Here is a 57,671-nt window from a genome sequence, read left to right on the forward strand (position 1 = left end):
ATAAGTACGTACTAAGAGAAACAACAAAAATGTTTAAAGACTTATAAAGCCCATTTGAGAGTATATTCGAAGAAAGCAGATACATCTGATAACACCGTTTTCCCGCTACGGGGCATACGCCCCTTGGTCTGCAAGAGGAATTTCAAGGAAGTTGACTCAGCAGACAACCCTGCACTGCCTAACCGCGTCGCGGCCGCCCTTCGGGCTTAAGGCAGTGAGGGTTCGGGAACACACAAACGTTATAGGAAATCAGCGCAATTCAAAACACTTTTAAAAGCGAGGTAAACATGATAAGGGGTTTATTATTAGCAATGATGTTGTTGGTTACTGCTTGTAGTAACAATACGAATACAGATCCAAAACTAACAAGTAACGAGGAACAATTAATAGCTGAGTTGGGCTTTGACGAAGATGTTTTTAAAATTCTAAAACTAGAAACAAACAATGAGATTAATCAACTCACAGGTTACGATGTGAATTACAAACCTTATAAGGTAGAAGGTGTTGTATCATCTACTGAACAAGGAAAAGAAACATTAAAAATATTAAGAGAGAAACTAAAAGGAAAAGATTACATTGCATTTCTGGAATCATCGCAAAGTATAGGTATTATCAAGGGTAGAGATCAAACCAAAATTATTAAGATCATGGGGACAGAAGGACCAAATTATGATTTGTTAAATGAAGATATAATTAAGTTCTTTAAAGAGTGGGAGAAGAAATATAACTTTAATATTCTATACGCTGACGATAGTGCGGTGCATATTGAACTGAATAAGTTACCAAATGATTTTGTTATGTTCGCAAATGAAATTTACAACTTTTGTCCGGATACCGTTGATTCGGGTAGTGGAAGTATTGAAGGACTGATTGCAGAAATAAAAATGACAAATGGAGTAGTCTTTTGGTGGGACTAATCAGGGAAGGCGCTGACATCCTATAACAAAGCATTCACGCTGCGGGCCATACGGCCCTTGGTCTGCGAAGGATTTTCAAGGAAGTTGACTCAGCAGACAATCCTGCGAGGCTAAGTCTCCGATCCGGCGCGACGCGACGCGCCTTAAGCCTCTCGGGTTCGTGAATGCGGAAACGTTAGATGAAATTACCGAAAAAACAGAAAGGAATATAAACATGGGAAACGCAATATCACTACCTAAAGAATTAGAACATTTAGTTGACTCCTTACATATGTCAAATGGATTAACATCAATATTTATTGAGGTTTTAGCTATTAATGGATCATTATTAGCTAAAACAAATAGAGAAAAAGAACTAATTATCTGGTTGGCGCAACGTGATCAAGCAATAGTAGGAGCAGGTAACGTGGGTTTTGACATAGATGAAATGCCCTGGACAATTGATTACTTTGAAAGTGAAAAAGGATTTATCTTACGAGCTATTTCGAATGCAATGGATGGTTTAGGATGGGAAAGATTAAGTTATGAACCGCGTAAAGATTGGGTTATTGGATGCTTAGAAAAATTTCGGCAAATGATAAGTGCTTTTGATAAAGAATATGTAAAATCAAATAATTATTTAGTATGGACTGAAATTGAAGTAGATGATGATTATCCAACGATCCCAGTAGGATATTCCAAATGTGAGACACATGGAATTTACTTGTCATGCCATAGGTGTATTCTTTGCAATAATATAATTTAAATAAAACAATGTTAGTAATTCAAAGAGGTCGGTAACATCATCTAACATTGCATTCAACGCTGCGGGCCAGGAGAGGCATTTCGTGGAAGTAAATTCACCGGACACATTCAACCGGCTAAGTGGCGGAGCCACCCGGACCTTCGGTCCTTAAAGCCGCTTGAAAGTCGTGAATATAACAACGTTAGGTGAAATTACTGAAAATACAGGAGATAACATGAAGAAGATTTGGACTGATTTCAATGGCCCCACTCCTAATAGACTAAGAATCTCTAATCTTGACATGGAGTATTTCAAGCTTTCAGATGGAGAATTAATTAGTGAAGTAATTACGGTCTCTAAAGAAATTGAAGAAGCAAGAGAAGATGGATTTAAGAACGGAAAGCTATTCGGAACATGGACTGAGAGGGATAATTTAATAAGAAGAATGAGAGCTTTAAAAATGGACCCCAAAAAAATAGAAGAGATAACAGGAATACCTAGAGCCGAAATCATAAGAAGATATTAGACTTTTTGGTCATTCGATGAGGTCAGAACCCTACGGATTCGTGAATACGGGAACGTTATAAGAAATCGGGGGAAACATAATCTAAGTTCGCTATTAATAACCAAGGATCATAAAGGGAGAGGTGAGAAGATATTAAATTACTTTTTATCTGTAGCCGTAATAAATGGCGTAGCTTAACTGCTGAGAAGATTTTTGATGGATTCAATGGCTATGAAATAAGATCGGCAGGAACGGAAGAAGGAGCAAGAATTAAAGTTACTGAAGGACACATTGGATGGTCGGACATTATTTTTGTAATGGAGAAGAAGCATACGAGAAGGCTTAGAGATAAATTTCCAATGAGTCTAAAGAATAAACGATTAATCTGTCTTGATATCCCAGATGATTATCAATTTATGGACGAAGAATTAATAGAAATATTGAAATCAAGAGTATCAGAACATATTGAATTGCCAGAATAATTAAGTTCGAATGAATAGAGTTAGTAATCAAGAAGCCCCCGACATCTTATAACATCGTATCTACTCTGCGGGCCATTCGGCCCTTGATCTGCGGAAGAAAATTCGGGGAAGTGGATTCAGCAGACAACCCTGTGAGGCTAAGTGGCTACGCCACCCGGCAGCAAGCTGCCTTAAGCCTCTCGGGTTCGCAGATACACCAACGTTAGACGACATCAGAAGAAATGGAATGAAAACCATGAAAACAGAAGAAAAATTTCTTGACATAACTTATTTAAGTCAAGGGAATAAAGTACAGAGGGAATCGCATCGTACTCTTACAAATCTTAATATATTTAGTATCTTGAAAGATTATGATCCTATATTAGTAGGGACTATTCCCATTGATGTCGATATACAAGGTAGTGACCTAGACATAATCTGTGAGGTGTATGATTTTAATAAATTTGAAGAGGTATTATCGAATTACTTTAGGGGGTTCGATAATTTTCATTATGCTTATAAAATAATAAACCATACTCCTAGAGGTGTGTGTAGCTTTACATATAACCGATCAATCTTAGAAATTTTTGGTCAACCAATTCCAAGCTCTAAACAAAATGGATATAGACACATGATAATTGAATATCGAATCTTAAATCTATTGGGAAGAAATGGACATGAATTGATAAGGAATCTTAAAAAAGCTGGTTATAAAACCGAACCGGCCTTTGGTGAATTATTAAATCTAAATGGAGACCCTTATGAAAGATTGTTAACGATGCATGACTGGAATGATGAAACATTAAAGGAATATTTGTGGGTGAATTCAATTGACGTCGTCTAACACCGTATTCACGCTGCGGCCCCTGACGGGTCCTTGGTCTGCAGAGGCATTTCGGTGAAGCGGAATCAGCAGACAACCCTGCACTGGCTAAGTCCGTCGGACCCGGGGCTGGCGCCCCTTAAGCTAGTGAGGGTTCGTGAATACAAGAACGTTATCCGAAACACCTGAAACACGTATAGAAATGAATTAATAAGTTTACTCGGCGAGTTTAGAATCTGGCCCTCAGTGCTCTTAGGTCCTATAAAGATCGAAGAGCTGAAAAGTTCGAGGAGCTATAAAGATCGAGGAACTATAAAAATCGAAGAGCTATAAAGACTGAATTGTAAGTATCTCAAGATGTCAGGTGCATCGGATAACACAGTATTCACGCTGCGGGCCTAACGGCCCTTGGGTCTGCAGAGGCTTTTCGAGGAAGTGAAATCAGCAGACAACCCTGCACTGGCTAAGTCCGTCGGACCCGGGGCTAACGCCCCTTAAGCCAGTGAGGGTTCGTGAAATTAACAACGTTATCGGAAATAACCTTAAGGGAGAATAAAAGATGAAAGTCAATTCATTTGAATTGATGTCTTGGATATCAGGCAAAACATCTGCAGGTCTGAGTGCTATTCAAAGCCAAAAGCTATTTCTAAATGGAGTTTTATTTTCATCTAATATTCCAAGTGTTTATACTATCGGCAATCTAATTCAGATTGAGATTTGTTCCGAATGTTTTGAGCCGGAATGTAGTAGTAGTGGATATGTTCAAGTATTTGGTGAGGATGAATTAATAATCTGGAAAGAACCATTAAATGAAATATCCGATATTAGAGAAGACCCGGTTAATGAATTAATTCATGGCACAGTATTTTGGGAGAAAGAATTATTTTATTCTTTTATGAATGAAGTCATGAATAATAACTCCGTTCATATTGAGAGATTATCAATAAAACAAGCAATTGACTTATGGAGACTAAACGCATTATCTTCAATATCATTTCCTAGATATTATGATTTTGATCGATTAGAAGAAGATATTATGGGATTCTATTCATCTGAATTAAGCTCGGAAGAGACTAAGCATCTTTATTTTAAATCAAAGAACAATCTTCTAAAACTAATAAGCAATATTAATTCAATTAGGATTGTTACAATTGATGAGAATGCAATTAAGTTAATAGCAATGATTGAAACTGATCCATATAAAGAATGGAATTGCTTGTATATCAATGATGATAAGATCATTTATCCTATCGGAGATAATTATGGGTTTTATATAAATGAGATATTAATACGTTGACTCGAGGAAGAAGTTACTTCCAATAACATAATATTCGCGCTGCGGGCCATTAGGCCCTTGATCTGCCAGGGGTGATTTCGAGGAAGCTGATTCAAGCAAATACATCCATTCCCCTAAGATAAGAGCTATCTAAGGGGGATCGACGTCGTGAATACAACAACTTTATCTGAAACCAATGTAATAAGAAAAAGGAGCGATCTATCCAATGTTTTATTTACAATGGTATGAAAACTTAACTGAAGAAAAGAAAACGCAAGCTGATTTAATCATTGCCAAAGTAATGCAATTTGATAAATATGATAACGGATTAGCGATTGCGTATTCTGAAATTGAAAGAAACTCGCCAGCTATGGCAGAGTATAGATTTGTTCATTCATTGAGAAAGACATTGGATGATTTTGATAAAGATCCTAGTATTTTTGTGACCGGACTTGAAAAGAACGGTTATCCAATCATTAAGGACATTATCAAAAAAATAAATCAAGCAGGAGTTTCTCCACAAGAGCTAAGTACGCTGCTTAAAGTCTTTAATTATGAAGGTATCATGGATACATTTTATAGATTTGAACATACCTACATGGATGATTTAGATGACAATGAATTTTCGTCATTTGTAATTTCGGAAGTTGGTACTGACGGTGAATTGACAGGTAGAATAGTCGATGTATATGGATGGCTATCTTTTCTAAACCCAAGTAACAAGTGATATTGTAAGGCATTTCGAAGAAGACATTGACTTCAGATAACAATGTGTTCACGCATCGGGGGACAAGCCCACTCGGTCCCGGAAGCTAAGTCGGGGAAGCGATTGCTGGGACACATCCGCACCGACTAACTGCGCAAACGCAGCCGCCCTAACGGGCTTAAGTCGGTGGGACGTCGTGAACACAAGAACGTTAGCTGAAAGAACCGAAGAATAATAACATTCAATTGGAAGATACAATAAGCTTAATTGACATTTGTGAAGTAATTCAGGGATGTTGTATAAATACCCCAAGGGCAATTCAGAATTAGGAAATTATAACATTGATATGTGAGGTGCAATAATTATGAAACAGTTCCCAACACACATTGTTGCAGTATTTGGTATTGCAGAAAATGAAAAAGAAGAAATTTTACTTTTAAAACATCGAGGCCGTAATATTTGGATGTTTCCAGGAGGACAAGTTGAAGTTGGTGAAAACCTAATAGATGCTTTAATACGTGAAACAAAAGAAGAAAGCGGTATGGAAATCGATGTGGTCAAATTATTTAGTGTTTCATCTAACACCTGTTCATATCAAGGATATAATGGATATGACATTGTACCAACTAAGGTTGTTATGGGATTTATTTGTAGATATATTGGTGGTGAGTTTTGTGATTCGGATGAAACTACAGAATCACTTTGGGTATCAAAAGATAAAGTTTTAGATTTAATTGTAGTTCCTGATTTTATAGACAAGTTTAAAGGTTATTTAGATTTTACGGGTGGTATTGAGTATTTAGAATACATAACAAAACCAGAATATAATTTAAAACTTAAATGCCTAATATAATTGACTATAAGGAACTTAGACTAAATAGAGTTTTGTGAGTAGCTCAAAGAAGTCGGTTCCATCAGCTACGCCCATTAAGTCAGTGAGGGTTCGTGAATACAAGAACGTTAGCTGAAATCTTCATGAAAATTACTTTAAACAAACTTTATATTGAAGGTGAATTCATTGAAGCGAATAGCAATAGATATGGACGAGGTAATTGCAGATTTTCATGCAAAGCACTTACACTTGTTTAATACCAACTATTATGAATCTTTAACCATTGAAGACTTGAAAGGTTCGAGACTTTGGAAGATACGTCCTGAATTCTCAAAGGAGATACTAGATTTTGTGGATGATCCAAGTTTTTTTCGTGATCTGAAAGTAATGGAAGGAAGTCAGGAAGTAATTAGAGAACTGAGTAAGTACTACGAGATATTTATCACAACAGCTGCAATGGAACATCCATCGTCATTCCAAGCAAAGTTTGAATGGTTAAATGAATATTTCTCTTTTATCCCACAAATGAATTATGTTTTTTGTGGTAATAAAAGCATAATTAAAGCTGATTATCTTATAGATGATAGTTCACGACACTTCCAAGGATTTCAAGGACAAGGAATACTATTTTCTGCTCCCCACAATATTTATGAATCAGGTTTTATTCGAGTTAATAATTGGTATGAAGTTAATGACTATTTTTTTAATAATAATAGACAAACAAAATAATATAAATAAAGAGATTTTGGAAGTACACTCGAAGAGGATACAGACATCAGCTAACACAGTATTCAAGCGGCAGGCCTTAGGGCCCTTGGTCTGCAGATGCATTTCGAGGATATGAAATCAGCAGACAACCCTGCACTGGCTAAGTCCGTCGGACCCAAGGCTGGCGCCCCTTAAGCCAGCGAGGGTTCGTGAATGCAAGAACGTTATACGAAAACTTGGCTACTGCTATTCAGAGAGAGGGTTGGTCGCATGGTTCAATCAATGCTTCTTGAAATAGATACAACAACTTTTGAGGACGATATTGAATACAAAATCTCACAATGTGTTCGTACAAACAATAACATCTCGATAATAATTGATATTGTATACACATTTGAATTTGAAGTAATTCAATCTTGGGAGATCACTTGCATTGAAGTAGAAGATCATGAAATTAAATTAAGTAGCAATCATAGAATGCTTTTCACTGATGATCATTCGGAAGTTATTTCAATAAACATAATCAGAATATGAATATTATGAATTGTAATAGCATTAAAACCTCAAAGATTCCTTGTAATAATATGAAACAATGGAATGATGGAAAGTTCGAGATTGTCGACAATATAAAGGCATTAATCTTTGATGAATCGTACTTAATCGCAAAAAACTTTATTGCAAGAGACTACAATGACTTATTTAGTATTTCAGGAAGGCCAAGTCTTCGTATACAGTTCACAATAATATTAAAAGAGAGAAGGCAGATAACTATGAAATTTACTGGATTGTGTTTAATCACAGAAGATGTAATTAGTCTAATGGAATTTTATAAGAATATTTTACAAGTTGAGGGTGTAGGAGATGAAATCGCAGCACGTTTACGTGTCAAGGGAGATTATCATATTGATATTTGTTCGAAGCAAGGAATGGAGAATTTGGCGCCTGGAAGTACAAGTGGAATCGGTCATGGTGGATGTACTATTGAAATAGAAGTTAATAATGTTGATGAAGAATATGAACGATTAAAGAAGCTTAATGTTAAATTCATTAAATTACCAGAGACTTACCCTTGGGGAAGAAGATCGTTATGGATTCAAGATATGGATGGAAATATAGTAAACATATATACAAACGTAAGTTCAGACATGATTAAATGATTTGAGTGTTTCTCAGAGATGTCCGGGGCATCGCATTTCCCACTGCGGCCCCTAACGGGGCCTTGGTCGTCAGAGGCATATCGAAGAAGTGGATTCAGGCGACACACCCGCACCACCTAACCGCAGTCGCGGCCAGTCGGGAACCGGATTCGCCTATGGTTCTGTGCTTCTTTAAGGTGGTGGGGCGTCGGAATGCACGAACGTTATGTGAAATACATAAAGAGCGAGAAAGTGCTTAAATAATGAGAAATCTACTGAGGGGGACATTAATATGATCCATCCCGATTTATATGAATTTGAATATCTATTTGAATGTGATGCTACCGGAATAGAGCAAGGAATCCCTTGGGTATATTGCGGTGCGACATTTGATCTATCAAGATTAAATCGCAGTATCACCTTCTCAATAGAAATTGGTGGAAGATGTAGCACTTTAGAATTGTTTGCAGATCAGAATAGAATTATTACTCTTAAACTTGAAAACATTAAAGAGATTCAAATAATTAAAAACAATATCTCCGAAGGATTAAAGCTTGAGTTTGATGATGATAACTATGTATTGCCATTATTAATCAATACAAAGCCTGAAATTTATGTAGATTGGGGAACATCTTTAGAGCTTCAAAGGTAATCTAGAATTTTAGAAGAAGCCAATGTACTTCACATAACACCATGTTCACGCTTCGGGCCATTCGGCCCTCGGTCCGGTAGGAGTTAGATATGAATTCGGAGAGGAATAGTCAGTAGTGAGGAAGCATATTCAACCGGACACATCCGCACCGACTAAGCGCATCGCGCCCGGCGACTTCGTCGCCTTAAGTCGGTGGGACGTCGTGAACACATGAACGTTAGGCGAAATTGCCTAAATGAATATAATAATATCTCTACAATCAAGTCTAAGGAGATAAAAATGACGAACAAAAGAAGGGTAATAGAAGTTGTTTCATATAACGTTGAATGGAAAACAGAATTTGAAAAAATTAAGCAAATGATATTTAGTTATATCGGAGATTTAATTTTAACTATTGAACATGTTGGAAGCACATCTGTGGTAGGTTTATCAGCCAAACCGATTATTGATGTTGATGTAGTAATTGAGAGATATGATGTTTTGCCGAGTATTATTAAACGATTAGCACAAGAAGGATATCAATATGAGGGGGATTTAGGAACAGAAGGGCGAGAAGCATTTAGAAGGAATCATAACGATGGATGCATGAAGTATCATCTTTATGTATGTCCTAAAGACGGAAAGGGATTTGTAGAACATATTGCATTTCGAGATTATTTACGAGCAAATGAAACCGCTCGTAAAGACTATGAATTATTGAAAATTAAACTTGCTGAAACTTACCGATATGATATAGATAATTACAGCCTTAAGAAGACTGAATTTATAAGTGATATATTAAACAAAACCATATATAAAGCAAGGGAAATATAAGTAATGTAATTATTAGGGTGAGATTTCGAGGAAGCGATCTCAGGTAGACAACTCCTGCGAGGCTAAGTCTTCGACCCAGTCGCTAACGCTCCTTTAAGCCTCTCGGGTTCGTGAATAGAAGAACGTTATACGCAATTTCTTGCAATGCATCTAAACATAATAATAAAGGATGTAATTATAATGGAAATATTATTCGTTGAGAATATATCAGAATCATATTTATTAGATTTACTCGAATTATATAAACAAGAAGATTGGACAAGAAATAGAAAACCGGAAGATATTAAAGTAATGATACATAACTGCAAGACCATTGGACTGATTGATAAGGAAGTGAATAAATTAATTGGATTTTCAAGAGTAATTACAGATTTTGTCTATAGAGCGACGATTTTCGATGTAATTATTTCAAATGATTATCAGGGCAAAGGACTTGGAAGATTATTAATTGAAAGCATAGTAAATCACCCACAAATTAAAGAAATTGAAAGAATTGAATTATATTGTTCGGATGACAAGGTAGAATTCTATAACAAATGGTCTTTTAATAAAGTAACTGGAGTGACTAATTTCATGAGAAGAATCAATAAACCTATGTGAAGTATTTCAAGAGATCAATGAGGCATTTCAGTAGCAAGGAAGTAGTATCAACCGGACACATCCGCACTGGCTAACTGCGCAAACGCAGCCGAGCCTTCGGCTCTTAAGCCAGTGGGACGTCGTGAATACGAGAACGTTATATGCAATCAGGCTAAAGATGAAAGATTTTCGGAAACCCATTTCAAAGGAGAATCTTATGATAGAAATACTAGAAGAACCAATTGGGAATACGTACAAGCAGTAAAAGTAGTGAAACACTGATTGAAGAATTAAAACCATATATAAAAGAGATCAAAAAACAGGATGAATGGCCGGGTACACGATTATTTGGGCATTTCGCAGATGTATATTATTTTGATTGTCAGCAAGAATTAAAGGAGTTACTAATAAGTAAAGCAGATCGATTATATCAATGGATGCAACCCGAATTATTAGAAGATTTATGCTTTTTCAAAAGTAAAGAAGAATGGTTAATAACAATAGCGCATGAAAACCTAGGAGTTATTAAGACAACAGATCGAAATGAAATATTATGGATCAGAGAAATTGAAGGAATCATGATTTATTAATAATGCAAGGCAAGAAGAAGTGAGAATAGTATTTCAAAGAAGAGCCTGACAGCATATAACATTACATTCCTACGTCGTCGCTACCGCTCCTTGGTCGCCAAGAGGAATTTCTGAGAAGTTAATTCAGGCGACACATCCAACCGGCTAAGTCTGCGACCCGGCACTGCGTACCTTAAGGTGGTGGGACGTCGTGAACACGACAACGTTATATGAAACCAGGGCGATAAAAAAAATCGACAATGTCAAGGAGGGAAGTAAATGAATGATGAGAAGGCTGCCAACTTCATTTGGAAGCATGGAAGATTGCTAGAGAGAAGAATATTTCAATATGTTTTCCAAGGGGGATCAGAAGAAAGCATTTTGATTGCCCTGAAGTCATATCAGAATGATGATGGTGGTTTCGGAAACGCAATTGAACCTGATTTACGATCGCCTGAGAGTCAACCACTCTATGTAGAGTTTGCACTTCGATTATTATATGATTGCAACATAAAGAGTGAAGAAATAGCCCTAAACGTTTGCGATTATATCTCAAAAAATGCTGACCTAGAGAGTGGAATTCCAACTATCTTTCCTTCATCATCCAAATATCCGAGAGCCGAACATTGGAATGCTCCAAATTCAATCAACCCATCATTCAGCAGGCTTACTGGACTTGTCGGACTTTTGAAATGGCAGGGTATTAAGAATTCTTGGTTAGACAATGCAGTAGAAGTATGTCTAGAGAATATTTCTTCGAAGAGTTATGAAGATGCACACACAATTTTAACCGCATTTTGCCTCTTAGAAAGTTTACCCCAATCGGAATTTATCAGAAAATTATTTCGGAAATTATCTATTGAACTATTTGCAGCAAAATTCTTTCGCTTGCATGCTGATTCTCTGGGCTATGGACTTTCTCCGCTTGAATTTTCACCATCACCAACTTCTTATTGTAGGTCAATATTTTCAAAAGAAATAATAGATCAACATTTAAGAGTTTTAGAATTCCAACAAAACGATGATGGCGGATGGCAAATCGGATGGGAGCCGCCGGGAGAAACGGCTAAATATGAATGGCGAGCATATTTGACTTTGAAGAGTTTAATGATTTTAAATTCATACAAGAGTACATAACATTTGGTGGTCTCGGAGAAGGCGTTAGCATCATATAACAACGTATGAGCTTCACTTCGAAGTTGAATTTTAAAAAAAAGGAGATCAATAAATTGATTATAATGAGAGCAGAGGAAACAGATGTTGAAGATATTTTACAATTACAATGTGAAGCCTTTATGGTTGAAGCAACACTATACAATGATAATAATATTCAACCATTAAGACAGACAATTGATGAACTGAAATTAGATCTTTGCAAACAAACAGTACTAAAAGGAATCGTAGAGGGTATTATTGCTGGTTCTGTTCGAGCGTATGTTTCTGGTGATACTTGTTATATTGGAAGATTAGTTGTCCACCCTCACTTTCAAAATAGAGGAATTGGAACAAGATTACTAAATGAAGTAGAACAGATATTTATTGGATGTATGAGATACGAGTTATTTACAGGGCATAAGAGCGAGAAGAATCTTTATTTGTACAATAAGAACGGATACAAGATTTTTAAGTCTCAAGTAATTAATGAGAATTTAACAATGATGTACCTTGAGAAGACAAGTAATGATATGTAGGCAAATTCAAAGAAGAGGCTCCTTCAGATAACACTGCATTCACGCTGCGGATCGCAAGCGACCTTTGGTCTGCCCGAGGAATTTGGAGGAAGAGGATCAGGCAGAGCCACCCGGTGCTGCCCAAGAAAAGAGGTCAATAAATGATTTTAAAACTTTTAAAAAAGAACAATCCAATTTCAATTTTTTGGGAGTGGTTTGTTAAGAATGAGTCATATATAAATAAAGATTTTGAATCAAACAAGGAAACCATTCTTGATGAAATAAGCGATAAACTTAAAGAAATTGATGAAAATTTAACATTTGAAATAAGTCATGATAAACCTGGAATGAATAGAGAACTAATTATTTCAGCAGATGGAATTGCTGATTCTTTTGAAAATGTTATTAATTTATCAATAAAATTCCTAGAACACCCCTACCTCTAAAGGTTGGGGATAAATCGGCGGTTTAAGAAGACGAACATATGTGCTAATATATCCCTATAACCCTTTTGAAAGGAGATGTGTGGCATGCTGGCATCGGATCAAGATTTTGGTACACAAAAACGTGTCCATAAAGCCTATAAGTACCGAATCTATCCGACAAAGGAACAACAGCAACTCATCCATCAGATGTTTGGCTGTTGCCGTTTTGTGTTCAATCATTTCTTGGGACTATGGAACAATACCTATGCGACAACTGGAAAGGGTTTATCCTACAACACCTGTGCCACACAACTTCCTGCTCTCAAAGGCCAGTTTGATTGGCTCAAAACGGTGGATAGCATCGCCTTGCAATCTGCCGTTCGACACGTGGCAGATAGCTTGGATCGGTTCTTTAAAAAACAGAATCAGGCTCCACGGTTTAAAAGCCGTAAGCATCCCGTGCAAAGCTATACCACGAAACAGACCAACGGCAACATTGCAATGAAAGAAAACAAACTTAAGCTCCCGAAGCTCGGTTGGGTTCGGTTTGCCAACTCCAGAGCCTTAGAGGGACGTATCCTTTCTGCGACCGTGCGACGAAATGCGGCTGGTAAGTATTTTACATCCATTGTCTGTGAAGTTGACATACATCCCCTGCCGCAGAACAACAAGGCGATTGGCATAGACCTTGGACTCAAGGAGTTTGCGGTCTGCACCGATGGATTACGTGAGGCCAATCCAAAGTGGTTTCGTCACTACGAGAAGAAGTTAGCCTTCTGGCAACGCCGCATGGCTCGTCGGACGAAAGGCGGCTCCAATTGGTTTAAAGCCCAGCAGAAGGTTGCCCAAATCCACGAGAAGATTGCGAACGGTCGCCATGATTTTTTGCACCAACTCACCACCAGGCTGATCCGTGAAAACCAAACGATCAGCATAGAAAATCTTCGTGTGGCAAATATGCTCAAAAATCATAAGCTGGCGAAATCGATTGCCGATGCGTCCTGGGGCGAGTTCGAACGCCAAATTACATACAAGGCGAGTTGGTACGGACGGACGGTTAAGATGGCTGACACCTTCGCACCCACCAGCCAAACGTGTTATGTGTGCGGCTTCATCAACCAAGAAGTGAAAAACCTTTCGGTGCGGCAGTGGACCTGTCCATGTTGTGATGCACTTCATGATCGGGATGAGAATGCTGCACACAACATCATACAAATGTCTAAATAGCAGGATACATTCAACTGTGGGAACCACAGGGATCGCTTGGGATTCGATTTTCCATTTTGGGAAATAGAATTATCACAACTCTGCTTCATTGGAAGCAACTACCCAAGAATCCTCCACCTCTACAGGTGGCGGGAGTGTTCAATCTTCTTGATTCATTAATTGGAGAATATGATGCAGTATCAAAGATCGGAAATACAGAATTTCATAACCTTGAAAGTATCGACGAACCAGAATTAAAACGATTTTTTGAATTAACTGAAATAATTGATTCTCTGGCATAGTTCAATGAAGTCTTGGGCTTCATATCTGAAATATGGCGAGACACTTCAAAACTTAAAGGAGCAGTATGAGAATTATTGGACTAGTAAGACACTTTAAAGTCGTTCAATCTAAACCCCAAAAACCATGGATGACTTCGGACGAGTTTGACAAATGGATCATTCAATATGACCAGTGTGAAATATATAAGGATCGGCTCGATATCAGTGAATACAATTGGGATCTTTGTTTTTCAAGTGATCTGTCTAGAGCTATTGAAACTGCGAAAACTATTTATCTAAAAGATATTATACATACGGATTCCTTGAGAGAGATAGCAATTCGATCAGTATTCAGAACGCAGTTAAAATTACATTACAACATTTGGATTTTATTAGGACGAATGGCTTGGTTAGTTTCACATCATTCACAAATAGAAGGGAAACAAAAAACCCTTATCAGAATTCGAAAATTTGTAGAACAGTTGGAGATTCTGGAAAAACCAAATTTACTAATAGTCAGCCATGGAGCACTTATGTTTTATTTAAGAAAAGAATTAATTAAACGGGGCTATAAGGGGAAGTCATTTATAAAAGCCAAGAATGGAATATTATATACTTATGGAAGACTATTATGAGTGTTAATTCGAAGAAGCGCCATACATCTTATAACAATATGTTCACGCATCGGCGGACAGGCGTATAAAACCTTTAAGTTCACAAAATCTATCGTAAAACCAAAGTTCGAATGGAGGAAACTCAAGTTTTCGAATAACAGGAATAGATCGGGATTTCTTTGTAAGGCATTATAAGGAAGAGATCTATGATAACGGAATACAATGTAGGGATATGATTCGATTAAGTCTTGATTTGTAGAGAAATTTGAGTATATATCAGGAGGACTTATGATAGTCAGAATGACTCAATCAAATATAAACGATTATAATAAACCATACGAGGGTTTTGCAATTTATGGAAGGATTGTACCGAAATATGAAGATGGCACATGGTCATATACTGAAGAAATTTTTAAGGAACAGTACAATAAACAATATGACATGGAAAACATCGATAAAAGCTATATAGAAGATAAGAACAAAGCTGTTTATTTTTACTATGATGAAGATTATTGTGTTGGGCAGATAAGACTTCGTACAAATTGGAATGGGTTTGGATTTATCGATGATATTGCTGTTGCAAAAAATAGTAGAGAAAAGGGTATTGGGACTGCCTTAATAAATAAAGCAGTTGAGTGGGCAAAACAGAATGGTTTAATCGGACTAATGCTCGAAACACAGGACGTCAATCTTTCAGCTTGCCGGTTTTATGCTAAAAACAATTTTATTATTGGTGCTGTTGATTGCATGTTATATTCGAAATTTACAACGGCTAACGAAAAAGCGATTTATTGGTACAACAGATTTTGAAAAACAATTAATAAAGAGACCAATCGCAGCGTATAACAACGTATTAACGCGGCGAACTTGGCGGCTCTTGGTCTGCAGAGGCTTTTCGGAGAAGAGGAACCAGCAGACAATCCTGCACTGGCTAAGTCGGCAGAACCGACCCGGCTGCATTCGCGTCCTTAGGCCAGTGAGGGTTCGTGATTACGGAAACGTTATAGGAAACTGCTGCAAACCAAGATTTGTGGGGAGAAGTAATCGATGCAAAGATATAAGAACAAAATTGGTAAGCAATTCATTTATGAATCCTATGACACACTTCTAGAATCATGGGATATCGATTTTGAAGAAAGAAAAATTGAAACTGCATATGGAACTACACATGTTATAACTGTAGGTAATTTTTCTAATCCTCCATTAGTTCTATTTCATGGAACTGCCGATAATTCAGCCATGATGTGGGTTTATAATATTAAAGAGTTGGGTGAGAGATTTTTTGTTATAGCAGTGGATGCTATTGGAGGTTCGGGGAAAAGTGAACCCAATGAAAACTATTATAAGAATTTCAATCAAGTATCTTGGATTGACGAAATACTAGAAGCGTTTGACATATATAAAACGAACATTTGTGGTGTTTCATATGGTGCATATTTGTCATATCAGTACTCTTTGAAGAGACCAGATAAAGTTGAAAAGGCAATATGTATGGCGGGAAGAATTCCTTCAAGTCAATTTGAAGTTCTATCAAAAATGATGTTTGCATTTCTGCCAGAAGCATTATTTCCGTCGGAGAAAAACAGTAAGAAGTTATTAAAAAAATTAAGTGGTCCCAACTATTCTGTGTTTGAAAAAAATGAGGTACTAATGAAGCATTGGTACTACTTGTTGAAATACTTTAATAATAAATCAATGATGCAGCACAAAATCGAGATAACCGAGAATAATGAATTTTCAGTTCTAAAGGATAAGACACTTTTCTTAATTGGTGAATTTGATAGATTATCAAATTATCCTAGAGCAATAACGAAACTTGAAGATAACAATATTAGGTACAAGATTATTAAAGATGCAGGACATGCAATTAATCATGAACAAGCAGAAGTTGTAAATAAAGAAATAATAAACTTTTTAATTTGAGTAAAATATGTGAGCAACTCATGAAGGCGGCAACATCTTATAACAATGTGTACGCGCATCGGCGGACAATCCGCCTCGCTCCCGGAAGATAAGTCGAGGAAGCAGTTGCCGGGACACATCTGCACCGACTAACCGCATCGCGGCCGCTCGCATTCGTTCGCTTAAGTCGGTGGGACATCGTGAGCACGGAAAAGTTAGGCGAAAGTAATGCAAACTCAATATTGAAGGTGAAGCATCGATGGCAGAAGAATTGATTGAAACATTACGGTCAATACAGGATCGAAAAGTTCGATTTATTCGATTAGTAGGGAATTCTTTAATTATATATTGTGATTGTGAACCAGGTAACCAGAACCAAGGATTTAGTATTTGGTTAGAACCGACATGGCATTTTAGGAATACTGAACGAGTGATCACCGGTTCAAGAGAAGCTCAAACCGAAGATGAAATAGAGCATTCCAATATTACAGAACAATTTAAAAGCCTGTATTTCAAGGCAATACAAAAAATAACTATAGAACCAATAACGAATGATGTAGTGATCGAAATAGAGGAAGGGAATATATTAAAAACATTTGTTTCTGATCCGAATGACGAGGAATCATGGCAGATTAGAAATTTTAATAAAGGCATAAGAATTATAGGAAACCCAAGAGATATACAAATTATTAAAGACCTATCTTAAGTAATTTCTATGAAGGCATTACCAACGCCTAAACACCGTATTCACACGGACCTGGCGGCCCTTGGTCTGCAAGAGGCTTTTCTGAGAAGTGGAATTAGCAGACAACCCTTCACTGGCTAAGTCCGTCGGACCCGGGGTAGGCGCCAGGTTCGTGAATACAACAACGTTATCGGAAATACCAGTAAATTAACAAAGGAGATCAAATGATTACAGAATACCTGGTGGGTTGATGGAGTTAGGAGAATCAGTTGAAGAATGTAACTATTCACAAAGCTAAGGAATGGTCTGTAAGATACCATAATAATAGGAGTTTAATGATGAGAAGATTATTTAAGAGCAATATTTTTGGTGCAATTATTATGGCTCCATTTTTTATTAGTATGTTCTTCATGGAGCACTTTTGGTTCTGGCTGACATTTTCTTTTTACATATTACTTTTTGGAATCTTACTTATTATTTTAGGATTTGTCTCAAGAATGCAAAAAATTGAAAGCTCAATAAAAAGATTGCTTACAAGAATTGTAGTAACGATTACTGGAATAGGTTTAGTAATATTCTTCACACTGGTATTTTCCTCTGGATTCTTAGATATACCGGCATACCTATCAAAGGATTATAAGGTAATAAGGGGCAAACCTGATTACATCTCAAGTATCCATTCAAAAAGTGTCTTTCAAACAATAGAAATAAATAACATCTCATTAAAGAGCGTATATATAATACCTGAAGATAATTCATTTATTGAATATAAGGCATATTACTTACCAAATTCAAAATATGTTATTAAATTATTTGAGATTAATTAGTTAGTCGAAGAAGCCGCAGACATCAGCTAACACCATATCACCTTCGGGCCTCTGGCTGATGACCCTTATTCCAGTGTGGTTTGTGAATAAAAGACGTTATAAGAAATCAGCGCGGAGATATATAGAAAAAATCAAAAGGAGGAATGGACTTGTCAGAAACCGAGGAGGAAGTCCTTACTGGTGGGAATATAAATAAGGTAGTGAAAGTTGGGAACACAGTTCATCGGGAGGCTAATTCCAATCCTTATGTGTATGAATTGCTAATACACCTTGAAAAGGTCGGCTATCCCTATTCTCCTAGATATTTGGGATTAGATGATAAGAATAGAGAGATTCTATCTTACCTTGAAGGAGTAGTTCCGGGGAATATCTACCCTGAAATTGAAGGATACATGTGGTCGGAAGAGGTTTTATCCGAACTTGCCAAGCTCTTAAGAAGATATCATGACGCAACGGTTGGGTTTACACCAACTACGAAATCTAAAAATGAATATCCAGTGAAGTCTTTACATGAAGTCGTTTGCCATAATGATGCTGCTTTGTATAACGTTGTATTTAAAGACAAACTTCCTGTAGGGATCATCGATTTTGACATGGCTGGGCCAGGTCCACGTATATGGGACATTGTTTATACTTTATATACATCTGTTCCACTGGCAGAGTTTGAACCAAGTCAAAATGACAACGTAGTTGAAAAATATAATAGAGAGCATCATGCATCAGCGAGGAAAAGGCGTGTAGAAATATTCTTTAAGTCTTACGGAATGGATGTTCCAACAGACCTTAAGGAGTGGGTAATTTCCCGTATTAAATTCATGTGTACTACTTTAACTGAAAGTGCCGCGTCCGGAGATCCAGCATTTATAAAATTAGTTGAGGAAGGTCATCTTGCTCATTATGAGAAAGAAATTGAGTTTCTTGAAGAACACTTCGATGACTGGATGTAATTTTTAGACGCAAATGGCATTATAAGGCAAAAATAAAAAACCGCATTCACCGGAAGATATTCCGGTGAATGCGGCCTTATGTAAATAGAATCAAACTGTATCTAATGAATTAGAGATTAATGATATTTAACAATCTTAATACGGGCTTCTTCCTCATAGGTAAGCAGATCTCGAGCTTGCGGAGTGTGTAGATGACGCTCTACGGAGTATTCAATGTTATGGTAGTCTTCATCTCCGGAAGCCATCCAAGGCTGCCAAATTCCCGTTACCCAATTTTTAAGATCTTTAAGTCCTGCTAGCATATTCTCCATCCTCCTCGGGTGGTGCACATCATTGGGGTTGCAGCTATTTTGGTTACGCTTACATTATAACACAGAATGTAATTTTTGAAAGGTGTGTCCACTACAAACACACAAAATTCACAAAGAACATTATGTTTTATAAGAGTTTTGTTCTTCTTGGGAAGAATGATGTCTCCCTGTAGGAGACGTGGTTGAGACAGCCCTACTGAATACTGGAATTGTTACATAATCCGCTAATTCTTGGGGATACTGTATGTACTAATTGTAAGAGGGGGGTCAACCTTTATGAAACAGACTCCAGATGTAACTCTTAATTTCCAACATATTTTTCATCAGTTTGAACATTGTGTAGACCTGGTACACCGGACATTTCCAGAAATACATACTGATATTTTGTACTTTCCCAACTTAATTAGCAAGATAGCCTTCTCAAGTATGATCCTAGAACCGTTTGCTAATATTCAGCTTCAAGAGGTAGACGAATTATTCAAACAATCTCAATTTGTTGAAGTCTTTCATTCAAAAGAAGCGGTTGTAGGTGTTTTGGAGGGGAAGGCAGCCATCTTTAACCAGGGAAAAGTATTTCTGATTGATATTTACGGTCCAAAAGATCGGAATATCGAACAATCTGGAACGGAGACAGTGATTACAGGTCCCCATGATTCTTTTGGCGAGTCTGTGAGTACGAACCTTTCCTTAATTCGTCGAAGATTGAAAAGCTCGCATTTAAAGGTTATTGAATATTCTGTCGGCGAGGTTACAAAGTCTAAAATATATATCCTTTATATCGATGGTTTAGCCAATATGAATTTTGTGAAAGAATTGGAACATCGGATTAAGATCATTGAAATCGATGCGGTAAATGAAGGCGGAGTGCTGGCTCAATTAATCGAAGATAAACCCAATTCCATTTTCCCTCAATATCTAAGGACGGAACGGCCCGATTCTGCTGTGTCCAAATTAGTTGACGGTCGAATTATAATGCTTGTGGAAAATAGTCCGACAGCCATCAGCGCCCCCTCTTCATTTTTTGAGTTCTTTTCCTCCCCGGATGACTACTATCAGCGTTGGACCTTAGGGACTGCACTGCGATTATTAAGATTTTTAGCCTTGCTGATCACTATTACTTTCACAGCCTTGTATGTGTCTGTAACTACCTATCATTATGAAATGATTCCGGAGTCCTTACTTATGACCTTGGTTGAATCCCGTAACAGGGTGCCGTTCCCGCCCGTGTACGAGGCCTTGCTTATGGAAACCATGATTGAATTACTACGGGAGGCTGGTGCGCGTCTTCCTACAAAAATCGCACAAACGATTGGTATCGTAGGCGGTATTGTCATTGGACAAGCTGCTGTACAAGCGGGACTGACCAGCAATGTTCTTATCATTGCTGTAGCCTCATCGGCTATTGCCTCTTTTGTGATACCGAGTTACGTCATGAGCGCGTCTCTCCGATTAATGCGCTTTGGGCTGATCATAATGGCCGGTATTTGGGGCAATTTGGGGTTAATTATGGGCGTGGCACTGATCATCATTCACATATCCGGTCTTACAAGCCTGGGAGCCCCATATTTGATTCCTGTTGCACCGATGAAGGGGACCGATTGGAAAGATATTTTCATCAGGGCCCCCTTTTCTCAACTTAAAAACCGGCCCTATCAGACAAAGAGCCCGAATCAAGTACGGCAAAAAATTCGAAAATAGGATGATTCCCTTTGAATGAGAATGAGAAATTAAGTCCTTTTCATATAGCTGTATTGGTATTCATGAGTCAGATGGGTATTGTTGTATTTACCTTGCCAAATTCATTGGCCGTTTACTTTGGTACAAATGGATGGCTTTTTTTATTAATTTGCTTTGTGGTATCTACAATCAATATTTACTTTATCTCTTTGGTATTCCGACTGGGAAAAGGCCGCTCTGTCTTTGAAATCCTTGAACGATCCATCCCGAAAGCAGTGCTCTATCCTGTTTACATTGGACTAGCGTCCGTATGGATATTATTCGGAAGTATGATCGGTAAAAAGTATGTACTTTTATTTCAAATGATGGCCTTCCCCACAACGAATCCAATGGTAATCAAATTGGCTATAGATATTCTTGTCTATCTGCTGCTCATTAAAGGAATATACAATATATCCAAGGCAGCTACGTTTTTCTTTTGGATAACGCTCTGGATGTACCCGTTAATGTTCATGTTTTTGCCCCATTTTCACTGGATACGCCTGACTCCTTTTATCTTCAAAGAGGGCCATGATATGGTCAAGGGGGGGGTCGATATCTATGCCTCTTTTCTTGGGTATGAGCTTTTTATTCTTTTATTTCCTTACATGGATCAAAAAAAGAAGCCAATGTTAGCCATTTATTCAGGGAATGCATTTGTAACCTTTATATATATTTGGTATAGCCTTACATGTTTTGGCTTATTCAGCTTGAAGCAATTGAAGAAGTTATTATTTCCTTTACTTGATTTGCAAGCCCTCCTTCGCTTTCCGTTCGTTGAACGGCTTGAGAATCTTCTATTTGGCTTCTACTTATTTCTTGTTCTGATTACTGTGGTTATGTATTTGTTGGCGGCACAGGAAGCTGTACGGAGAATAACTCCGATAGCCAAGTCTCACTTCTTTGTCTTCATAACGATTGCAGTTGGCTATGGTATTTCATACATTCCCAAGAGTATAGATCAGGTAAATGACTGGATCATGAAGCTGGGTTATACTGTAACGGGTATTGGCTTTGGCATCCCAATTATAGCTATCCTTGTGCTGCTTATACAGGGGAAAGGAGGGCAATCCCATGTCTAGATTATTAGCGGCTATTATTATGATGTGCATGCTAACCGGATGCGGCACTGAGCAAAGGATACTGGAAGACCTGGGGATGATTCAGACCGCAAGCTATGATCTGGAAGAGAATAATAAGCTCAGGGTGACCATCAACATGCCAGTTTCAGCAACTGACTCGACCATTAAGAAGATGTTATTGACGGCCGTAACCGATAGCAGTAAAGAAGCAAGGCTTCTTTTTTCTAATCAAACCGAACTTACAGTGGTCAGCGGCCAGGTGAGAAATACATTATTTGGCTTAGATCTGGCCAAAGCTGGCATTCACAGACATGTAGATACGTTATTACGCGATACTTCTATGTCGCTAGGAGTTAAAGTAACCATCATCAATGGTAAAGCCGGTGAGTTGCTCTCCAAAAATTATAAACAACACTCTGAAACAGGACAGTATATAAATCGTATGTTGGAGAAAAGGGGATCCGGGAATGGTATTATGCCGAGTTCTCTGTATCAGTTCACCAGGGATTACCACGATGATGGAATAGATCCCATAGCACCGATCGTAAAAGACACGGGGGAAGACGCAGAAATGGATGGAATTGCGTTGTTTCAAGACGATCGTTACATGATGAAAATCCCTGCTAAGAAGGCATTGATCTTTACCCTTTTCAAAAGAAATCTTAAACAAGGGGAAATCATTATTCATCTGGAGAACAAGAAAAACCCAAAAGATATCGTCATGTTAAGTAATATAATGAGTAAACGTAAGGTTAAGGTGCATCATTTAGCAAATAACCGCTTCAAGGTCGACATCAGCGCTTCCATCCGAGGCTCAGTACTTGAATATACCGGTAATAAAGATCTGGTTAAAAAAGAACAACGTCACAAAATTGAAGAGGAAATTTCCCAGTATATCTCATCCCAAGGTGAGCAGATGATTAAAGACATGCAGAAGAATAAGGTAGATAGTCTGGGCATTGGACAATATGTAAGAAACAGCCTGTCCTATGCGGAGTGGAAAAGTCTGAATTGGCGCAACGTTTACCCTCAGGTTGAAGTAAACTGCCATGCTAAGGTGCTTATTAAGAATTATGGGAAGTATAGTTGAGCTTTAGGTTGACCTCCTCTACCTTTTGGGTGAAGGAGGTTTTTTGTTCAAATTATAAATATACAAAATGCAATAATAGGTGTAAAATTTAACATGCTCATTTGTGAATAAATGTGCAAAGATACATAGACAGAATTTGGAGGCTGGCGAGAATTTATGAGAAACACGACTTTCAGTAAAAGATTTTCCATGCTGTTATTTGTAGTATTGGTTATCAGTGCGATTACGGTTGGCTGCGGCACAACTAATAATACGAGTACGGAAGGTTCGGAAACGCCATCATTATCACTGGGCTTGCTCCCATCCATCGATGCCATTCCCTTCATCATCGCTCATAACCAAGGCTTTGACAAAAAGCATGGCGTGAACCTGAACATTCAGACCTTCAAGAGTGCCAAAGACCGCGATGTGGCTTTTCAGGCAAATAAGGTAGATGGTCTTAGTGCCGATTTGATCGCAATTTCGATCTATAATGAAGCAGGACTGGATGTTAAGATCACAAGTACTACTTTTGGCGAATTTGACCTGTTAACCGGGAATGATGCGATTCAGGAGATTAAGGATCTGAAGGGCAAGACCGTCATTTTGTCCAAAAACACTTCTACCCAATATACCGTTGCTACGATCCTTAAGCAGGCGGGTTTGACGGAAGCGGATGTTAAGGTAACCGAGGTACCGCAAATTCCGACCCGATTAGAGCTGCTCAAAAATAATAAGGCCGATGCAGCTATTTTGCCGGAGCCTTTTGTCACCATGGGGAAAGCAGCAGGTCTGCGCGTACTTAGCTCTACTGTCCAAGCCGGGGTAAATCCCTTCGTACTTGCCTTCCCGCAAAGTGTTATTGATGCCAAAGGGGAAGCCATTCAAGATATGTATGCGGCCTATGATGAGGCGGTATCGTACATGAAATCCCATGACCAATCCGAATATGTGGATCTAATCATCAAAGAAGTTGGTTATCCAGATACATTAAAGAATGATATCAAAGTGCCTGATTATCTGCCTGCGAATCAAGTGGATATCAAAGAAGTTGAAGCGGCTTTCGCTTGGGCCCGGGAAAAAGGGCTGCTTACTAAAAATATTGCGCCTGAAGATGTGATCTCCGATGTCCAGTTTAAGAAATAACGGGCTTCATATTAAACATCTTAGTATCGAATATAAAGGCGGGAGCTCTGTTCTGGGAGATGTTAGTCTAACGCTTCCGGAACATGCGATATACACCGTCATTGGGCCTTCGGGAAGCGGAAAGTCATCTTTAATGCGAGCGATTGCTGGTTTGCTGCCTGCTTACCGGGGAGAGATTCTGTTTAACGGACAATCGGTTCACCGCAAAGAAACGTTGATCGGGCTTGTCCCGCAAAACTATGGGCTTTTACCGTGGAAAACGGTTCAGTCTAATATTCAGATGGCGATGAAGATCGCCCATCCGTTGCAACAGCAGCGGGAACAGGAAGAGCAGATCAGACAATGGTTAACATCTTTGGGAATCTCGGAATTAAAAAGCCGATTTCCGTTATCCCTTAGCGGAGGCCAACAGCAAAGAGTTGCGATTGCCAGAGCTTTTGCCATATTACCAACCATACTGCTGCTGGACGAGCCCTTTTCGGCATTGGATGCGATGACACGAGAGGCCTTGCAGAAGATCTTTTTAGATAACTGGCTGGCTCACCCGGCTACAACATTGTTTGTGACTCACGATGTAGATGAAGCGATTTCTTTAGGGCAGAAAATTATAGTTATGCCATCAAACCAGAAAGACGCTCTGGAAATAGTTGATAATCATACCGTATTTCAGATGAAACATCAGGACAAGCGGGACAGCAATGAATTTTTTGAGCAAACTAAGCGGATTAGAAAGGTTATGCAGGAGAAATGGTAAAGAAACGGCGACTTCATCACTTGGCAAGACTCCTATTTGTTTTTTTCTGTATGAATGTTATTTGGTATATCGCTTTTTTACTTATGAACCATCCGATTCTCCCGAGTCCTTGGGCTGTGTACAACGCAATGATACATTTGGGAGCACAGGAGATTGCGCTTAATGTTGGTTATAGTCTGGTTAGGATTTTTGCAGGTGTGGTACTGGCTTTACTTATAGGAATGCTTATCGGTTTACTTATGGGCCGTTCCCAGGCTTGGAATAAGCTGCTGGATCCTGTTGTTTACCTAACCTATCCCGTTCCCAAAATAGCCTTATTGCCTGTTGTCATGCTGTTCTTCGGTCTTGGTGAATTCTCTAAGATTTTGATGATTATGCTGATTCTTCTCTTTCAAGTGATCATTTCCGTAAGAGACGGAGTGAAGGCAATTCCAGAGAATACTTACGATGTCTTAACCAGTATCGGAGCCAGCGCTGCTCAGAAATTTTGGCATGTGACGATGCCGGGTGCATTGTCCGTGATTCTGAGTACGATCCGAATATCACTCGGAACCGCGATATCCGTACTCTTTTTCACGGAGATTTATGGAACGGAGCACGGTATGGGCTTTTTTATCATGGACGCTTGGTTAAGGTTGGATTACGCAGAGATGTATGCTGGCATTATGCTGTTCAGTTTAGTAGGTTTCATGCTGTTTATGCTCGTGGACTATTTGGATTATAAGTTTATGCAGTGGCGGAATTAAGAAGTAAAGGGACGATATATTTACGGAATACATCAACGGATGTGTTCCTTTTTTTGTTATCGGAAGTAATAACCACCACCAGTTCATAGGAGGGTACCACTACGATATATTGCCCGCCAAAGCCAAGCGCCATGTGAAAAGGAACCTCAACGGAAGGATCCGCTTCATTAGAAAAGGAAGATACCCACCAGTGCCAACCGTAGAACCCCTTATAAGGTTTAACTGCCTCTAGTTGAGGAGTAGTGGAATGCTGTACGGTAGCAGGAAGAATAAGTTGACTGCCCTCCCAATTCCCTTGCTGGAGGTATAAAAGGCCTAGTTTAGCCATATCATTTGGTTTCAAATGCAGTCCAAAGCCGCCGGTATGAATCCCTTGGGGGTCCATCTCCCACCGATATGCTGTAATCCCAAGGTACTCGAATAACTGCTGCTCGGCAAATTTTACCACAGACTGTCCAGAGGCTTGTACCAAAATTGCAGCCAGCAATTGGGAGCATCCGGAATTGTAAACCATTTTCGTTCCTGGAGGATCAGCTAGCGGCTGTGAAAGTACAAACTGAACCCAGTCTGCACTTTTCGTCATTGTAGGGAATGAATTAAGCCCGCCGAACTCACTCCAATGGAAACCGGCTGACAAAGTTAACAGGTGGGCAAGGGTGATATCACGTTTTCGAATATCGTTATCCTCGCTGAGCTGGGGGAAAAATTCAATAATAGGCGTGTTCGGAGGCGGAACAATTTGCTGATCCATGGCTATGCTGACTAAAGCGGAAAGCATGCTTTTAGTGCAGGAGTTTATTTTGAAGAGTTGATGGGCTAACTGGGGCTTACGATAATGCTCAAAAAGAATGTTACCCTTATGAATGATCAGGCAGCTGCGTACATTTAGCTCTAGAAGACTCTGGGTGAGCGGTTGCAAGTTCAAGTGGTGTATGCCGTCCCCTCCTTAGGTTTTAATTTCATTATAAACGTAATCAGAATAGGTTATTCGATTCCGTATCTTTATAACTTCTTCACAGCATCCAAATAAGTTCTTCATAACTTTGAGTTATGCTATGTCCATAAGAACTAAGGAGGAGAACAATTATGAAAAAACTATGGTTGGGTTTAGCGGCATTGGTGCTAGTTATGGGGATTGGCACAAGTGTCTATGCGGCGGGTGCTGATAAAGATGAAAGCTTCTTTGAGAGAATGCTGCCCTTTGCGAAGCAAATGCATCCTGATTTAACCGACACTCAAATCAAGGATATGATGGATGACTGCCACTCGGGCAAAAATAAGGGTATGGGTGAAATGATGAACAATTCCAAGAATCGCAGTAATATGATGAATTTCTAATACAAGCTTGATAAGATAGACCTCAAGGTAATAACGAGGTCTATCTTTTTGATTGGAGGGATAATAATCGTGAATGCAGGGACTATTCTAATTGTGGATGACGAATACGATATTCTTCAAGTAATCAAGGCCTACTTGCAGAAGAATGATTATATTGTGTATGAAGCGGGTACCGGCACGCATGCATTGGAGCTGTTTGACAATCTCCAACCTGATCTGATGGTGCTTGATTTAATGCTGCCGGATATGTCTGGAGAAGAGGTATGCAGAACCATTCGTAAGAAATCCAACCTACCCATTCTTATGCTTACCGCCAAAAGCAGTGAAGATGATATGATTAACGGTCTACGGATTGGAGCGGATGATTATATCACGAAGCCCTTTAGCCCGCGGGAACTGCTTGCCCGTGTAACCAGTCTGTTAAGACGATCCCAGCTTCAGCTGAATCCGAAAGAGGAGGGGCATGCACTCAAATACGGGGGCGGACGTCTATCTATAAATTCGGAGCTGCATGAGGTTAAAGTAGATGGGGAGACGGTGGCTCTGACACCGATTGAATTCAAGCTGCTGGAGGTTATGACACGGCATCCCAAGAGAGCCTTCAGCCGCTACGAGCTGGTGAGTTTAATTCAAGGGAACGACTTTGAAGGCTTTGAACGGACCATTGATGTTCACATTAAAAATGTAAGACAAAAAATAGGGGATGATCCCAAGCGCCCCACGTTTATTGCTACAGTTTTTGGAATTGGCTATAAGTTTCAGGTGCCTGCTGATGAATAAGGGTGGACTGAGAAGAAGACTGCTGCTGTCTCATATGAGCGTGGCCTTATGCTCCTTACTGTTTATCATGCTTTTGGTAAACTTGGTGATGACCATTTCATTTGGAAAATATGTTGAGAACCAGCGGAAAGCGGAAGCTGGTTTCTTGCTGGAAGATCTGAAAGCGTCATACAACGCAACGGATTCTTGGCCAATGGATACGCTGATGACTATCTCTCATCAGGCCATGCAGCGCAATTATTCCGTTAGTATATACGATGCCGAAGGAAATGTAGTATGGGATACAGGGCGGATGGGAATGGGAAGATCCATGCATTCAACCGGGACGGAAATGGCCTCCCGTTATCCGATTATCAAAGATGGACTATCCCTGGGTACATTAGAAATGCAAGGGAACGGCGATGCAATGACTTTGCAAAATCGTAATTTTTTGCAGATGTTCAACAGGTTATCTTGGGGAGCCTTGATTTTAGTGCTTGCCGGAGCTTATTTATATAGCAGGTTTATCGCCGTTGGTTTAAGCCGGCCTCTTGTTCAAATTAAGAAGATTGCAGTGCGAATGAGGGAAGGGGATTTAGGTGAGAGAGTTATTCTTCCCAGAAAACAAACGGAAATTGAAGAGGTAGGTCTGGCTCTTAACTATCTGGCAGATACCCTGGAACAGCAGGAGAAGCTTCGTAAGAATCTTACGGCGGATGTTGCTCATGAATTACGTACACCCCTTGCCACTATCCAAAGTCATATTGAAGCTTTTCAGGATGGAATCTGGGCAGCAACGCCTGATAAATTGCAGGTCTGCCATAATCAAGTGATGCGTCTGGTGCAGCTCGTGAATGATTTGGAGAAGCTTAGTTCCGCAGAGAATCCAATGATTCAGCTAAAGCAGGAAGAGTTGTGCCTAAATGAGGTCATACAGGATGCTATTCATACAGTCGCTGGGCGTCTGGATAAAAAGAACAACTCCATCGTCTTCCATGAGCCGGAGACCCTATATTTGACCGGAGATTATGAGCGTTTGCTTCAAGTTTTTGTGAATTTGCTGAATAACGCCTATAAATTTACTCAGGAAGGTCTAATAGAGGTGAGGATCTCTGAGGACCTATCCGGGGTCAATGTTACAATTACTGATACGGGTACGGGGATTTCCCCGGATGAAATACCGTTCATATTTGAACGCTTTTACCGTGGGGATAAGTCACGGAACCGGAAAACAGGTGGAGCGGGGATCGGCCTCGCCATCGTTAAGGCCATTGTGGAAGCTCACGGAGGAGAAATTAAGGTTCGAAGTGTGCTAAATGAAGGTTCTGAATTTAACATTCATTTTCCTAAATGATCTCTTATTAGGAGTTGAAGTCTTCTTTGTCCTATTAAGGAGAAAGAAGGCTTTTTTTTGCTGTAATTTCCTGTCGTAAAGTAATTATGGAAAATTAATGAAATTATTATTATAATTAGAAGGATCCACAAAAAGGAGGATGAAATCTTTTGAAACGTAATCGCACTCATTTTGTTCAACAGACAGCTAAAGCCGCATTAATTTCTTCCGTAGCTTTCGGACTACTATTGCCTGCAGGACTTGCCGGAGCAGCTACCACCAAGACCAAGGAAGCTGTCACTGTAACTGCTCTTGCTGCTCCTGCTGAAAAAGCAGCTTCGGCCTCTGCTGATCCCGCAAAAGTTAAGTTCACAAAAGAAGCAGCCATTGCCAAGCTTAAGGAACTGTTCCCTATCCTTAAGGATGCAACGGTCTCCAACGTTCAGTTAGGCGTTAGCAATATGTATCCTGCACCTTTGAATCAAATGGTCTGGACTATCCAGTGGGAATACCGAGTCGGAAATGGGGGATATGGCTTCTCAAGTTCAGTTGATGCCATTAATGGGGATTTATTAAATACATATATCTCCTATCCGCTCTTAGAAAATGAATCGTACTATCCACCTAAGCTTACAAAAGAACAAGCCTTGGAGAAAGCCCAAGCCTTTATTTCCAAAGCTGCAGCATCCATAAAGAGCAGTGATCTGCAGTTGGATGAGAATATTAATTATAATCTTAATAATGGAGCCTTATTTGGCCCCATTCAATACTCTTTTAGCTTCCGGCTTCTGAAGAATGGTATCTATTCCTCAGCGGACAGTATAATGATTTCAGTCAATGGAAACGGGGATGTAACCCAATTCTTTAAACAGGGTGAGAATCTTGAGTATCCTAGTGCTAAGCCTGTGATCACTAAAGAACAGGCGGAGAAGAGTTTTGCCGACAGCTTTGATGTTGGACTCTATTATGTTCCCGTCCGTAAGAACGGATTGGTGAATAACTGGGTTCTGGGCTGGCGCCCGGTAGAACAAACTCTACTTCCTATTGACGCCCTCACCGGGAAGAGATTGGATTATGAAGGCAGCAATATGGCTGCTGTACCGATGACTTACACGGATGTCCCGCAGGGCAAGAATTTGTTCAAGCCAAATAGCACGGGGAATGAGCTTACTGCGGAACAAGCAGCTATTTTAGTGAAGAAGGTAGCTAATATTCCAGCAGATTACAAACTCATCTCCCAATCTCTAGGAAATGACTATCAGAATAAGGATATGAAGCTTTGGAGATTGACTTGGGGCAATGATAATCGATTTAATGGAGGTCCGCCTTCACAATCTTACGCTGAAGTAGATGCACAGACTGGTGAAATATTGCAGTTTATGGTAGATCAATATGCTTTTGATACCACTAAGAAACCGGCTGCTCCTGCAGGAAGCAAGAAACTGACGCAAAAGGAAGCCAAGCAAAAGGCTTTGGAGCTTGTTAACCAAATGTATAACAAAGCAAGCACTAACCTGAAGTATGTTGAGCATGGCGGAACTTGGGAAGTGAATCCAGACAAAACCGGATACCGTTATCAATTTATTCAATTCTATAAAGGAATTCCTGTGGCCGACAGTTTTGTTACTCTCAATCTGGATTTATACGGAAACGTTAAATTCTTCAGCACCGCTCGGAATATTGGGATTGAAAAGGTCACTCAGGAACCCGTTCCAGTAATTACGAAGAAAGAGGCCCTCGCAACCTACCAAAGCGAGTATAAATTGACGCTTCAGTATTACACTATTGGCGGAAATATGATTAATAACAGCTACACTGCACCTAAAATAAAGCTCGTGTATTCCGCTACCCCGCTGGATGTCCAAAAATCTATGGAGATCATAGATGCAACAACGGGTAAAAGGGTATCTGTCTATGAATTCTACGGGGTGAAGGGATCAACGGCTACGACCGATCTTAAAGGACATTCCGCAGAAAAAGAACTCTCAGAACTTGTGCGATACAATGTGATTACCCCAGATGCGGACGGGAAAGTAAACCCGGATCAGGAGATAACCGTGGGAGATTGGATTACATTAATCGTAAAAGCGTCTACTCCTTATTATGAAGGTTATTATGGCGGAGCTGAACGTAAACCTGTGGCAGGTGTGAATCCTGAGAGCCCATATTATAGTGCAGTTGTGTTTGCTGTAGACCGCGGATGGCTTAGCCGGGATGCTGTAGTACAAACCGACAGCAAGCTTACCAGGGAACAACTGGCTGTCCTGCTGACCAGTTTTGTGAAATACAACAAAATCTCAGCTTTCCTGGATAAAGACAGCACTATAAACCAATTCTCTGATATCTCTTCGATTAGTAATAAGGGCGCAATCGCACTTGTCGTAAAACTTGGACTGATGAAGGACGACAACGGCAAGTTTAACCCGCAGCTGCTCGTAACCAAGGCTCAAGCCGCTTCTGTGATTATGAAGCTAGTGGAGCTGCAAGGAAAAACCGATCAGAAGATAGGTCAAAGTAGTTATGGGTATTAGTATCAATAGCAAGAGGCAGCTTCTCACTTCAAAGCTGTAAATAGGTTAAAACTAGCCCGTCCCCATATTATTGGAGACGGGCTAGTTTTTGTTTTTGATCTCTAGAGGCCTGTTTCAGCAGGTTATGGGCAAGCGAAGGACACTCGACTTCGAGAGTCACTTTTGGCAACCTTCGAAGCAGGATTTCGGTAAAGACGTTTACGAATTTTGTATCTTCAAGTAGGCATCTTTCATCGCTCCATACCCTGCATCGACGATGAGTGTTTTAGGCAATCTCCTCAGCATCTTTTTTATCTTCTCGAAGTGAGGCTGGTAAAGTTGGCACATGGTATATTGAATGTACATAGAAATCTCTACTTTGAAATGGTTGGTCGCACTTCCATTCTACTAAAGAGAGGTTTCTTCTTGCTGCTTTTGGAGAAGATTTTGGAATGGTTTCCGCTGAAAGTAGCGGAGAGGACGGAATGATTGCGGAAAAGCGGTAGCGGTCGCCTTGGTCTCCGGATTTTTACCGCTAAGGAAAATAAATAAAATCTGGAGAGCACAGCGATTGGAGCAACGGTCCGTTCGCGGAGCGTCGCTTATAAAAAAACTTAAGTCTTACTCAAAACACAGGGGTGTCCCACCGCCATTTTAATGGCTGTTGGGACACCCCCCCTTATTTACTTTCCAAGCTGATTATCCAATTCTTTGATCGGATTCTCATGAGAATGCTCTTCGGTCTCTTTGCTGCTCAAGAACCAACCTAATGTAGCGATAAGAACGAGTACAACGTAGAATGTTGCTTTCCACCAAGTGCTGTGTGCGAAGTCCTCGGATAGAACTCCTAACGATGGGTGAGCCAAGGTAATAACTGCCAGCTTGATACCTACCCAGCCGACAATGAAGAAGGCAGCTGTCTCAAGACCTGGACGGGAATGCAGCAGCTTGACGAAGAAGGAAGCTGCAAAACGCATGATGACGAGTCCGATAAATCCGCCGGCAAAGATAACGAGGAATTGTCCCCCATCTAGTCCCCCGATATTAGGGAGTCCGCTTACCGGAAGAGCAACAGCCAAGGCAACCGCTGCTAGAATGGAATCGACGGCAAAAGCTATATCTGCTACCTCTACCTTCAATACAGTAAACCAAAAGCTGGACTTCTTTTTATTCACAGCAGCATCCGTACCACTTTCAGTAGCTTCGTCTGTGGTCGACTTATTGAATAATACTTTTCGGAAAATATGATTTAAGGCGATAAATAACAGATAAATAGCACCAATGGCTTGTACTTGCCAAATGTCTACCAAGTAGGAAATGACGAACAGTGAACCGAAACGGAATACAAAAGCTCCGGCTAAACCATAAAAGAGTGCCTTTTTTCTTTCCTCGTCAGGAAGATGTTTCACCATAATCGCCAGCACAAGTGCGTTATCTGCTGCGAGCAGTCCCTCAAGTGCTACGAGAACTAACAATACCCATCCATACTCCAATAATAAGCCTATTTCCATTGTTCTTTTCTCCCCTTTATTTCGATTGAATATCCTTGCAGGATTTAACCATACAGATATCATGACCAAATTTATATAAAAAAGACCTTTACCAAACAAATCAGCCTTTGGAATAAAGGACTAACTTGATTGGTAAAGGTCTCGCTAACAATAGTTGATTGCCGATAAAGCCGGAGAATATCCTCATATTCTCGTATTGACGACTTTATCTAACAGCTACTCCCCTTTACGGGATTATATTCAATTTAGGATATGAGTATTTAGTATTTGCAAAGATTTCTTAACAAGATCATAACCTAGTTGAGAATCGTTGTCAACATTCACTAGAAATAAATCCAAAGTGTCGAGCCATTAGATAAAGTTTGTAAACGGAACCATGATATGTATGAGTCAGATAACATAACATCTCATGTGTCAAAACTGCAAACATCATGAAAATACATGATTTTTTGCAGTAATGTTAATTGACGATAACAGGAGATGAAAATATGATGTAGCTATTAAAGGTAATTCAAGTAGGTTGATGTCAAAGAATATAACACAACTTGGATATCAATTCTTAAACAAAACATTTAATTAGGAGGTGGGAAAAATGGAGCCGCAGCTATCATCATGTCTATCAATTGAAGCGGAGGATGAGATTAGCCGCCATCCTTGCTACAACGAGGAAGCCCACCGCTTTTTTGCCAGGATGCATATCCCGGTCGCTCCCGCCTGTAACATCCAATGCCATTACTGTAACCGCAAATTCGACTGTGTGAATGAAAGTCGGCCGGGCGTGGTAAGTGAGGTGCTTACCCCAGCCCAGGCAGAGCAGAAGGTAAAGGGTGTAGCTGCCCAATTAATGCAGCTGTCGGTAGTAGGTATAGCTGGCCCTGGTGATCCGCTTGCCAATCCTGAGGTAACGTTCGATACCTTTGAAAGGGTAAAGAATCATGTTCCCGATGTATCCCTTTGTTTGAGTACTAACGGGTTGACGCTTTACAGGCATATTGATGAGATTGTTAGCCTAGGTATCCGACATGTAACCATTACCATTAACGCTATCGATCCTGATGTCGGCCGTGAAATCTACCCTTGGGTATTCGATGAAGGAGTAAGGTATGAAGGAAGAGAGGCGGCGGAGCTGCTGATCAGCCGCCAGCTTCAAGGACTTGAATTGCTTGCGGCGCGTGGGATTCTTGTGAAGGTCAATTCGGTAATGATCCCGGGTATCAATGACCAACATCTTCCCGCAGTTTCCAAAAGAGTTAAGGAGCTCGGGGCCGCTTTGCATAATGTAACTCCGCTAATCATCGCGCCGGGCAGCCAGTATGAACGTGACGGTCGTAAAGCACCCCGGCCTAAGGAATTGAACAATTTGCAAGAGATACTCGGCCGTGACGGTATGAAGGTCATGCGTCATTGCCGCCAATGCCGTGCCGATGCCATTGGGTTGCTTGGACAGGATCGGAATCAGGATTTTGTTCTCGAAAAGATGGAGGCGGACCCGGTAGTCAATGAGGAGGCCCGGGCTCAATTTCAAATGGAGTTGGACAGCAAGATCCGGCAGCGAATGAAGGCCAAACAGCTGAAGCAAAGCAGCCTTCAAGAAGGCGGGCATACGACGAGAGTCGCTGTATCCACTAGGGGTGGAGACAAGGTTAATCAGCATTTTGGCCATGCCACAGAATTTTTGATTTATGACACCGATGGAGTGAATGTAAAACTCCTGGGTGTCCGAAAGATACAGGCTTATTGTCACGGTAAAGCCGACTGCAACGGTGACAAGGACGCCACTTTAAAGGAAATATGCTCGATATTAAGTGACTGCCGTATTCTTCTTTGCTCCGGTATTGGTGATGCGCCGCGTGCAATCCTGAACAAAACTGGTATTTTGCCGCTCGTCCGTAAAGGTGGAATTGAAGACATGATTCTGGAAAGTGTGAAGTACAGCTCTTATTTCGAAAATATGAACATATCGAAGGGATGATGAAAATGAGACAAATAGCTTTCTACGGTAAAGGCGGTATCGGTAAATCGACAACTTCACAGAACACTCTGGCTCAACTGGCTACAAAATATGGTCAAAAAACAATGATCGTAGGTTGTGACCCTAAAGCCGACTCCACACGGTTAATCTTGAACACCAAGGCTCAAAACTCGGTGCTTCAATTGGCTGCAGAAAGAGGAACGGTTGAGGATTTGGAACTTGAAGATGTAGTTCAACTAGGTTACGGCGACATTCTTAATGTAGAATGTGGCGGGCCGGAACCGGGAGTAGGTTGCGCTGGTCGAGGAATTATTACAGCTATTAACTTCCTGGAAGAGCAAGGCGCTTATGAAGGACTTGATTTCGTATCCTATGACGTGCTTGGTGACGTGGTATGCGGCGGATTCGCAATGCCGATTCGTGAGAACAAGGCGCAGGAAATCTATATCGTATGTTCCGGTGAGATGATGGCCATGTACGCTGCCAACAATATTGCCCGCGGTATTCTCAAATACGCCAACAGCGGCGGCGTGAGATTGGGTGGATTGATCTGCAACAGCCGTAACACGGACCGTGAGGATGAGCTCATCATGGAGCTTGCCCGCCGCCTGAATACACAAATGATTCACTTTGTACCTCGCGATAATGTGGTTCAGCATGCTGAACTCCGCAGAATGACTGTAGCTCAATACAGCCCTGAGCATCAACAAGCCAAAGAATACGAAATGCTGGCCGAGAAAATTCTGAACAACAAAATGCTGACGATCCCAACCCCGATCACTATGGAAGAATTGGAAGATCTGCTGATGGAATTTGGTGTTATTGAGGACGAAGAGACAGCTATCAAAAAAATGCAAGCCGCTGCAGGCCAATAATTTAGGATCGTCCGGTGAATAGGAGTGGAGAGACGGCTGTTCACCGGATTGGATCAGTAAAAAGGAGGGTCCATTATGGGATTGGATATCGAAGCAAACAAAAAAATCATTGAAGAGATGCTTGAGGCCTACCCGGAGAAAGCGCGGAAGGATCGGGAAAAGCACTTTGAAATCAATAATGAAGAACTTATAAACTGCGGTAAATGCTCTATTAAATCAAATATGAAATCACGTCCGGGCGTTATGACCCAAAGAGGATGTGCATATGCAGGTTCAAAGGGTGTAGTATGGGGCCCGATCAAAGATATGGTTCATATCAGCCATGGTCCGGTTGGCTGCGGACAATATAGTTGGGGAACACGCCGGAACTATGCAAACGGAACACTGGGTATCGATAATTTCACTGCAATGCAGGTTACAAGTGATTTTCAGGAAACGGATATTGTATTCGGCGGGGATAAGAAGCTGGAAGTCATCTGCCGTGAGATCAAGGAAATGTTTCCGCTGGCAAAAGGAATCTCGATTCAATCCGAGTGTCCTGTCGGCCTGATCGGGGACGATATTGAAGCTGTATCCAAAAAAATGTCTGCTGAGCTTGGCATACCTATCATTCCGGTTCGCTGCGAAGGCTTCCGCGGTGTAAGCCAATCGCTCGGTCATCATATTGCCAATGATGCAATCCGTGATTTCTTGATGGGTAAGAGAGAACTTGCCGAATGTGGTCCTTACGATATCAATATTATCGGGGATTATAATATCGGCGGCGACGCTTGGGCCTCACGTATTTTATTAGAGGAAATGGGTCTGCGTGTTATTGCGCAATGGTCCGGTGACGGTACAATCAACGAATTGGCCATCGCCCATAAGGCGAAGCTGAACCTGATCCACTGCCACCGTTCGATGAACTATATGGTTACTACAATGGAGAAGGAATACGGTATTCCGTGGATGGAATACAACTTCTTTGGCCCTACCAAAACAGCTGAAAGTCTGCGGGCCATTGCTGCGCTGTTTGATGAGCATATTCAGGAAAATTGCGAGAATGTGATCGCTAAATATACACCGCAAATGGATGCCATTATATCTAAATTCAAACCTCGTCTAGAAGGTAAAAAAGTAATGCTGCTTGTCGGAGGCTTGCGTGCCCGTCATACTCTCGGTGCATACGAAGATCTGGGTATGGAAGTTGTAGCTACAGGTTATGAATTCGCACATAAGGATGATTATGAGAAGACCTTCCCGGAACTTCCGGAAGGAACGATTATTTACGACGATCCAACGGCTTATGAGTTAGAGGAGCTTGCGCAGAAACTGGATATTGATTTGATGGGCTCAGGTGTAAAAGAGAAATACGTGTACCACAAAATGGGTATTCCCTTCCGTCAGATGCATTCCTGGGATTATAGCGGTCCGTATCATGGTTATGACGGGTTTAAGATTTTCGCCAAGGATATGGATATGACGATTAATAGTCCCGTATGGAATTTAATCAAGCCAGGCAAAACAGAACTACTCCATAAAGAGGAGGCGGGCGTATGAAGGACAGAATAGAAATTCCAGACCATAATTCGTTATTTAAGTCCGAACCCTATGTTAAACAACGTGAAGGTAAAAAGGCGTTCGAGGCTCCATGCAGTGAGCAAGAAACCATGGAAGCTCTCGCCTACTCGAAATCGTCAGAATACAAGGATAAGAACTTTGCCCGGCAATCCTTGGTTGTTAATCCTCATAAAGCCTGTCAGCCGCTGGGAGCTCTTATGGCAGCACTTGGATTCGAGAAAACATTGCCGTTCATTCACGGATCTCAAGGTTGTACCGCATATTTCCGCAGTCACTTGAGCCGCCACTTCAAGGAGCCGGCTCCGGCTGTATCCTCCTCTATGACTGAGGACGGCGCTGTATTCGGTGGAATGAGCAACCTCATTGATGGTCTTGAGAATAGTGTGGCTCTCTACAAACCGGAGATGGTAGCTGTATCGACAACCTGTATGGCTGAGGTTATCGGGGATGATCTTCAGGCTTTTATCTCTAATGCGCGCCTGAAAGGTGCTATCTCGGAAGATCTGCCTGTACCGTATGCCAATACACCAAGCTTCTCGGGCTCTCACATTACAGGCTATGACTCAATGCTGAAGTCAATCATCAGCACACTATACAATCGTTCCGGCATTCAGGCTGCTCCCGGCAGCGGCGAAACGACCGGGGAAAAGCTGAATCTTATTTTAGGATTCGAGCCGTATACCGGAAATTTTGCGGAGGTTCGCAAAATCCTGGCTGCTTTTGATACAGAGTATACCTTCTTGGGTGACCACAGCGGTAACTTTGATTCACCGGCTACAGGAGAATACTCCTATTATTACGGGGGTACAAAGCTCACGGATGTACCGAAAGCGGCGAATGCGCTAGGTACACTTTCATTGCAGAAATATTCCGTGAAAAAGACGATGGAATATATCAACGGTACATGGAAGCAACAGACCATTTCGATGTCGACACCGATAGGGATTACAGCGACCGACCGGTTAATCGAAGCGATAAGTGAACTTACAGGACTTCCGATCCCTGACGAACTCGTGGATGAACGTGGACGTGTAGTTGACGCACTGACAGACAGCCATCCTTACCTCCATGGTAAACGTGTGGCTTTGGTCGGTGATCCCGATTTGTTAATCGGTCTAATTCAGTTCTGTCTGGAAACCGGTATGGAACCTGTTCATATTATTTGCTCTAACGGAGATAACGGCTTCAAAGAAGAAGCCGAGGCATTGCTTGCAGCCAGTCCATACGGTGCTGAGGCTACGGTCTATATCGGAAACGATCTATGGCATATGCGCTCCTTACTAATCGATAATCCTGTGGATCTCGCAGTGGGAAGTTCCCATCTGAAATACGCCGCCAAAGACGCCGGTGTACCACTGATTCGTGTAGGCTTCCCCGTGTTCGACCGTCATCATTTGCACCGTTATCCGATCATTGGTTATCAAGGTGCTTTGAATCTGCTAACAACCATTGTGAACACTATCCTGCAAAATTTGGACGAGGATTCCTCCGGCTTCAACCACGATCTAGTCCGTTAGTAAAACGGCGATTATGAGCCGTTTGCGAACTGTGGTTTATTGTTGAGTGAGCCGTTGGGGTTGGTCGTTATGTTGAGAAATAAGTAGTGATTGATCGAGCGGAGCGGGCGGAATTGTCTTGGAGGAGCGTTAGTGTCCGCCCGAAAGCTTTCCGTAGGAAAGCTCGCTTCGAAAGCATATGCTGTTCCCGGATTTCTACCGTGTAACGGTTAGAATCAGGAAATCTGGGAACAACAGCGGCCGGAGGGACAATCCGCCAGTAAAGCGATAATTGAATTACCCTTTATCTAGGTAAGGAGCATTCAGTTACAGCGAAGGAGGTTAACGATGGAGCCCATTCGAAAAGATGAGTTAGAAGCGAAAGATTGCGGAAGCCAAGCTCCCAAATCCAAGCCCTGTCCAAGGCCCAAGCCAGGCGAAGCGGCTGGAGGCTGCTCCTTCGACGGAGCTCAAATCACCTTGCTTCCGATTATGGATGCTGCACATCTTGTACACGGCCCCATTGCCTGTGCCGGTAACAGCTGGGAGAGCCGGGGCACCCTTACAAGCGGTCCCTCCCTCTCTCAATACGGCTTTGCTACGGACATGAGTGATAATGATATTATTTTTGGCGGAGAGAAGAAATTGAAGGATAGCATTGACTATATTGCCGGGCGCTTTGCGCCTCCGGCAATATTTGTATATTCGACATGTGTAACGGCGCTGATTGGTGAAGATATGGATGCTGTATGCAAAGAAGCGGCAGGGCGTCTTGGAATTCCGGTTATACCTGTCAACAGTCCCGGTTTTGTAGGCAGTAAGAATCTGGGTAACCGGCTGGCAGGTGAAGCGCTCCTTCAATATGTAATTGGTACAGGGGAGCCAGAGGATGACACTAAGCTCGGAGTAAATCTAATCGGTGAGTATAACATTGCAGGTGAGATGTGGGATATTGAGAAGTTGATGAACAGTGCAGGGATTACACTGATGTCTCGGATAACAGGAGATGCCCGGTACAAGGAAATTACATGGGCGCACCGTGCCAAGGTGAACATGGTTGTATGCAGCCGGGCACTGCTGGGTTTAGCCAAAGAGATGGAGTCAAAATATAATATTCCTTATTTCGAAGGCTCGTTCTACGGAGCAAAGGAAACGACCTATTCCTTGCGGCAAATGGCATTTCTGATGAACGACCGGGAGATGGAGCGTAGGGTAGATCGGTTGACGGAGCGTGAAGAAAGCCGCGTTATTCAAGACTTGCGGCCTTACCGTAAGATACTAAAGGGGAAAAGAGCGGTGCTTTATACCGGTGGAGTCAAAAGCTGGTCGATTATATCCGCACTCAAGGAACTGGGTATCCAGGTTGTAGGTGTTGGCACGAATAAAAGCACAGACGATGATATAGCCAGAATTGCTGAACGTGTAGGTGACGATACCGAATTTATTCCTGAAGGCGGAGCCAGCCGCATTCTCAAAACCGTGAGAGATCGCAAAGCAGATATCATGATTGCTGGCGGTCGGAACATGTATGTTGCGATGAAAGAACAGATTCCATTTATAGATATCAATCAAGAGCGGCATAGAGCATATGCGGGGTATGAAGGCTTATTGCGGCTTGCGAAGGAAATGACTTATTCCCTGGCCAATCCGATTTGGAAGCTTGCATCGAGTCCTGCCCCTTGGGACAAGGAGGTGCCTTATGACCGTTAATAAGAGGATCAAACCCGCCTCAGTGAATCCGCTCAAAATCGGGCAGTCGCTCGGAGGAGTTCTGGCGCTTCAGGGCTGTTACCGGGCCTTGCCGATTATTCACGGACCGCAGGGTTGTTCTGCTTTTCCCAAAGCTTTATTAACCCGCCATTTCCGGGAACCTATTGCTGTTCAGACCTCCGCTTTGCAGGAGATGGACGTTATCTTTGATGCTAACCGGAATTTGGAAGAGGCATTGAATACGGTACTGACTAAGCATCGCCCTGATATTATCGGCATTATTGGCACGGAACTGATGGACGTTGCCGGGGTGGATTACCAGTCCATGCTGAAATCCTACAAACGGGAGAGAAACCTGCGGGGAGGGCTTGCCTTTTCTGTGACCTTGCCGGATTTCAGCGGTTCCCTCGAGTCTGGATTTAGCGGGACTGTGGAGGCGATGGTGGATGAGCTGATTCAGCAGGCGGGACACCGGAATCAGAGAAGCGTGAACTCCCGTCAGATCACCTTACTGCCAGGTTCATTTCTCACACCTGGTGATGTTATGGAGATCAAGGAAATGATCTCAGCTTTTGGGTTTGAGGTTATCACTGTACCGGATATATCAACTTCCTTATCGGGTCATCTTTTGACAGGATTCTCTCCTTTGACCAGGGGAGGCGTACCATTGGATTCTATGCTGCAAAGTCTACAATCCGGTCTTACCATTGCCATTGGAGGCAGTATGGAGCGTCCGGCAAGAAGGCTGCACAATGCCATTGGGACACCATACAAAGTATTCCAAGGCGCAATGGGTCTTAAGGCATCTGATGATTTGCTTCATTTTCTGCATCAGATTAGCGGGGAACCCGTGCCGTTACGTTATTGTTGGCACCGTGAGAATCTATTGGACAGTATGCTGGATGCCCATTTTCAATTTGCCGGGATGTCGGTTATAGCTGCACTGGAACCGGACCATTTGTACTCTGTATCCCAGTGGCTGGATGAGCTGGGTGTGGAGCAAAAGGCGCTTATTACTTCCTGTGAGACTCCGGTAGTTTCGGGAATGGAGCGCGAGGTATGGGTAGGTGATCTTGATGATGCGGAGGTTCTTGGGAATGGAGCTGATTTATGGATCAGCAGCTCCCATGGTCTAGCAGGAGCAGAACGGATCGGCGCTGCATTTATGCCGGCAGGTTTTCCGGTGTGGAACGAGCTTGGTGCTTATATGTCAACCTCTGTTGGCTACCGGGGTGCGATGGAATGGACGAATAAAGCAGGTAATTTGTTAATAAGAAGGGAGGCGGTGCGCCGTGAAAGTAGCGTTCGCCACAGATGATGGAATCCGAGTAAATGCACATTTTGGGCAAAGCCCGATGTTCGCTGTCTATAATGTTACGAAAAGTGGTGGAGAGCTGTTGGAGCTTCGCAAGCTGCCGGATGTTCTGTTTCAAGATGAAGCGGGTAGGATCAATAGCCGCCTAGAAGCGGTGGGTGATTGCACTCTCATTTTCTTGATGCAGATTGGTGCTTCTGCTGCCGCCCGGGTAACACGCCGCAAAATCATGCCTGTGAAGGTGCCGTTTGGTAGCCCGGTAGATGAACAGGTGAAACGACTTGTTGAAATGTTGCAAGGCAAGCCGCCAATGTGGCTGGCTAAGGTACTTCGTTCAGAGGAGGAAGGGCAGGAAGGAACGGAAGGGGAGAATTTAAATGGAACCGATGGCTAGCCATGATATTGCGCTTGCGGGGATGATTTTTCAGGAAGGCGGAGCTAATAAACGTCGTAGTCGTACAGTGGCAAAGGAACAGGATATGGATCAAGCCACTGTGGAGGCCTTTACTCGCCGCTTATGTAATCTGTTGGACACCGAGGATTTCTTTGGCAGACATGCCGAACTTTCCAAACAGGAGAAGATAGAGCGATTATTTCTGGCCTCGACTGAGGACAAATCACAATCTGATTTTAATTGTGCTGTTTCTCCAAAGGTACGTCTACAAGTACCTCTGTTATTTCAGGCAGTAGCCGGTGTAATGGAAGAAAAGAGCGGTGCGATTATCCAGAGTGCAGCCGAGATCAATGGAGAAGGTTTCGGTCGGGCGCTGCTATACAGCGGGCGTATTATTTTAGTTATAAAAAGCCTGCGTGCAGGGTTCCCCTTCCCGTTCACTTCACAAGAAAAGGCGATCCGGTATGGAGTAAGCTGCGTGGAGGAAGGGCTTGCCTTTTTAGAAAAATATAATAACATGACAGCTCTCCACGGTTCGTTTAGCCTGGAGGGTTAACTGCGGATTCATACATCAGTCACAGGGGGGAGCGGGATGGAGCAGCAGCTTGCGGGAGGGTTGGAGCTGGAACGGTATGCCCGACAGCTGAAGCTACTTGGGGAGAACGGTCAGAAAGCACTCAAGGAAGCCACAGTGATGATTGCCGGCATCGGCGGTCTCGGCGGGACCGCTGCTTTGTATTTAGCGGCGGCAGGCATCGGGAAACTTATCTTGGCCCACGAGGGCATCATTCTTCCACCGGATCTGAACCGGCAAATCTTAATGGACAGTGAGCATTTAGGCATGGAGCGGATGAGTACGGCAATTAAGCAGCTGAAGCGGCTTAATCCTAACGTTGAAATAGAAGGTTATAATTCCAAGATTGAGTCTGAAATCGCAAGACCTTGGGTAGAGAACGCCGATATTGTAATTGACGCTCGATATGATTTTCCAGAAAGATATGAATTGAATCGTCTCTGTGTACAGACCGGTACGCCTATGGTAGAGGCGGCAATGTATGGGTTTGAAATCTCTCTAACTACGATACTTCCAGGTGTAACTCCGTGTCTTGAATGCCTTTATCCGGATCAACAGCCCCAGTGGGAACCCTTTGGGTTTCCGGTTTTGGGAGCTACCTCCGGGATTGCGGGTTGTCTGGCAGCCCTCGAGGCCGTAAAATGGGTTACAAGGGTAGGGACAACTTATGCGGGCGTAATGCATCGCTTCAACTCACTCGACTTCGCCTGCTATAGCGTCCGAATTACCCGTAATCCGAATTGCGCTTGCTGCGGAGAAGGAGGTAAACCGTGAAAAGTCTCAAGCTATGTGACACGACACTTAGGGATGGAGAACAGGCGGCTGGAGTATCATTCACGAGGGCAGAAAAACTGGAAATCGCAAAGTTGCTGTCGGAGAGCGGTGTAGAGCAAGCAGAGGTTGGAATTCCTGCAATGGGCAAGAGAGAGCAAGAGGATATCGCGGCGATTGCGGAGCTGGGTCTTCCCATGAGGATGATGACCTGGAATCGGGCAATGACCAGCGATATTGAAAAAGCGTGGAATACCGGGGTGAATTGGAGCCATATCTCGATCCCGGTATCGGACATTCAGCTGAATGGTAAGCTAGGAATCAGCGAATCGGAAGGACTTGCCAGACTGTTGCGGGCAGCAGAATATGGTCTGCGTCTAGGCATGACGGTATCAGTGGGGATGGAAGATTCTTCACGGGCGAAGATGAGCTTTCTGGTAGAGCTGGTGAACTCGTTGTACAAAGAAGGTATACGTTGGTTTCGATATGCGGATACGGTATCTGCCCATCATCCGGGTGAAATGGCTGAGCGGGTCCGTACTTTGCTTGGAGAAGTACCTGCGGATGTAGAACTTGAGGTACACTGTCATAATGATTTTGGGCTTGCTACAGCGAACACGCTGAGTGGCATTGCCGCCGGTGCAACCTGGGCAAGCACCACAATTGCAGGTATAGGTGAGCGTACTGGAAATGCCGCGATGGAAGAAGTGGCACTGGGTTGGCGTTACCTGTACAAGGGGCAGTGTGCTGTTCGTCCGGAGATGCTGAAAAGGTTAGCCGATACGGTGATAGCCGCCTCCGGTCGCAGCGTTGGAGATGCCAAGCCAATCGTAGGAGAACTAGCTTTTACCCATGAATCCGGCATTCATGTGGACGGACTCATGAAGGATACGGCAACGTATCAGACCTTTGATCCTTCGGAAGTAGGCAGGTCACATCACTTTGTACTCGGCAAACACTCGGGCAGCGGGGGAGTATCCCATGTGCTGAGTAATCAAGGTCTGGAAGCGAATGCTGAACTGTCGGGACGACTGCTTGAACGTGTTCGGGAATATGCAGAGATCTATAAACGTAATGTTCCGGAAGCTTTACTACTGGAATGGTTCATGGAGGAGCAGGAGCAGTCCCGGGGTGTTGTTTAATAGATGTAACAGGGTTGTTTTACAGGACGTTTGAGTCTTGTGAAGCAACCCTTTTTTTATGCGCAGTGAATGAAGATCGCCAACTAACTACACTTTACACCTCTGTGCTGCGGACTGTATGAACTAGACTAATAAGTGAACACGGTAAATGCACCCTAGAATAATAAAATAAACTCTAGAAGAGGTGGAAGCCGTGGCCGAGCGTCAATGTTATAGCAAAGAATTCCTTCGAATCGCCCTCGAATGGAGGATTCCGCCAAATGAGATGTAAAAGTACAATTGAATCGCCCTCGGATGGGGGATTTCGCCAAATGAGATGTAAAAGTACAATTGAATCGCCCTCGGAAGGGGGATTTGGTCAAATGAGATGTAAAAGTACAATTGAATGGCCCTCAGATGGGGAATTTCGCCAAATGAGATGTAAAAGTGCAATTGAATGGCCCTCGGAGGGGGGACTTGGCCAAATGAGAGGTAAAAGTGCAATTGAATGGCCCTCGGAGGGGGGACTTGGCCAAATGAGAGGTAAAAGTGCAATAGAATGGCCCTCAGATGGGGGATTCAGCCAAATGAGAGGTAAAAGTGCAATAGAATGGCCCTCAGATGGGGGATTCAGCCAAATGAGTTGTAAAAGTGCAATTGAATCGCCCTCGGATACCCTAGTTTTGAGTTTGCTCCATATTTATTCTCCTTTATTGCAGTAATAACAAATTTGTTCACTCTGGGCAGAATGTTCACTGTGCTTTATGTTGGTTTAGTTCACTTAAATTTGAATTATACAATTGAATTAGCAGGCGGCTTCCTTCATGTTGAGATAGGAGGAGGAAGTCGCGGGCTAAGCCCATCCGTCTTATTGATAGCGCTTGCATAATTGTTCTGATTCATCATTTTATTGAAGGAGGTCGATTTATTCAATGCTTCGAAAAATAAGCTTTCGATGGTTTATGGTGCTTCTAGTTGTCTCAACAGCGTTCAGCTTTCAGGTGCCCATGCAGACAGCAGCTGCTGAGAGTGGTGAAGTTCCAGAGCTTAGCAATCAGCAATTAATAGATAACGACTACATCCTATACTTTGTGAATGCAGGCGATACAACCCCGACAACCCTTGAGGGCAACGACAAAATGGGGCTGTATGCAAGTGTAACCGAACAGGTCTACGGAGCAGACCCTATTACGGGGAAAAGCTGGGGCTTGACTACTTCCACAACGGGTACGAATGTTTCGGACACTACTACGAAAACAGGCAGCCTAAGGTACTACAACGGTACACAAGTCAGATCCAAAGCGATCAGTTATAAGTTTGAGCTTCCTTCGGATAAATATGATATTACCTACGGCTTTTATAATCCTTGGAGCAGCCGTAATATGATTCTCCTAGCAGAGGGCCTAAATGTTGCTGGCGGGGACTACGATTCAGGAACCCAGCAATTAAAAGAATTCACCACCCGTGGCCTCGCAGTTACAGATGGAATGCTGAACGTGTCTATAGCGGGTCCATCCACTGGTACTCTGACTAATTATAATGATCCTCTGATTAATTATATTATCGTGAGAAAAAGTGTGATTCTGGAGTTTTCCGACCTGCAAAGCCTTATTGATAGGGCTAAGGGGCTTTCGGAACAGCCGGAATATACAGTATATAGTGTTAATAAGCTTAAAGCGGTCATTGAGACCGCTCAACATTTTATAGACAATGCACAAGCACAAGGTACAGATGTGTCTACCCTTCAGAACGAGCTTCACAGCTACAAGATAACCTTAAATGATGCTATTGCAGCTCTTGCAACGTATTCCGCTAACAGTGCTTTTACACCGGGGGCTGTATGGACGGATACGAACGGGGCTCCGATACAGGTGCATGGCGGTGGAATTCTGTATGATCAAGCAAGTGCAACCTATTACTGGTACGGAGAAGATAAAACGCTTGGGTATATGCCTACGAGAGGGGTGCGTGTCTACAGCTCCAAGGATCTTTATAATTGGAAGGATGAGGATCTGGCTCTGACTGCGATTGAATCCATGGGCCAATTTGATACGGACCCGCTGATTTCAGCTTTGTATGCAGGCAGGGCAGATAAGGCGGATATTTTTAATGATATTGGTACTATGCGCGTCATGGAACGGCCAAAGGTTATTTATAACGATGTGACCCATAAATATGTGATGTGGCTGCATACGGACGGTCCAAGCACTACATCGACAGCGAATTATGCCAAGGCTGAAGCAGGTTATGCTTTGAGTGATTCTCCGACAGGACCCTTTGTATATGGCAAAAGTGAGCGGATGGACCGCGTTCCTGAAGGTGCAACCTATAACGGACAGCCGAACCAACCCGGAATGGCCCGGGATATGAACCTCTTCAAAGATGACGATGGCACGGCTTATCTGATTTATTCCAGTGAAGAGAATATGACTATGTACATCTCCAAGCTGAATGAGTCTTATACCGATGTGACCGGATGGCATAAAGACGGGAATGAGCAGCGGGATACGACTTACAAATCACAGTACGGCGTAGATTACATTCGTGTGTTTCCAGGGGCACAGCGCGAAGCTCCAGCCATGTTTAAGTATCAGGGGAAATATTACATGATCACCTCAGGTGCTACCGGATGGGCACCAAATGCTGCCCGGTATACGGTGGCCGATCAGATATTTGGGGAATGGAGAGCGATGCGTGATCCTTCCGTGGGTACGAAAGCGTCCACTACCTTTGATTCACAAAGTACCAATGTAATTACACTGGATGCAGCCAACGGCAAATATATCTTTATGGGAGACCGCTGGAAATCAAGTGACTTGGCAGACTCCCGCTATATCTGGCTTCCGGTGGAGTTTGGACAAGATGATCAAATTACTCTGAAATGGTATGATCAATGGAACTTGTCCCTGCTGAACCGTATGGGCAGAATTACAATCAATACAACGTTGCCCAAATATGTACCTATGGGACGAACTCCAATTCTGCCTGATGAATTATCGGTTACCAAGTCCAACAATGTCACCGAGCAGATGCCTGTCAACTGGACATTGAATCCCAGCCAATTCTCAAAACCAGGCAGAGTCACCGTGAATGGGAATTTGCCTTTGCTGGAGAATAAAGAGATTGCCATAACCTTGGATGTTCTGCCTGAACATGCGGTCTACTTCGTCAATGCGGGTGGTGCTGTTACTGAAGATTACACGGCCTGGACTAGTTACATGGGGGATTCAATACTTAATAAAGGAGTTCCGGATCAACAGTACAATCCACTTTTGGGGCAAAATTGGGGTTATGTAGGGGATTCTACCAACACTTCCGGTTCGGCTTCAGATGATATGTTCACTAATTTACGATATCTTAAATCCAATTCAGGTAATGATATCACTTATAAATTTGATGTGAGCGGCGGAGTATATTCGATTTATACCGGACTCTACGATCCATGGGCTCAATATTCTAATGGGGGTCGTAAAGCCGATATTATTGTGAACGGACAGACGATGACTTCAGCTTATGTCTTTTCGAGTGCAAAAGATGTATTAGCCTATCCTAATGTAGTTGTGAATGAAGGAGGAATTGATCTTACGGTTCATCGGTCTGCATCAGCAGCTACCTCAAGCTCGGACCCGCAGATTAGCTGGCTAATTATCGTCAAAGAGCCGTCAGCCCAAGAAGTGGCCGATTCTCTTACCCCTGTTACGCCACCTGTGATGGATGCTGTATCACTGAATCTGCCGGCAGTGCCTGTTGGTTACAGCTTAGCGATTCAGCAATCAAGCAATCCTGCGGTAATTGGCTTGGATGGAGTAATTATTCCACCGGATGCTCCAACCGCAGTGGAACTGATTCTGGAAGTGACGAGAGAATTTGACGGGTCCAAGGGAACCATTACGATTAACGTTACCGTACCTGCAAGATCTGCCAGCGCTCAGGAAGTAGCGAACACACTTACTGAGATTGCTACTCCGGCTAAGGATGACGTTAAGGTGAAGCTTCCAGAGGTTCCTACTGGGTACACTGTGACCATCAAGGAAACAGGTAATTCTTCTGTTGTTCAAATGGATGGAACCATTCTGGCCCCAATCAAGTTGACGCGAGTCGAGCTGACGCTTGAGGTAACGCGGATCTCGGATCATACCAAAGGAACCGTAAAGTTAACTGTAAAGGTACAAAAAAGGCATGAGGATAAAAGCAAATCATAACCTCTAAATGAAACGGTGCTCAAAGGGATATTTCCCTGAGGGCGCCGTTTTATGATGTTATGATTGCCAAGCCATTCTGAATTATTTTATTGTTATCCAATTGGCTCCGTGTGGTTAAGATATATTAAGCACACAAGGAGGCAGTGACATGAACCCCAAATGGTGGAAGGAAAGCGTCGTGTATCAAATTTATCCCATCAGCTTCATGGACAGCAACGGAGATGGAGTTGGAGATCTGCGGGGGATTATTTCCAAGCTGGATTATCTGCAGGAACTGGGGGTAGATGTAATCTGGGTATGCCCTATTTACAAATCGCCGAATCATGACAACGGCTATGATATCAGCGACTACTGTGACATCATGAAGGAATTCGGGACGATGGATGATTTTGACCGGCTGCTTCGCGATATGCACTCACGCGGCATGAAGCTGATGATGGATCTTGTCCTTAACCATACTTCCCACCAACATGCTTGGTTTGTTGAATCAAGAAGCTCCAAGGATAATCCGAAACGGGATTTTTACATTTGGAAAAAAGGCAAGAACGGGGGACCGCCCAACAACTGGGAGTCTTATTTCAGCGGGTCGGTGTGGGAGCATGATCCACATACGGATGAGTACTATCTGCATCTCTATTCCAAGTACCAGCCGGATCTCAACTGGGAAAATCCCGTGGTCATTGATAAGCTGCATGAAATGGTACAATGGTGGCTTAAAAAAGGGGTAGACGGCTTTCGCTTTGACGCGATTGCCCATATCGTCAAGACCATGGGCTACCCGGATGCCCATAATCCTCACGGTACGCAAACTGTCAGAGCTTATGAAATGTTCTCCAATCTAGAGAATGTTCATACTTTGCTGCAAAATTTGCATGATAAGGTGCTTTATTTTTATGACATTATGACGGTTGGCGAGACCTCTGGGCTTGGTCCGGAGCAGGCACTGGATTATGTGGGGGACGGTCGACGCGAGTTGAACATGACCTTTCAGTTTGAGCATATGTTTCTGGATGCAGCCTCTGCCGGCAGCGGGAAGTGGGACGTTGTACCGTGGAACCTGATCGATCTGAAAAAAATCATCACCAACTGGCAGGTTGTTCTGCATAACCGCGGCTGGAATGCCAACTATCTGTGCAACCATGACCAGCCCCGCTCGGTGTCCCGATTTGGTAACGATCTTTTTTACCGGATTCCTTCAGCTAAGATGCTGGCAACCTTTACTCATATGCTTGAAGGCACACCCTATGTTTATCAAGGGGAAGAGATTGGGATGACGAACGTTGCTTTTGAGTCCATAGATAACTATCGGGATGTAGAGACACTTAATTATTATGAAGAGAAGCGCAAGAACGGAGTTCCGGAAGAGCAAATCATGGCGGCCATTCATAAAAAGAGCAGAGACAACGCTCGTACACCTATGCAGTGGGATAACAGTAACGATGGAGGATTCACAACAGGTGACCCTTGGCTTAAGGTCAACTCTAACTACATGGAGATCAATGCAGCCCACGCGGTTAAAGATCCAGATTCGATCTATCACTATTATAAGAACCTGATTGCGCTTCGAAAAAAACATAAGGTCATTGTATATGGTGAGTATGAGTTATTACAGCCGGATGATACGGAGATTTATGTATATACACGGACACTTGAGGATCAGCGCGTGCTGGTCATTCTGAACTTTTTTGAACGGGAACCGATTATGGAGCTGCCGCAAGAGATACTAACCAGTCCGGGGGAGCTGCTGATATCTAATTATGAGCCGCAAAAAGATGAGGATTTAAGCCGCTTGAAGCTTCGTCCGTATGAAGCCAGGGTATATTTACAGCGTCTGAGTTAAGCCACAAAAAACCCTTCAGCTTGCCGAAGCAAATCTTGAAGGGTTTTTGTTTGTGATGTTCAATTAGAACTTAGAATTCTAGAGCATTTTTACCAAGCTGTAATTTTTCTTACCTTTGCGGATAATGATGAAGCGGCCGCCGATAGCTTGAGCCACTGTAACTTCCAGACCTACATCGCTAACGCGCTCACCGTTCATCGAAATTGCACCTTTTGTAATATCCTCACGCGCCTGACGTTTGGAAGGCTCAATACCCAGATCAACTAACCAATCCACGATATTCTTAGACTCCTGCGTAGCCTCGAATGTCGGCATGTCTTTAAAGCCTTGCTCGATTTCATCAGCAGTGAGCGATTTAATATCGCCGCTGAACAATGCTGCTGTGATACGTTTCGCCTGTTCCAGCAATTCCTCACCGTGTACGAATCTGGTCATTTCCTCGGCCAGTTTCTTTTGTGCCTCCCGTTTATGCGGCTCCGTTTGCACCTTATCAGCCAGGTCGTCAATTTGCTCCTTGGTAAGGAACGTAAAGTACTTCAAATGCTTTACTACATCACGGTCATCGGTGTTAGCCCAGAACTGGTAGAATTCGAAAGGTGTTGTCTTTTTCGGATCCAGCCATATCGCACCTCCTGCTGATTTGCCGAATTTCGTACCGTCAGCTTTCAGCATAAGCGGAATCGTCAGGCCGAAAGCTTTCGCCTCAGATCCTTCTCTTTTCCGAATCAGATCAAGTCCGCTGGTAATGTTGCCCCATTGATCGGAGCCGCCAATTTGCAGCTGCACGTCTTCATGCTGAAATAAATGCAGGTAATCAAGCGACTGCAGGATTTGGTAGGAGAATTCGGTAAAGGAAATACCGCTTTCCAGTCTGCTCGCCACAACATCCTTTGCAAGCATGGAGTTAACGGTGAAATTTTTACCGTAATCACGTAAGAATTCGATCACATTGATTTTATGTGTCCAGTCATAGTTGTTGACCATACGAATTTGATTATCGCCTTCGATAATGAAGAGCTTTTTCATTTGTTCGGTAAGCGCATCAACGTTAGCTTGTACTTCTTCCAGCGTTTGCAGCGAGCGCTCGCTTTGGCGGCCGCTTGGATCACCGATGGTGCCCGTTGCTCCGCCAATCAGAATCACTGGACGATGGCCGGCAAGCTGGAAGCGTTTGAGCACCATAAATGGAATCAAGTGGCCAATATGCATGCTGTCACCCGTTGGGTCTACACCGCAGTATAACGAAATTGCTTTTTGATTCGTCAAATCCCGAAGGCCTTCAGCATCCGTTTGTTGATTGATGGCATCGCGCCATTCTAGTTCGTCCATAATATTCACAGTCATAACACTCCTCAATTTATAGATATTCTTATAACGTAATGACTAACCGTTGAAAAAACAAAAAATCGCCCCTTGTCTATTGTAGACATAGGGACGATTATACACCGTGTTACCACCCAAATTGCACTAATGGAGCTTATTTTTCGCACCACTAATGCCACTTATCAGCGAGTTATCGTTCGCCACTTCCGCTCGGCATTACCCAAGATACTCCAGAGTGTAATTCGTCAACTTAGTGTGTACCGGGTTCCATCACCCCCGGCTTTCTGAGAACAGGGACTAAGCTGCTACTAGGCTCTTTCAACGTATACCGTATATAAGATTAAGGAAAGTATAGTTAATTAGTATTTCAATGTCAACCACATCCTCAGCTGTGAATTCCGGAAGAATACTTACATTTTTTGAGTTTGTCCATTAAAGACGGTACAATTGCGTTACAATATATGAATAGAGATACGTGGTTTGGCAGGAAGCAGCCTGCGGGAGGAGATACAATATGGGTGATTGGTATAAGGAGAGCTTCGGAGAGGACTATCTGATTGTATATAAACACCGTGATTTCGGAGGAGCTAGGCGTGAAGTCGAACAAATGATTGGCTGGCTGGATTTGCCCCCGGGGGCTAAAGTGCTGGATCTTTGCTGTGGTATGGGCCGTCATTCCCTTGCACTCTCGGAAGCAGGTTACGAGGTAACCGGTGTGGATTTATCCGAGCCGTTGCTTCGGGAAGCGCGTGCTCAAGAGGGATCGGAGAAAGTAACCTGGCTATGCTCTGATATGAGGGGTTTGCCCCTGGCTGGAGGATTTGATGCGGTGGTCAACCTCTTTACCTCCTTTGGATATTTTGAAGAAGATGAGGAGCAAATCAAGGTGCTTCGTGAAATCAGACGGATGCTGAAGCCTGGCGGGAAATTTATTATTGATTTTCTTAACCCATCATGTGTAATTCGTAATTTGGTTCCGCACTCTACCCGGGAAGACGGGGACATTCTGATCGATGAGAAACGCCGGATTCAAGACGGATATGTGAAGAAGGATATTACCATAACCTCGAAGGAAGATGGAACTCCCCGCCAATACCATGAGTGCGTGAAGCTGTATCCGCTTGAGAAATTTCAGGAGATGATTGCGGTAGCCGGCTTACAACTCGAAGCTGTCCATGGCAGTTATGATGAGGACGAATATGATGCTGAGTGCTCTAAGCGAATGATTTTTCGAGGCGTTCGGGCGTAGATGGTAACCGGGAGAAGATTTAAAGAAGACGAGGGCTCTATTCGAGGGGCAGTTATTACTCCAAGGGAAGGGAATATCCTGCAGATATCTGTGCCCATGGACCCGCCTCTGCGGCAAGTGAACAGCTATCTACTTACTGACACAAACGGCGGTGTTACCATTATAGATCCCGGGCCGCACAGCCAGATGACAGAGCTTGCTTGGCAGGGCATCCTTCGGGAGCTGAATTTGTCATGGAGCAGGGTACAGAAAGTCGTTATTACCCACCATCATCCTGACCATTATGGATTGGCCGGATGGATGCAGTCCCTCAGTGGTTGCAAGGTGTGGATGTCGAAGCGAGCCCATACCGAAGCTCTGTTCATGTGGGGGGAGACCTCCCAGATGAATGAAGTACTTCCCTTGTTTTTTGCTAAGCATGGTATGCCAAACTCTATAACTGATGCGATTAAAGAACACTTGGAACACTTTGAGCCACAGGTTACACCTCAGCCTGAAGTGTCCTATGTATCACCCGCGGAGCCTTTTGAAATGGGCAATCAACTATGGAGGCCAGTAGTTACTGGCGGTCATGCTCCGGGACACTTGTCCTTCTACAATAGGGAAAGCGGGTATATGATTTGCGGCGATGCCGTCCTACCGCAAATTTCGCCTAATGTCAGCCTGCTACCGGGCAGCGATCCTCAGCCGCTTCAGACATTCCTTCTAGGGTTGCGAGAGCTTAGCAGTTATCAGGTCAGTATGGCATTTCCAGGACACCGTGAGCCGTTTACAGGTTTTACTGAGAGAATCCACAGTCTGCTTGATCACCATGAGGAGCGGTTGGAGGCTTCAGAGGCCCTCATTACAAACGGACCCTTAAGCGGATTTGCAATCTGTGAAGATCTGTTTCGGGGCCGGATATCGAGCACTCATCAGATGCGGTTCGCCATGAGTGAGACCTTGGCGCATATGATTGAACTTGTACGCCGGGAGAGGGCAATGATTATAGAGTCGAGTAGTGGATTGTTATTCACGGGCATGGAATAGATTAGTGTTGAAACACAACAGGGGATGTCCCGCCATGAAAATGGCTTTTGGGACAGCCCCTGTTGTTTAGTGTGGATTGACGTAGGCACTTCGTGTGGACGCTCCGCCAACAGTTCGTGATTACAATCGCTGTGCTCCTACTCCGAAGCTAATTTTCCGGCTCAAAATCAAAACTAATGCTTGACCGAAAGGAAAAGGTGTAAAGGGATCACGTGCGGAGTGGAGGGATAGGAGAAGCTAGTAAAAGGTGTTTTTGGAAGAAATAAAGGCTTATTTGAGTAAAAAACAGGCGATTAGGAAGTTTGACGAACTCCAGTCACACTATAAGTTTCGCAACCCTTTGAGACTTAAATAGCAGCAATTTGGTGATCCACCATCCGAGGGCGATTCAAGTGTACTTTTACATCTCATATGGCAGAATCCACCATCCGAGGGCGATTCAAGTGTACTTTTACATCTCATATGGTGGAATCCACCATCCGAGAGCGATTCAAGTGTATTTTTACATCTCATTTGGCGGAATTCCTCATCCGAGGGTGATTCAAGTGTATTTTTACATCTCATTTGGCGGAATTCCTTATCCGAGGGTGATTCGATGGAATTGTTTGCCATAACGTTGACACTTGACCTCGGATTCCATCTCATCTTGAGTTGATTCTATTATCCAAAGTTGTATATACCGTGTCCACATATTAGTCTAGTTCACTGAGTCCGTACCATACTTCAATTACGAATGAATAACTCAAATAACGGCCATATGGTCCGTTAGAGACTAGATCCAAGCTTGCACTATTTTTCCGGCGGTTGATCCAGTTCTCCTTCAGAAAAATTTCGGGGGAACGCTACCGCTTTTCCACAATCACTTCGTTCTCTCCGCTGTATAAGCGGGGGAAGTGTAACTTGAGTCCGGTGTCTTCACTTGCCCCTAACGTGCTGAAGTAGCCGTAGTGACCCAAAAATGTAAATCAGCGATTCTCCAATAACCGGAGAATCGCTGATTTACTTTAGAATGAAGTCTGTCTCCGGTAGTAAAAAAATCTACTTTTGGATCATAAGAATCTTAATATTTTCTTATTCAGGCTTTTCAATGTTACTTCCGGCTAGCTTCTTGGCAGCCTCTTCGGTATCCTCCGGAGCATGCGGCAGCCCAAGATCCTTCTCTCTTTCCGCCTGCTTGCGATGTGCGATCCGGCTGCTGGCCGCAGCGGCTACAGCGCCTACAATATCATCGAGAAAGGTGTGGATTTGTCCTGTTTCTTTATTGTTCAGTCTTTCCAGTACACCCGGCTTCAACTTGTCAACGTAGCCGTAATTGGTAAAACCGATACTGCCGTACACATTTACTATGGAAAAAGCCAAGATTTCGTCCACTCCGTAAAGCCCCTCGTCATTCTCAATCATATCCTGCAATTGGGGAAACAACTTTCCCTCTTCAGCCAATACATCTAATTGAATACCCGTTAATACCGCGTTTTGCACTTCTCTTTTGCTAAGTACCATCTCTACGTTGTGAATACATTCTTCCATCGTTAAATTCGGATAATAATGCTTCTGCAGCAGCATAACGAGATCCGCAATTTCTTCTATAGTTACTCCACGCTTGTGCAGCCAGCTTTTTGTCGCCTCTGCAACGGCCTTGCTGTTCAGACTGTAAGGCATTTTTGCGTCAGCCATTTTCAGTCCCTCCAATTAGTGAGTCATTAGTTATAGTATTCTTTCCAGTGAGGGTTCTGTAAATCCTCACTGTCTTGAAATTGTACTTTTTCAGGTTGTTATTGTCCAGAGAGAAGGGGCGAAATCGGTAAGACTGCGCGGATCTCAAACTTTAGGATAAGCTGTTGTTATTTTTTCGCGGAAGGGCTCGTATACATAGCAGTACAAGGCTATCTAATTTCTGAAAGGGGTAATTAATCATGACACATATGCAAAAAATTCGCGGGATATCCGCAGCCTGCCTACTGGCAGTTCCTCTGGCTCTATCCGGCTGCAGCTTACTTGGAATGGACGCGTCTTCCTCCGTAGATCCGCCGCCAACTGAGGTAGAGGCACAAATGCTGGAGATCAGCGGCGATACCCTGGATTCCGGTGTACTCGGCCCTGTTACCTTGGATGCAAATACGTTGGAGGCTAGTGCTCCGGCGGCAGCAGACAACAGTTCTACCGCACCTCGAACAACGGTATATCTCGAGGATGGGAATGGCTTACTCGCTCCGGTTTCACTTAGCTTACCGTCCGGTGAAGGGGCAACAACGCTGAAGGACGCCCTAACCGCACTGGTTAGTAAAGGCGCTTATGAAGCATTATTGCCGACAGGATTCCATGGTATGCTCCCAGCCGGGACTACAGTGCAAAATGTTACTGTGGACAAGGAGAAAGGTCTGGCAGTCGTTGAATTTAACGCTAAATTCAATGATTATGCTGTCCAGGATGAACGTAAAATACTGGAAGCAATCACTTGGACACTGACAGGTGAAGAAGGAATTAAAGGGGTACAGCTTTGGGTAGACGGTAAGAAACTCAATGAAATGCCACTAAATGGAACACCGCTGGATCGCCCATTATCTCGGACTCTGGGTATCAATCTGCCGAAAAGCAATACACTGGATATGAATTCCAGTGCGGTTACCGTTTATTTTTCAGCAGCATCACCTGAAGGTGTTCAGTACTATGTACCGATGACTCGATTCGTACCCGCAGGACAGGAACC

Annotated in this window: 55 protein-coding genes and 1 pseudogene (2 of these 56 cut by a window edge); 51 read left to right on the top strand and 5 right to left on the bottom strand. The window is 42.7% G+C overall.

Going from position 1 to position 57,671, the window contains the following annotated elements; genetic code table 11:
• The 26 genes and pseudogenes from J2T20_RS14285 to J2T20_RS14410 all read left to right on the top strand — a co-directional run.
• Positions 1-47, top strand: the 3' portion of a protein-coding gene (locus J2T20_RS14285) for a hypothetical protein (protein ID WP_307589414.1). Its footprint begins 358 nt before the window's first position; the window shows 47 of its 405 coding nt (coding positions 359-405); its start codon lies off the left edge, out of view; the stop codon is at positions 45-47.
• Positions 48-311: 264 nt separating this feature from the next.
• Positions 312-917: a DUF4253 domain-containing protein gene (locus J2T20_RS14290; protein ID WP_307589415.1), complete on the top strand. Its 606-nt coding sequence runs from the start codon at positions 312-314 to the stop codon at positions 915-917.
• Between the two features lie 214 nt (positions 918-1,131).
• Positions 1,132-1,662 carry a hypothetical protein gene (locus J2T20_RS14295; protein ID WP_307589416.1) on the top strand — a complete coding sequence of 177 codons (531 nt, stop codon included), beginning with the start codon at positions 1,132-1,134 and terminating at the stop codon, positions 1,660-1,662.
• 214 nt (positions 1,663-1,876) lie between these two features.
• Positions 1,877-2,167 carry a hypothetical protein gene (locus J2T20_RS14300; protein WP_307589418.1) on the top strand — a complete coding sequence of 97 codons (291 nt, stop codon included), beginning with the start codon at positions 1,877-1,879 and terminating at the stop codon, positions 2,165-2,167.
• Between the two features lie 131 nt (positions 2,168-2,298).
• Complete coding sequence (locus J2T20_RS14305; protein ID WP_307589507.1) at positions 2,299-2,628, top strand: low molecular weight protein tyrosine phosphatase family protein; 330 nt, start codon at positions 2,299-2,301, stop codon at positions 2,626-2,628.
• A 226-nt stretch (positions 2,629-2,854) separates the two neighbouring features.
• Positions 2,855-3,451, top strand: a complete 597-nt coding sequence (locus J2T20_RS14310) for a DUF4269 domain-containing protein (RefSeq protein ID WP_307589419.1) — start codon at positions 2,855-2,857, stop codon at positions 3,449-3,451.
• A 538-nt stretch (positions 3,452-3,989) separates the two neighbouring features.
• Positions 3,990-4,727, top strand: coding sequence for a hypothetical protein (locus J2T20_RS14315; protein ID WP_307589420.1), 738 nt, complete (start codon positions 3,990-3,992; stop codon positions 4,725-4,727).
• Positions 4,728-4,932: 205 nt separating this feature from the next.
• Complete coding sequence (locus J2T20_RS14320; RefSeq protein WP_307589421.1) at positions 4,933-5,433, top strand: hypothetical protein; 501 nt, start codon at positions 4,933-4,935, stop codon at positions 5,431-5,433.
• Between the two features lie 343 nt (positions 5,434-5,776).
• The gene (locus J2T20_RS14325) at positions 5,777-6,265 is read left to right on the top strand and encodes an NUDIX hydrolase (protein ID WP_307589422.1); all 489 of its coding nucleotides are present in this window, start codon (positions 5,777-5,779) and stop codon (positions 6,263-6,265) included.
• A 165-nt stretch (positions 6,266-6,430) separates the two neighbouring features.
• A complete protein-coding gene (locus J2T20_RS14330) occupies positions 6,431-6,973 on the top strand; it encodes a 5' nucleotidase, NT5C type (protein ID WP_307589423.1) in 543 nt (180 codons plus the stop codon).
• Between the two features lie 563 nt (positions 6,974-7,536).
• Positions 7,537-8,109, top strand: coding sequence for a VOC family protein (locus J2T20_RS14335; protein ID WP_307589425.1), 573 nt, complete (start codon positions 7,537-7,539; stop codon positions 8,107-8,109).
• A gap of 271 nt (positions 8,110-8,380) precedes the next feature.
• Positions 8,381-8,740 carry a hypothetical protein gene (locus tag J2T20_RS14340; RefSeq protein WP_307589426.1) on the top strand — a complete coding sequence of 120 codons (360 nt, stop codon included), beginning with the start codon at positions 8,381-8,383 and terminating at the stop codon, positions 8,738-8,740.
• Positions 8,741-9,019: 279 nt separating this feature from the next.
• Positions 9,020-9,553 (top strand): GrpB family protein, encoded by a 534-nt coding sequence (locus tag J2T20_RS14345; protein ID WP_307589427.1) that lies wholly within the window; start codon positions 9,020-9,022, stop codon positions 9,551-9,553.
• A 180-nt stretch (positions 9,554-9,733) separates the two neighbouring features.
• Complete coding sequence (locus tag J2T20_RS14350) at positions 9,734-10,153, top strand: GNAT family N-acetyltransferase (protein WP_307589428.1); 420 nt, start codon at positions 9,734-9,736, stop codon at positions 10,151-10,153.
• 221 nt (positions 10,154-10,374) lie between these two features.
• A complete protein-coding gene (locus J2T20_RS14355; RefSeq protein WP_307589429.1) occupies positions 10,375-10,722 on the top strand; it encodes a hypothetical protein in 348 nt (115 codons plus the stop codon).
• A 258-nt stretch (positions 10,723-10,980) separates the two neighbouring features.
• Positions 10,981-11,838: a hypothetical protein gene (locus J2T20_RS14360; protein WP_307589430.1), complete on the top strand. Its 858-nt coding sequence runs from the start codon at positions 10,981-10,983 to the stop codon at positions 11,836-11,838.
• Between the two features lie 101 nt (positions 11,839-11,939).
• Complete coding sequence (locus J2T20_RS14365; protein ID WP_307589509.1) at positions 11,940-12,392, top strand: GNAT family N-acetyltransferase; 453 nt, start codon at positions 11,940-11,942, stop codon at positions 12,390-12,392.
• Positions 12,393-12,532: 140 nt separating this feature from the next.
• A complete protein-coding gene (locus J2T20_RS14370) occupies positions 12,533-12,817 on the top strand; it encodes a hypothetical protein (RefSeq protein WP_307589431.1) in 285 nt (94 codons plus the stop codon).
• A gap of 84 nt (positions 12,818-12,901) precedes the next feature.
• Positions 12,902-14,023 carry an IS200/IS605 family element RNA-guided endonuclease TnpB gene (gene tnpB, locus J2T20_RS14375; RefSeq protein WP_307589432.1) on the top strand — a complete coding sequence of 374 codons (1,122 nt, stop codon included), beginning with the start codon at positions 12,902-12,904 and terminating at the stop codon, positions 14,021-14,023.
• A gap of 346 nt (positions 14,024-14,369) precedes the next feature.
• On the top strand, positions 14,370-14,918 hold the full coding sequence (locus tag J2T20_RS14380) for a histidine phosphatase family protein (protein WP_307589433.1): 549 nt from the start codon (positions 14,370-14,372) through the stop codon (positions 14,916-14,918).
• Positions 14,919-15,045: 127 nt separating this feature from the next.
• Positions 15,046-15,156: pseudogene (locus J2T20_RS14385) on the top strand (GNAT family N-acetyltransferase); the annotation flags it as partial.
• 29 nt (positions 15,157-15,185) lie between these two features.
• The gene (locus J2T20_RS14390; RefSeq protein ID WP_307589434.1) at positions 15,186-15,707 is read left to right on the top strand and encodes a GNAT family N-acetyltransferase; all 522 of its coding nucleotides are present in this window, start codon (positions 15,186-15,188) and stop codon (positions 15,705-15,707) included.
• Positions 15,708-15,944: 237 nt separating this feature from the next.
• Positions 15,945-16,820: an alpha/beta fold hydrolase gene (locus tag J2T20_RS14395; protein ID WP_307589435.1), complete on the top strand. Its 876-nt coding sequence runs from the start codon at positions 15,945-15,947 to the stop codon at positions 16,818-16,820.
• Between the two features lie 238 nt (positions 16,821-17,058).
• Positions 17,059-17,505, top strand: coding sequence for a hypothetical protein (locus J2T20_RS14400; RefSeq protein WP_307589437.1), 447 nt, complete (start codon positions 17,059-17,061; stop codon positions 17,503-17,505).
• 248 nt (positions 17,506-17,753) lie between these two features.
• The gene (locus tag J2T20_RS14405) at positions 17,754-18,311 is read left to right on the top strand and encodes a hypothetical protein (protein ID WP_307589439.1); all 558 of its coding nucleotides are present in this window, start codon (positions 17,754-17,756) and stop codon (positions 18,309-18,311) included.
• A gap of 149 nt (positions 18,312-18,460) precedes the next feature.
• On the top strand, positions 18,461-19,258 hold the full coding sequence (locus J2T20_RS14410) for a phosphotransferase (RefSeq protein WP_307589441.1): 798 nt from the start codon (positions 18,461-18,463) through the stop codon (positions 19,256-19,258).
• Positions 19,259-19,374: 116 nt separating this feature from the next.
• Here the strand turns inward: J2T20_RS14410 and J2T20_RS14415 are convergent, their stop codons facing one another.
• Positions 19,375-19,560: a hypothetical protein gene (locus J2T20_RS14415; RefSeq protein WP_307589443.1), complete on the bottom strand. Its 186-nt coding sequence runs from the start codon at positions 19,558-19,560 to the stop codon at positions 19,375-19,377.
• A gap of 285 nt (positions 19,561-19,845) precedes the next feature.
• Here J2T20_RS14415 and J2T20_RS14420 point away from each other — a divergent pair, with 285 nt between their 5' ends.
• The 6 genes from J2T20_RS14420 (at position 19,846) to J2T20_RS14445 (ending at position 26,082) form a co-directional block, all read left to right on the top strand.
• Positions 19,846-21,267 (top strand): spore germination protein, encoded by a 1,422-nt coding sequence (locus J2T20_RS14420; RefSeq protein WP_307589445.1) that lies wholly within the window; start codon positions 19,846-19,848, stop codon positions 21,265-21,267.
• Positions 21,268-21,278: 11 nt separating this feature from the next.
• Entirely contained in the window at positions 21,279-22,367 is a 1,089-nt protein-coding gene (locus tag J2T20_RS14425) for a GerAB/ArcD/ProY family transporter (RefSeq protein WP_307589446.1), read from the top strand.
• The gene (locus J2T20_RS14430) at positions 22,360-23,457 is read left to right on the top strand and encodes a Ger(x)C family spore germination protein (RefSeq protein WP_307589447.1); all 1,098 of its coding nucleotides are present in this window, start codon (positions 22,360-22,362) and stop codon (positions 23,455-23,457) included. Before J2T20_RS14425 ends, J2T20_RS14430 begins: the two co-directional genes overlap by 8 nt.
• Before the next feature lie 156 nt (positions 23,458-23,613).
• Entirely contained in the window at positions 23,614-24,582 is a 969-nt protein-coding gene (locus J2T20_RS14435; RefSeq protein ID WP_307589449.1) for an ABC transporter substrate-binding protein, read from the top strand.
• Positions 24,563-25,336: an ABC transporter ATP-binding protein gene (locus J2T20_RS14440; RefSeq protein WP_307589451.1), complete on the top strand. Its 774-nt coding sequence runs from the start codon at positions 24,563-24,565 to the stop codon at positions 25,334-25,336. The genes J2T20_RS14435 and J2T20_RS14440 overlap by 20 nt, the downstream gene beginning before the upstream one ends.
• Positions 25,330-26,082, top strand: coding sequence for an ABC transporter permease (locus tag J2T20_RS14445; RefSeq protein WP_307589454.1), 753 nt, complete (start codon positions 25,330-25,332; stop codon positions 26,080-26,082). The genes J2T20_RS14440 and J2T20_RS14445 overlap by 7 nt, the downstream gene beginning before the upstream one ends.
• On the opposite strand, the gene J2T20_RS14450 is transcribed toward J2T20_RS14445, so the two are convergent.
• Positions 26,063-27,016 carry a serine hydrolase domain-containing protein gene (locus tag J2T20_RS14450; RefSeq protein ID WP_307589510.1) on the bottom strand — a complete coding sequence of 318 codons (954 nt, stop codon included), beginning with the start codon at positions 27,014-27,016 and terminating at the stop codon, positions 26,063-26,065. The two genes, J2T20_RS14445 and J2T20_RS14450, sit on opposite strands and share 20 nt — an antisense overlap.
• A gap of 152 nt (positions 27,017-27,168) precedes the next feature.
• On the opposite strand from J2T20_RS14450, the gene J2T20_RS14455 reads away from it, so the two are divergent.
• The 4 genes from J2T20_RS14455 (at position 27,169) to J2T20_RS14470 (ending at position 32,043) form a co-directional block, all read left to right on the top strand.
• Positions 27,169-27,420, top strand: coding sequence for an FAD/FMN-containing dehydrogenase (locus J2T20_RS14455; protein WP_307589455.1), 252 nt, complete (start codon positions 27,169-27,171; stop codon positions 27,418-27,420).
• Between the two features lie 69 nt (positions 27,421-27,489).
• Positions 27,490-28,200, top strand: coding sequence for a response regulator transcription factor (locus tag J2T20_RS14460; RefSeq protein WP_307589457.1), 711 nt, complete (start codon positions 27,490-27,492; stop codon positions 28,198-28,200).
• Positions 28,193-29,533, top strand: coding sequence for a sensor histidine kinase (locus J2T20_RS14465; protein ID WP_307589459.1), 1,341 nt, complete (start codon positions 28,193-28,195; stop codon positions 29,531-29,533). Before J2T20_RS14460 ends, J2T20_RS14465 begins: the two co-directional genes overlap by 8 nt.
• Positions 29,534-29,682: 149 nt before the next feature.
• Entirely contained in the window at positions 29,683-32,043 is a 2,361-nt protein-coding gene (locus J2T20_RS14470) for a YcdB/YcdC domain-containing protein (RefSeq protein ID WP_307589460.1), read from the top strand.
• A gap of 662 nt (positions 32,044-32,705) precedes the next feature.
• Here J2T20_RS14470 and J2T20_RS14475 read toward each other — a convergent pair.
• A complete protein-coding gene (locus J2T20_RS14475) occupies positions 32,706-33,533 on the bottom strand; it encodes a TerC family protein (protein WP_307589462.1) in 828 nt (275 codons plus the stop codon).
• 592 nt (positions 33,534-34,125) lie between these two features.
• On the opposite strand from J2T20_RS14475, the gene nifB reads away from it, so the two are divergent.
• From nifB to J2T20_RS14535, 12 genes are all read left to right on the top strand, one after another.
• Positions 34,126-35,505 carry a nitrogenase cofactor biosynthesis protein NifB gene (gene nifB / locus J2T20_RS14480; RefSeq protein WP_307589464.1) on the top strand — a complete coding sequence of 460 codons (1,380 nt, stop codon included), beginning with the start codon at positions 34,126-34,128 and terminating at the stop codon, positions 35,503-35,505.
• A gap of 5 nt (positions 35,506-35,510) precedes the next feature.
• On the top strand, positions 35,511-36,380 hold the full coding sequence (gene nifH / locus J2T20_RS14485) for a nitrogenase iron protein (RefSeq protein ID WP_307589467.1): 870 nt from the start codon (positions 35,511-35,513) through the stop codon (positions 36,378-36,380).
• Between the two features lie 75 nt (positions 36,381-36,455).
• Complete coding sequence (gene nifD, locus J2T20_RS14490) at positions 36,456-37,919, top strand: nitrogenase molybdenum-iron protein alpha chain (RefSeq protein ID WP_307589468.1); 1,464 nt, start codon at positions 36,456-36,458, stop codon at positions 37,917-37,919.
• Positions 37,916-39,457 carry a nitrogenase molybdenum-iron protein subunit beta gene (gene nifK, locus J2T20_RS14495; RefSeq protein ID WP_307589469.1) on the top strand — a complete coding sequence of 514 codons (1,542 nt, stop codon included), beginning with the start codon at positions 37,916-37,918 and terminating at the stop codon, positions 39,455-39,457. The genes nifD and nifK overlap by 4 nt, the downstream gene beginning before the upstream one ends.
• Before the next feature lie 327 nt (positions 39,458-39,784).
• Entirely contained in the window at positions 39,785-41,146 is a 1,362-nt protein-coding gene (gene nifE / locus J2T20_RS14500) for a nitrogenase iron-molybdenum cofactor biosynthesis protein NifE (RefSeq protein ID WP_307589470.1), read from the top strand.
• Positions 41,136-42,464: a nitrogenase iron-molybdenum cofactor biosynthesis protein NifN gene (nifN, locus tag J2T20_RS14505; protein WP_307589471.1), complete on the top strand. Its 1,329-nt coding sequence runs from the start codon at positions 41,136-41,138 to the stop codon at positions 42,462-42,464. The genes nifE and nifN overlap by 11 nt, the downstream gene beginning before the upstream one ends.
• Positions 42,439-42,855: a NifB/NifX family molybdenum-iron cluster-binding protein gene (locus J2T20_RS14510; protein ID WP_307589472.1), complete on the top strand. Its 417-nt coding sequence runs from the start codon at positions 42,439-42,441 to the stop codon at positions 42,853-42,855. Before nifN ends, J2T20_RS14510 begins: the two co-directional genes overlap by 26 nt.
• Positions 42,839-43,411, top strand: a complete 573-nt coding sequence (locus J2T20_RS14515) for a DUF269 domain-containing protein (protein ID WP_307589474.1) — start codon at positions 42,839-42,841, stop codon at positions 43,409-43,411. Before J2T20_RS14510 ends, J2T20_RS14515 begins: the two co-directional genes overlap by 17 nt.
• Positions 43,412-43,447: 36 nt before the next feature.
• A complete protein-coding gene (locus J2T20_RS14520) occupies positions 43,448-44,203 on the top strand; it encodes a HesA/MoeB/ThiF family protein (protein ID WP_307589475.1) in 756 nt (251 codons plus the stop codon).
• A complete protein-coding gene (locus J2T20_RS14525; protein WP_307589477.1) occupies positions 44,200-45,342 on the top strand; it encodes a homocitrate synthase/isopropylmalate synthase family protein in 1,143 nt (380 codons plus the stop codon). Before J2T20_RS14520 ends, J2T20_RS14525 begins: the two co-directional genes overlap by 4 nt.
• A 911-nt stretch (positions 45,343-46,253) precedes the next feature.
• Positions 46,254-49,523, top strand: coding sequence for a glycoside hydrolase family 43 protein (locus J2T20_RS14530; protein WP_307589478.1), 3,270 nt, complete (start codon positions 46,254-46,256; stop codon positions 49,521-49,523).
• Between the two features lie 148 nt (positions 49,524-49,671).
• Positions 49,672-51,363: a glycoside hydrolase family 13 protein gene (locus tag J2T20_RS14535; protein WP_307589480.1), complete on the top strand. Its 1,692-nt coding sequence runs from the start codon at positions 49,672-49,674 to the stop codon at positions 51,361-51,363.
• Between the two features lie 78 nt (positions 51,364-51,441).
• On the opposite strand, the gene tyrS is transcribed toward J2T20_RS14535, so the two are convergent.
• Complete coding sequence (tyrS, locus tag J2T20_RS14540; RefSeq protein WP_307589482.1) at positions 51,442-52,701, bottom strand: tyrosine--tRNA ligase; 1,260 nt, start codon at positions 52,699-52,701, stop codon at positions 51,442-51,444.
• Between the two features lie 499 nt (positions 52,702-53,200).
• Between tyrS and J2T20_RS14545 the strand changes: the two genes are divergently transcribed.
• Positions 53,201-53,935 (top strand): class I SAM-dependent methyltransferase, encoded by a 735-nt coding sequence (locus tag J2T20_RS14545; RefSeq protein WP_307589484.1) that lies wholly within the window; start codon positions 53,201-53,203, stop codon positions 53,933-53,935.
• Positions 53,936-54,964, top strand: a complete 1,029-nt coding sequence (locus tag J2T20_RS14550; protein ID WP_307589486.1) for an MBL fold metallo-hydrolase — start codon at positions 53,936-53,938, stop codon at positions 54,962-54,964.
• 1,071 nt (positions 54,965-56,035) lie between these two features.
• Here the strand turns inward: J2T20_RS14550 and J2T20_RS14555 are convergent.
• Positions 56,036-56,638: a phosphatidylglycerophosphatase A family protein gene (locus J2T20_RS14555; RefSeq protein ID WP_307589488.1), complete on the bottom strand. Its 603-nt coding sequence runs from the start codon at positions 56,636-56,638 to the stop codon at positions 56,036-56,038.
• Between the two features lie 239 nt (positions 56,639-56,877).
• Here J2T20_RS14555 and J2T20_RS14560 point away from each other — a divergent pair, with 239 nt between their 5' ends.
• Positions 56,878-57,671 carry the 5' portion of a GerMN domain-containing protein gene (locus J2T20_RS14560; protein WP_307589490.1) on the top strand. It continues 328 nt past the right edge of the window, so 794 of the gene's 1,122 nt are visible here — the first part of the coding sequence; it begins with the start codon at positions 56,878-56,880; the stop codon falls past the right edge of the window.

This window comes from Paenibacillus wynnii (assembly GCF_030812855.1).
In the GTDB taxonomy this organism is placed as follows: domain Bacteria; phylum Bacillota; class Bacilli; order Paenibacillales; family Paenibacillaceae; genus Paenibacillus_AQ; species Paenibacillus_AQ wynnii_A.

Bases quoted from the DNA above. Each gene is read 5' to 3' on its own strand.
- J2T20_RS14350 (WP_307589428.1), top strand. From the start codon at position 9,734: ATGGAAATATTATTCGTTGAGAATATATCAGAATCATATTTATTAGAT.
- J2T20_RS14335 (WP_307589425.1), top strand. From the start codon at position 7,537: ATGAAACAATGGAATGATGGAAAGTTCGAGATTGTCGACAATATAAAG.
- J2T20_RS14420 (WP_307589445.1), top strand. From the start codon at position 19,846: ATGAAACAGACTCCAGATGTAACTCTTAATTTCCAACATATTTTTCAT.
- nifB (WP_307589464.1), top strand. From the start codon at position 34,126: ATGGAGCCGCAGCTATCATCATGTCTATCAATTGAAGCGGAGGATGAG.
- J2T20_RS14435 (WP_307589449.1), top strand. From the start codon at position 23,614: ATGAGAAACACGACTTTCAGTAAAAGATTTTCCATGCTGTTATTTGTA.
- nifE (WP_307589470.1), top strand. From the start codon at position 39,785: ATGGAGCCCATTCGAAAAGATGAGTTAGAAGCGAAAGATTGCGGAAGC.
- J2T20_RS14530 (WP_307589478.1), top strand. From the start codon at position 46,254: ATGCTTCGAAAAATAAGCTTTCGATGGTTTATGGTGCTTCTAGTTGTC.
- J2T20_RS14360 (WP_307589430.1), top strand. From the start codon at position 10,981: ATGAATGATGAGAAGGCTGCCAACTTCATTTGGAAGCATGGAAGATTG.
- J2T20_RS14325 (WP_307589422.1), top strand. From the start codon at position 5,777: ATGAAACAGTTCCCAACACACATTGTTGCAGTATTTGGTATTGCAGAA.
- J2T20_RS14545 (WP_307589484.1), top strand. From the start codon at position 53,201: ATGGGTGATTGGTATAAGGAGAGCTTCGGAGAGGACTATCTGATTGTA.
- J2T20_RS14445 (WP_307589454.1), top strand. From the start codon at position 25,330: ATGGTAAAGAAACGGCGACTTCATCACTTGGCAAGACTCCTATTTGTT.
- J2T20_RS14465 (WP_307589459.1), top strand. From the start codon at position 28,193: ATGAATAAGGGTGGACTGAGAAGAAGACTGCTGCTGTCTCATATGAGC.
- J2T20_RS14300 (WP_307589418.1), top strand. From the start codon at position 1,877: ATGAAGAAGATTTGGACTGATTTCAATGGCCCCACTCCTAATAGACTA.
- J2T20_RS14390 (WP_307589434.1), top strand. From the start codon at position 15,186: ATGATAGTCAGAATGACTCAATCAAATATAAACGATTATAATAAACCA.
- J2T20_RS14370 (WP_307589431.1), top strand. From the start codon at position 12,533: ATGATTTTAAAACTTTTAAAAAAGAACAATCCAATTTCAATTTTTTGG.
- J2T20_RS14555 (WP_307589488.1), bottom strand. From the start codon at position 56,638: ATGGCTGACGCAAAAATGCCTTACAGTCTGAACAGCAAGGCCGTTGCA.
- J2T20_RS14430 (WP_307589447.1), top strand. From the start codon at position 22,360: ATGTCTAGATTATTAGCGGCTATTATTATGATGTGCATGCTAACCGGA.
- J2T20_RS14475 (WP_307589462.1), bottom strand. From the start codon at position 33,533: ATGGAAATAGGCTTATTATTGGAGTATGGATGGGTATTGTTAGTTCTC.
- J2T20_RS14320 (WP_307589421.1), top strand. From the start codon at position 4,933: ATGTTTTATTTACAATGGTATGAAAACTTAACTGAAGAAAAGAAAACG.
- J2T20_RS14295 (WP_307589416.1), top strand. From the start codon at position 1,132: ATGGGAAACGCAATATCACTACCTAAAGAATTAGAACATTTAGTTGAC.
- nifD (WP_307589468.1), top strand. From the start codon at position 36,456: ATGGGATTGGATATCGAAGCAAACAAAAAAATCATTGAAGAGATGCTT.
- J2T20_RS14440 (WP_307589451.1), top strand. From the start codon at position 24,563: ATGTCCAGTTTAAGAAATAACGGGCTTCATATTAAACATCTTAGTATC.
- J2T20_RS14455 (WP_307589455.1), top strand. From the start codon at position 27,169: ATGAAAAAACTATGGTTGGGTTTAGCGGCATTGGTGCTAGTTATGGGG.
- J2T20_RS14380 (WP_307589433.1), top strand. From the start codon at position 14,370: ATGAGAATTATTGGACTAGTAAGACACTTTAAAGTCGTTCAATCTAAA.
- J2T20_RS14515 (WP_307589474.1), top strand. From the start codon at position 42,839: ATGGAACCGATGGCTAGCCATGATATTGCGCTTGCGGGGATGATTTTT.
- nifH (WP_307589467.1), top strand. From the start codon at position 35,511: ATGAGACAAATAGCTTTCTACGGTAAAGGCGGTATCGGTAAATCGACA.
- J2T20_RS14315 (WP_307589420.1), top strand. From the start codon at position 3,990: ATGAAAGTCAATTCATTTGAATTGATGTCTTGGATATCAGGCAAAACA.
- nifK (WP_307589469.1), top strand. From the start codon at position 37,916: ATGAAGGACAGAATAGAAATTCCAGACCATAATTCGTTATTTAAGTCC.
- J2T20_RS14395 (WP_307589435.1), top strand. From the start codon at position 15,945: ATGCAAAGATATAAGAACAAAATTGGTAAGCAATTCATTTATGAATCC.
- J2T20_RS14340 (WP_307589426.1), top strand. From the start codon at position 8,381: ATGATCCATCCCGATTTATATGAATTTGAATATCTATTTGAATGTGAT.
- tnpB (WP_307589432.1), top strand. From the start codon at position 12,902: ATGCTGGCATCGGATCAAGATTTTGGTACACAAAAACGTGTCCATAAA.
- J2T20_RS14535 (WP_307589480.1), top strand. From the start codon at position 49,672: ATGAACCCCAAATGGTGGAAGGAAAGCGTCGTGTATCAAATTTATCCC.
- J2T20_RS14365 (WP_307589509.1), top strand. From the start codon at position 11,940: ATGAGAGCAGAGGAAACAGATGTTGAAGATATTTTACAATTACAATGT.
- J2T20_RS14345 (WP_307589427.1), top strand. From the start codon at position 9,020: ATGACGAACAAAAGAAGGGTAATAGAAGTTGTTTCATATAACGTTGAA.
- J2T20_RS14310 (WP_307589419.1), top strand. From the start codon at position 2,855: ATGAAAACCATGAAAACAGAAGAAAAATTTCTTGACATAACTTATTTA.
- J2T20_RS14400 (WP_307589437.1), top strand. From the start codon at position 17,059: ATGGCAGAAGAATTGATTGAAACATTACGGTCAATACAGGATCGAAAA.
- J2T20_RS14415 (WP_307589443.1), bottom strand. From the start codon at position 19,560: ATGCTAGCAGGACTTAAAGATCTTAAAAATTGGGTAACGGGAATTTGG.
- nifN (WP_307589471.1), top strand. From the start codon at position 41,136: ATGACCGTTAATAAGAGGATCAAACCCGCCTCAGTGAATCCGCTCAAA.
- J2T20_RS14550 (WP_307589486.1), top strand. From the start codon at position 53,936: ATGGTAACCGGGAGAAGATTTAAAGAAGACGAGGGCTCTATTCGAGGG.
- J2T20_RS14520 (WP_307589475.1), top strand. From the start codon at position 43,448: ATGGAGCAGCAGCTTGCGGGAGGGTTGGAGCTGGAACGGTATGCCCGA.
- J2T20_RS14290 (WP_307589415.1), top strand. From the start codon at position 312: ATGATGTTGTTGGTTACTGCTTGTAGTAACAATACGAATACAGATCCA.